The organism is Porphyrobacter sp. MBR-155 (genome assembly GCF_040547625.1).
Lineage (GTDB): Bacteria > Pseudomonadota > Alphaproteobacteria > Sphingomonadales > Sphingomonadaceae > Erythrobacter.
Map to the genome: position 1 here is coordinate 166,682 of NZ_JBEPQB010000002.1, position 54,797 is coordinate 221,478.

General features: G+C 62.9%; 58 protein-coding genes and 1 tRNA gene (2 of these 59 running past the window's edge). 32 read left to right on the top strand and 27 right to left on the bottom strand.

Annotated features, from left to right (window positions below):
• From ABIE62_RS02575 to ABIE62_RS02585, 3 genes are all read right to left on the bottom strand, one after another.
• Positions 1–151: the 5' end (the start) of an alkyl/aryl-sulfatase gene (locus tag ABIE62_RS02575; protein WP_354323297.1), read on the bottom strand. The gene continues 1,814 nt to the left of window position 1, outside the view; 151 of the gene's 1,965 nt are visible here — the first part of the coding sequence; its start codon is at positions 149–151; its stop codon lies beyond the left edge, outside the window.
• An 84-nt stretch (positions 152–235) separates the two neighbouring features.
• Complete coding sequence (locus ABIE62_RS02580) at positions 236–901, bottom strand: carbonic anhydrase (RefSeq protein WP_354323299.1); 666 nt, start codon at positions 899–901, stop codon at positions 236–238.
• 13 nt (positions 902–914) lie between these two features.
• The gene (locus tag ABIE62_RS02585) at positions 915–1,280 is read right to left on the bottom strand and encodes an ArsR/SmtB family transcription factor (protein ID WP_354323301.1); all 366 of its coding nucleotides are present in this window, start codon (positions 1,278–1,280) and stop codon (positions 915–917) included.
• 177 nt (positions 1,281–1,457) lie between these two features.
• Between ABIE62_RS02585 and ABIE62_RS02590 the strand changes: the two genes are divergently transcribed.
• Positions 1,458–2,726: an HD-GYP domain-containing protein gene (locus ABIE62_RS02590; RefSeq protein WP_354323303.1), complete on the top strand. Its 1,269-nt coding sequence runs from the start codon at positions 1,458–1,460 to the stop codon at positions 2,724–2,726.
• Between the two features lie 168 nt (positions 2,727–2,894).
• Here the strand turns inward: ABIE62_RS02590 and ABIE62_RS02595 are convergent.
• Positions 2,895–2,970: transfer RNA gene (locus ABIE62_RS02595), tRNA-Val, on the bottom strand.
• Positions 2,971–3,063: 93 nt separating this feature from the next.
• Between ABIE62_RS02595 and ABIE62_RS02600 the strand changes: the two genes are divergently transcribed.
• Together ABIE62_RS02600 and ABIE62_RS02605 are read left to right on the top strand one after the other, a co-directional pair.
• The gene (locus ABIE62_RS02600) at positions 3,064–4,050 is read left to right on the top strand and encodes an asparaginase (RefSeq protein WP_354323304.1); all 987 of its coding nucleotides are present in this window, start codon (positions 3,064–3,066) and stop codon (positions 4,048–4,050) included.
• Between the two features lie 162 nt (positions 4,051–4,212).
• Entirely contained in the window at positions 4,213–4,878 is a 666-nt protein-coding gene (locus tag ABIE62_RS02605) for an imm11 family protein (protein WP_354323306.1), read from the top strand.
• A gap of 566 nt (positions 4,879–5,444) precedes the next feature.
• Here ABIE62_RS02605 and ABIE62_RS02610 read toward each other — a convergent pair.
• The 3 genes from ABIE62_RS02610 to fmt all read right to left on the bottom strand — a co-directional run bounded on the left by ABIE62_RS02610 (position 5,445) and on the right by fmt (position 8,377).
• A complete protein-coding gene (locus ABIE62_RS02610) occupies positions 5,445–6,554 on the bottom strand; it encodes a zinc-binding dehydrogenase (protein ID WP_354323308.1) in 1,110 nt (369 codons plus the stop codon).
• 103 nt (positions 6,555–6,657) lie between these two features.
• Entirely contained in the window at positions 6,658–7,407 is a 750-nt protein-coding gene (gene truA / locus ABIE62_RS02615) for a tRNA pseudouridine(38-40) synthase TruA (protein WP_354323309.1), read from the bottom strand.
• A gap of 10 nt (positions 7,408–7,417) precedes the next feature.
• The gene (fmt, locus tag ABIE62_RS02620) at positions 7,418–8,377 is read right to left on the bottom strand and encodes a methionyl-tRNA formyltransferase (protein ID WP_354323311.1); all 960 of its coding nucleotides are present in this window, start codon (positions 8,375–8,377) and stop codon (positions 7,418–7,420) included.
• 115 nt (positions 8,378–8,492) lie between these two features.
• Here fmt and recR point away from each other — a divergent pair, with 115 nt between their 5' ends.
• From recR to ABIE62_RS02635, 3 genes are all read left to right on the top strand, one after another.
• Positions 8,493–9,089, top strand: coding sequence for a recombination mediator RecR (gene recR / locus ABIE62_RS02625; RefSeq protein ID WP_354323313.1), 597 nt, complete (start codon positions 8,493–8,495; stop codon positions 9,087–9,089).
• Positions 9,090–9,198: 109 nt separating this feature from the next.
• Positions 9,199–9,771, top strand: coding sequence for a peptide deformylase (locus ABIE62_RS02630; RefSeq protein ID WP_354323315.1), 573 nt, complete (start codon positions 9,199–9,201; stop codon positions 9,769–9,771).
• A gap of 222 nt (positions 9,772–9,993) precedes the next feature.
• Complete coding sequence (locus tag ABIE62_RS02635; protein ID WP_354323317.1) at positions 9,994–11,433, top strand: DNA recombination protein RmuC; 1,440 nt, start codon at positions 9,994–9,996, stop codon at positions 11,431–11,433.
• Here ABIE62_RS02635 and ABIE62_RS02640 read toward each other — a convergent pair whose 3' ends face one another.
• The 7 genes from ABIE62_RS02640 to ABIE62_RS02670 form a co-directional block, all read right to left on the bottom strand.
• Positions 11,434–12,246 carry a TrmH family RNA methyltransferase gene (locus tag ABIE62_RS02640; RefSeq protein WP_354323319.1) on the bottom strand — a complete coding sequence of 271 codons (813 nt, stop codon included), beginning with the start codon at positions 12,244–12,246 and terminating at the stop codon, positions 11,434–11,436. It abuts the gene before it with no gap.
• A gap of 11 nt (positions 12,247–12,257) precedes the next feature.
• Positions 12,258–12,536, bottom strand: a complete 279-nt coding sequence (locus ABIE62_RS02645) for an HPr family phosphocarrier protein (protein ID WP_354323321.1) — start codon at positions 12,534–12,536, stop codon at positions 12,258–12,260.
• Between the two features lie 12 nt (positions 12,537–12,548).
• Positions 12,549–12,974, bottom strand: coding sequence for a PTS sugar transporter subunit IIA (locus ABIE62_RS02650; RefSeq protein WP_354323323.1), 426 nt, complete (start codon positions 12,972–12,974; stop codon positions 12,549–12,551).
• 92 nt (positions 12,975–13,066) lie between these two features.
• Positions 13,067–13,999 (bottom strand): RNase adapter RapZ, encoded by a 933-nt coding sequence (gene rapZ / locus ABIE62_RS02655; protein WP_354323324.1) that lies wholly within the window; start codon positions 13,997–13,999, stop codon positions 13,067–13,069.
• The gene (locus tag ABIE62_RS02660) at positions 13,996–14,493 is read right to left on the bottom strand and encodes an HPr kinase/phosphorylase (protein ID WP_354323326.1); all 498 of its coding nucleotides are present in this window, start codon (positions 14,491–14,493) and stop codon (positions 13,996–13,998) included. The genes rapZ and ABIE62_RS02660 overlap by 4 nt, the downstream gene beginning before the upstream one ends.
• Positions 14,490–16,049, bottom strand: coding sequence for a sensor histidine kinase (locus tag ABIE62_RS02665; RefSeq protein ID WP_354323328.1), 1,560 nt, complete (start codon positions 16,047–16,049; stop codon positions 14,490–14,492). Before ABIE62_RS02665 ends, ABIE62_RS02660 begins: the two co-directional genes overlap by 4 nt.
• Positions 16,042–16,818, bottom strand: coding sequence for a response regulator transcription factor (locus ABIE62_RS02670; protein ID WP_354323330.1), 777 nt, complete (start codon positions 16,816–16,818; stop codon positions 16,042–16,044). The genes ABIE62_RS02665 and ABIE62_RS02670 overlap by 8 nt, the downstream gene beginning before the upstream one ends.
• A gap of 185 nt (positions 16,819–17,003) precedes the next feature.
• On the opposite strand from ABIE62_RS02670, the gene ABIE62_RS02675 reads away from it, so the two are divergent.
• Both ABIE62_RS02675 and ABIE62_RS02680 read left to right on the top strand, forming a co-directional pair.
• Positions 17,004–18,623 (top strand): phosphoenolpyruvate carboxykinase, encoded by a 1,620-nt coding sequence (locus tag ABIE62_RS02675; RefSeq protein WP_354323587.1) that lies wholly within the window; start codon positions 17,004–17,006, stop codon positions 18,621–18,623.
• 78 nt (positions 18,624–18,701) lie between these two features.
• Positions 18,702–19,025, top strand: a complete 324-nt coding sequence (locus ABIE62_RS02680) for a hypothetical protein (protein ID WP_354323332.1) — start codon at positions 18,702–18,704, stop codon at positions 19,023–19,025.
• Between the two features lie 23 nt (positions 19,026–19,048).
• Here ABIE62_RS02680 and ABIE62_RS02685 read toward each other — a convergent pair whose 3' ends face one another.
• Both ABIE62_RS02685 and ABIE62_RS02690 read right to left on the bottom strand, forming a co-directional pair.
• Entirely contained in the window at positions 19,049–20,605 is a 1,557-nt protein-coding gene (locus ABIE62_RS02685) for a tetratricopeptide repeat protein (RefSeq protein WP_354323334.1), read from the bottom strand.
• A 112-nt stretch (positions 20,606–20,717) separates the two neighbouring features.
• Positions 20,718–22,565 carry a DUF885 domain-containing protein gene (locus ABIE62_RS02690; RefSeq protein WP_354323335.1) on the bottom strand — a complete coding sequence of 616 codons (1,848 nt, stop codon included), beginning with the start codon at positions 22,563–22,565 and terminating at the stop codon, positions 20,718–20,720.
• A gap of 74 nt (positions 22,566–22,639) precedes the next feature.
• On the opposite strand from ABIE62_RS02690, the gene ABIE62_RS02695 reads away from it, so the two are divergent.
• Positions 22,640–22,852, top strand: a complete 213-nt coding sequence (locus ABIE62_RS02695) for a hypothetical protein (protein ID WP_354323337.1) — start codon at positions 22,640–22,642, stop codon at positions 22,850–22,852.
• Between the two features lie 78 nt (positions 22,853–22,930).
• On the opposite strand, the gene ABIE62_RS02700 is transcribed toward ABIE62_RS02695, so the two are convergent.
• Together ABIE62_RS02700 and ABIE62_RS02705 are read right to left on the bottom strand one after the other, a co-directional pair.
• A complete protein-coding gene (locus ABIE62_RS02700) occupies positions 22,931–23,599 on the bottom strand; it encodes an energy transducer TonB (RefSeq protein ID WP_354323339.1) in 669 nt (222 codons plus the stop codon).
• Between the two features lie 163 nt (positions 23,600–23,762).
• Positions 23,763–24,419, bottom strand: a complete 657-nt coding sequence (locus tag ABIE62_RS02705; RefSeq protein WP_354323340.1) for an alpha/beta hydrolase — start codon at positions 24,417–24,419, stop codon at positions 23,763–23,765.
• Between the two features lie 120 nt (positions 24,420–24,539).
• Between ABIE62_RS02705 and ABIE62_RS02710 the strand changes: the two genes are divergently transcribed.
• From ABIE62_RS02710 to parC, 4 genes are all read left to right on the top strand, one after another.
• Complete coding sequence (locus tag ABIE62_RS02710) at positions 24,540–25,517, top strand: cysteine desulfurase family protein (protein ID WP_354323589.1); 978 nt, start codon at positions 24,540–24,542, stop codon at positions 25,515–25,517.
• 105 nt (positions 25,518–25,622) lie between these two features.
• Positions 25,623–26,723, top strand: coding sequence for a cysteine desulfurase family protein (locus tag ABIE62_RS02715; RefSeq protein ID WP_354323342.1), 1,101 nt, complete (start codon positions 25,623–25,625; stop codon positions 26,721–26,723).
• Positions 26,724–26,725: 2 nt separating this feature from the next.
• The gene (locus tag ABIE62_RS02720; protein WP_454184781.1) at positions 26,726–27,055 is read left to right on the top strand and encodes a 2Fe-2S iron-sulfur cluster-binding protein; all 330 of its coding nucleotides are present in this window, start codon (positions 26,726–26,728) and stop codon (positions 27,053–27,055) included.
• A gap of 61 nt (positions 27,056–27,116) precedes the next feature.
• Positions 27,117–29,423, top strand: coding sequence for a DNA topoisomerase IV subunit A (parC, locus tag ABIE62_RS02725; RefSeq protein ID WP_354323345.1), 2,307 nt, complete (start codon positions 27,117–27,119; stop codon positions 29,421–29,423).
• 89 nt (positions 29,424–29,512) lie between these two features.
• Here parC and ABIE62_RS02730 read toward each other — a convergent pair whose 3' ends face one another.
• From ABIE62_RS02730 to ABIE62_RS02755, 6 genes are all read right to left on the bottom strand, one after another.
• Positions 29,513–30,025: a hypothetical protein gene (locus ABIE62_RS02730; protein ID WP_354323347.1), complete on the bottom strand. Its 513-nt coding sequence runs from the start codon at positions 30,023–30,025 to the stop codon at positions 29,513–29,515.
• A gap of 275 nt (positions 30,026–30,300) precedes the next feature.
• Positions 30,301–31,485 carry a CCA tRNA nucleotidyltransferase gene (locus tag ABIE62_RS02735; RefSeq protein ID WP_354323349.1) on the bottom strand — a complete coding sequence of 395 codons (1,185 nt, stop codon included), beginning with the start codon at positions 31,483–31,485 and terminating at the stop codon, positions 30,301–30,303.
• Positions 31,475–32,101 carry a CoA pyrophosphatase gene (locus ABIE62_RS02740; RefSeq protein WP_354323351.1) on the bottom strand — a complete coding sequence of 209 codons (627 nt, stop codon included), beginning with the start codon at positions 32,099–32,101 and terminating at the stop codon, positions 31,475–31,477. The genes ABIE62_RS02735 and ABIE62_RS02740 overlap by 11 nt, the downstream gene beginning before the upstream one ends.
• Positions 32,098–32,652, bottom strand: coding sequence for a DUF1285 domain-containing protein (locus ABIE62_RS02745; protein ID WP_354323352.1), 555 nt, complete (start codon positions 32,650–32,652; stop codon positions 32,098–32,100). Before ABIE62_RS02745 ends, ABIE62_RS02740 begins: the two co-directional genes overlap by 4 nt.
• Before the next feature lie 82 nt (positions 32,653–32,734).
• Positions 32,735–33,274 (bottom strand): GNAT family N-acetyltransferase, encoded by a 540-nt coding sequence (locus ABIE62_RS02750; protein WP_354323354.1) that lies wholly within the window; start codon positions 33,272–33,274, stop codon positions 32,735–32,737.
• Positions 33,271–34,431: a PQQ-dependent sugar dehydrogenase gene (locus ABIE62_RS02755; protein WP_354323356.1), complete on the bottom strand. Its 1,161-nt coding sequence runs from the start codon at positions 34,429–34,431 to the stop codon at positions 33,271–33,273. Before ABIE62_RS02755 ends, ABIE62_RS02750 begins: the two co-directional genes overlap by 4 nt.
• Between ABIE62_RS02755 and rnhB the strand changes: the two genes are divergently transcribed.
• From rnhB to ABIE62_RS02775, 4 genes are all read left to right on the top strand, one after another.
• Entirely contained in the window at positions 34,430–35,053 is a 624-nt protein-coding gene (gene rnhB, locus ABIE62_RS02760; RefSeq protein WP_354323357.1) for a ribonuclease HII, read from the top strand. The two genes, ABIE62_RS02755 and rnhB, sit on opposite strands and share 2 nt — an antisense overlap.
• Positions 35,054–35,343: 290 nt before the next feature.
• Positions 35,344–36,426, top strand: coding sequence for a site-specific DNA-methyltransferase (locus ABIE62_RS02765; protein WP_354323359.1), 1,083 nt, complete (start codon positions 35,344–35,346; stop codon positions 36,424–36,426).
• Between the two features lie 18 nt (positions 36,427–36,444).
• Positions 36,445–37,581 carry a dihydropteroate synthase gene (gene folP, locus ABIE62_RS02770; protein ID WP_354323361.1) on the top strand — a complete coding sequence of 379 codons (1,137 nt, stop codon included), beginning with the start codon at positions 36,445–36,447 and terminating at the stop codon, positions 37,579–37,581.
• A gap of 152 nt (positions 37,582–37,733) precedes the next feature.
• Positions 37,734–38,495 carry an outer membrane protein gene (locus ABIE62_RS02775; RefSeq protein WP_354323363.1) on the top strand — a complete coding sequence of 254 codons (762 nt, stop codon included), beginning with the start codon at positions 37,734–37,736 and terminating at the stop codon, positions 38,493–38,495.
• A gap of 45 nt (positions 38,496–38,540) precedes the next feature.
• Here ABIE62_RS02775 and ABIE62_RS02780 read toward each other — a convergent pair whose 3' ends face one another.
• Together ABIE62_RS02780 and ABIE62_RS02785 are read right to left on the bottom strand one after the other, a co-directional pair.
• Positions 38,541–39,302 carry an SDR family NAD(P)-dependent oxidoreductase gene (locus tag ABIE62_RS02780; RefSeq protein WP_354323364.1) on the bottom strand — a complete coding sequence of 254 codons (762 nt, stop codon included), beginning with the start codon at positions 39,300–39,302 and terminating at the stop codon, positions 38,541–38,543.
• A gap of 32 nt (positions 39,303–39,334) precedes the next feature.
• A complete protein-coding gene (locus ABIE62_RS02785) occupies positions 39,335–40,771 on the bottom strand; it encodes a sigma-54-dependent transcriptional regulator (RefSeq protein WP_354323591.1) in 1,437 nt (478 codons plus the stop codon).
• Positions 40,772–41,028: 257 nt separating this feature from the next.
• On the opposite strand from ABIE62_RS02785, the gene ABIE62_RS02790 reads away from it, so the two are divergent.
• From ABIE62_RS02790 to ABIE62_RS02860, 15 genes are all read left to right on the top strand, one after another.
• On the top strand, positions 41,029–41,151 hold the full coding sequence (locus ABIE62_RS02790) for a hypothetical protein (protein ID WP_354323366.1): 123 nt from the start codon (positions 41,029–41,031) through the stop codon (positions 41,149–41,151).
• Between the two features lie 10 nt (positions 41,152–41,161).
• Complete coding sequence (locus tag ABIE62_RS02795) at positions 41,162–42,283, top strand: NAD(P) transhydrogenase subunit alpha (RefSeq protein WP_354323368.1); 1,122 nt, start codon at positions 41,162–41,164, stop codon at positions 42,281–42,283.
• Complete coding sequence (locus ABIE62_RS02800; RefSeq protein WP_354323370.1) at positions 42,280–43,272, top strand: DUF4268 domain-containing protein; 993 nt, start codon at positions 42,280–42,282, stop codon at positions 43,270–43,272. Before ABIE62_RS02795 ends, ABIE62_RS02800 begins: the two co-directional genes overlap by 4 nt.
• Before the next feature lie 3 nt (positions 43,273–43,275).
• Positions 43,276–43,557 carry an NAD(P) transhydrogenase subunit alpha part 2 gene (locus ABIE62_RS02805; protein ID WP_354323372.1) on the top strand — a complete coding sequence of 94 codons (282 nt, stop codon included), beginning with the start codon at positions 43,276–43,278 and terminating at the stop codon, positions 43,555–43,557.
• Positions 43,558–43,751: 194 nt separating this feature from the next.
• Entirely contained in the window at positions 43,752–45,149 is a 1,398-nt protein-coding gene (locus ABIE62_RS02810) for an NAD(P)(+) transhydrogenase (Re/Si-specific) subunit beta (RefSeq protein ID WP_354323593.1), read from the top strand.
• Between the two features lie 114 nt (positions 45,150–45,263).
• Positions 45,264–45,623, top strand: coding sequence for a hypothetical protein (locus tag ABIE62_RS02815; protein WP_354323374.1), 360 nt, complete (start codon positions 45,264–45,266; stop codon positions 45,621–45,623).
• A 77-nt stretch (positions 45,624–45,700) separates the two neighbouring features.
• A complete protein-coding gene (locus ABIE62_RS02820; protein WP_354323376.1) occupies positions 45,701–46,906 on the top strand; it encodes a parallel beta-helix domain-containing protein in 1,206 nt (401 codons plus the stop codon).
• A gap of 17 nt (positions 46,907–46,923) precedes the next feature.
• Complete coding sequence (locus ABIE62_RS02825) at positions 46,924–47,919, top strand: SO2930 family diheme c-type cytochrome (protein WP_354323378.1); 996 nt, start codon at positions 46,924–46,926, stop codon at positions 47,917–47,919.
• Positions 47,919–48,902, top strand: coding sequence for an alpha/beta fold hydrolase (locus ABIE62_RS02830; protein WP_354323380.1), 984 nt, complete (start codon positions 47,919–47,921; stop codon positions 48,900–48,902). Before ABIE62_RS02825 ends, ABIE62_RS02830 begins: the two co-directional genes overlap by 1 nt.
• 93 nt (positions 48,903–48,995) lie before the next feature.
• The gene (locus tag ABIE62_RS02835) at positions 48,996–49,700 is read left to right on the top strand and encodes an aspartate/glutamate racemase family protein (RefSeq protein WP_354323381.1); all 705 of its coding nucleotides are present in this window, start codon (positions 48,996–48,998) and stop codon (positions 49,698–49,700) included.
• 287 nt (positions 49,701–49,987) lie between these two features.
• Entirely contained in the window at positions 49,988–51,151 is a 1,164-nt protein-coding gene (locus tag ABIE62_RS02840; protein WP_354323594.1) for a deoxyguanosinetriphosphate triphosphohydrolase, read from the top strand.
• Entirely contained in the window at positions 51,144–51,860 is a 717-nt protein-coding gene (locus ABIE62_RS02845) for an NAD(P)H-binding protein (protein WP_354323383.1), read from the top strand. Before ABIE62_RS02840 ends, ABIE62_RS02845 begins: the two co-directional genes overlap by 8 nt.
• Positions 51,857–52,309 carry an ABA4-like family protein gene (locus ABIE62_RS02850; RefSeq protein ID WP_354323384.1) on the top strand — a complete coding sequence of 151 codons (453 nt, stop codon included), beginning with the start codon at positions 51,857–51,859 and terminating at the stop codon, positions 52,307–52,309. The genes ABIE62_RS02845 and ABIE62_RS02850 overlap by 4 nt, the downstream gene beginning before the upstream one ends.
• 82 nt (positions 52,310–52,391) lie before the next feature.
• On the top strand, positions 52,392–53,954 hold the full coding sequence (locus ABIE62_RS02855; protein WP_354323386.1) for a long-chain-fatty-acid--CoA ligase: 1,563 nt from the start codon (positions 52,392–52,394) through the stop codon (positions 53,952–53,954).
• Complete coding sequence (locus ABIE62_RS02860) at positions 53,951–54,559, top strand: DUF938 domain-containing protein (protein WP_354323387.1); 609 nt, start codon at positions 53,951–53,953, stop codon at positions 54,557–54,559. The genes ABIE62_RS02855 and ABIE62_RS02860 overlap by 4 nt, the downstream gene beginning before the upstream one ends.
• Positions 54,560–54,700: 141 nt before the next feature.
• On the opposite strand, the gene ABIE62_RS02865 is transcribed toward ABIE62_RS02860, so the two are convergent.
• Positions 54,701–54,797, bottom strand: the 3' portion of a protein-coding gene (locus ABIE62_RS02865; protein WP_354323389.1) for an entericidin A/B family lipoprotein. The gene runs 35 nt beyond the window's last position; only the last 97 of its 132 coding nucleotides appear in the window; the start codon falls outside the window, past its right edge; its stop codon occupies positions 54,701–54,703.

The following is a 54,797-nucleotide window of genomic DNA, read 5'->3' on the forward strand; positions in this document are numbered from 1 at the left end:
TGCCTTCGGCGGGCAGGGCGGCGGCTGCGACGGCCTGCGCGGTGCGGGTCGGATCGCTGGCGGCCGGAGGCCCGGCGGTTTCCTGCGCTGCTACGGCCGCCGCGCTAGCCACGGCGAGCATTGCGCCTGCCCAATAACGCACCATCATCATCGCTCGCTCTCCTGTTTCCGCATTGCGGTCATGCGCGTGTCGAAGCGCAGGATCAAGGAACGTGTAATGGGAAGCTAGCGCGATTCAGCAGTGGTGGCTTTCCATCGCCGCTGCAGCAAGTTCAGCGGCATAGTGATCTTCAACCGGCAACCAGCTTTCGGTCGCTTCGTCGTAGGCTGCCACCTGCCCGGTTGCGATATCATATACCCAGCCGTGCAGCTTGACCGCCTTTTGTGCCAAGGCAACCGCAACGGTCGGGTGGGTTTTGATGTGCTGCAATTGCAGGATCACGTTCTGCTCCAACAGCATCCGCATCTTTGCCTCGGGATCAAGGTCAGCCCCCATTGCCTCGACGATATCGATCGCACCCTGCACAAAGCCCAACCATTTGCTGACGTGGGGCAGGCCGGTTAGCCCCGCGCGGTTCATCGCCCCTGCCATCGCGCCGCATTCGGTATGCCCGCAGATGACAATGTGCGGGATATGAAGCGCGCCGATGGCAAATTCGATCGATGCGGTCATCCCGCCGGTTTCGTTGGTGTGCGGCGGCACGATGTTGCCCGCATTGCGGCAGATGAACAGGTCGCCCGGATCGGTCTGGGTGATCATCGCGGTTTCGATCCGGCTATCCGAGCAGGTGATGAACAGCGCTTCGGGACTTTGGCCCGTGCTTAGCCGTTCAAACAGCTCCCGCTTTTCAGGAAAGACTTCGCGCTGGAACTTGACGACGCCAGTGGCAAAACGGGGCATTGGGATATTCCTTTCAATGGGATGTATTGCGTGATTGCGCAGTCCACAGGGCGCGCGCGCTGTCGATGTGATCACCTTCAGCCAGCCGATTGCGGACGTCGACAAATTGCAGCGCGTCGACGATCCATGCGGCCAGATGCGGTTGAGAGAGGCGATAGAAATGGTTGCGCCCGGCGCGGCGTTCATCAACCAGCCGGTGCGCGCGCAGCTGCGCAAGGTGTTGCGATACGCGGGTGGCAGGCAGTGACAGCGCTGCGGCAATGCCGGTCACGTCCTTTTCGCCGAGCCGCAGTTCCTCGATCATCCGCAAGCGATCAGGGTGCGCGATCAGCTTGAGAAAATCGGCAAGTTCGCGCGATACGATCATCCGGCTTGGCATGTGACCCCCATTATCTGCATATCTTCGCAGGCTTGCAAATTGCCGGTTAAAGAGCGCGGTGCAACCCGTCAATACCGCGTTCACTACGTGATTATCCTTAGGGCAGATTGGAGCAAATGCACCGGCTAGCCGACCTATAAAATGGTTCCCGGACAAGCAATCAGAGCACCTCGATCAATGTTGAAGCGCGTCGCCATTGCAGACCTCGAAGTGGGCATGTTCGTTCACAAGATGGAAGGGAACTGGTTTTCGCACCCGTTCTGGAAAGCGAAATTCCTGATCGATGACGCAGAGCGGCTGGATACGCTGCGATCGAGCAACCTTGACGGGGTCGTGATCGATACCTCCAAAGGCCGGGATCTGGCCGCCGCAAACAACTCAGTGCGCCGACCAGGCAAACCGCCTGTTACCCCCTCAGCGGCATCGCAGCCCGATCGCTTCAAATCGGTCAAGGCCCGCAGCGTGATCCATAACGATCCGGTTTCCACCGAGGCTGAGCTGCACACCGCTCAGGCAATCGCCGCACGCGCGCAAAAAGCCATCCACAGCACCTTTATCGCCGCCCGGCTGGGCAAGGCGATCAACGTCAAGGCGGTGCAACCGGTGGTCACCGACATCCTCGATTCAGTCCGCCGCAATCCCCATGCCTTCAGCGGGCTGATGCGTTGCAAGCTGAAGAACGAACTGGGTTATCAGCACGCCCTCGCCGTCAGCGCGCTGATGGTATCGCTTGCGCGGCAGATGAAGCTTGCGCAGGATGACGTGCTCGATGCGGGTCTGGCGGGCCTGTTGCTCGATATCGGCACCAATTATCTACCGCAGGTTCCCGATCTGCCGAATAATGATTTCCGCAATGCCGATCCCAAAATCTGGCAGCAGCACGTGATCCTGGGGTTCCGGGCGCTGCAACATGATGACAGCCTGCCGCAAGCGGTGCTGAACGCTTGCCTCGAACATCACGAACGGATCGACGGCGGCGGCTTTCCCAAGGGTCTGCAAAAGGACGAAATCAGCACGATCGGACAGATGGCGGCGATCTGCGATACCTTCGATTTTCTGCTGACCGGAACCGCCAACACCGGCGCGCTCGATCCTGCGGCGGCGGTGCAGCATTTGCGCAAGATGGAGGGTGCATTTGATCCCGATATCCTGCGATCATTCGTCGAATCTGTCGGCCTCTATCCGGTCGGTTCCTTTGTGGAACTGCGCAGCGGCAAGATCGCGTTGGTGATTGACGAAGACCCGGGCGACAAGAGTCAGCCCATCGTTCAGGCGTTCTTCGACTGCAAAACCCGCGATCGGATTGTGCCGCACCGGATCATTCTGGCCCAGAGCGCCAACGAGAATGAAATCATCGGGACGGCCGATCTATCCGGGTTTGATCTGCCGGACGAGGCGCAATTGCGCGAAATGGTGTTCCTGACCGCGCACAAGATGGTCCGCTGACGCTGCCACCCGGCAGGGCGTGTTGCGCCGCACAGGGTTAACCAAAGTCCGATGAGGCGGAGCTTATCGGACTTTGGCATAAGGCCATCGCTGGTTCGGTCGGAAATAACACAGCTGTCGATGCGACAATCGCGCGCGATCCCCTGCCGCGGGCCCGATTGGCGCGCATGGTGGGCGGTGACGGGCTCGAACCGCCGACCCTCTCGGTGTAAACGAGATGCTCTACCAACTGAGCTAACCGCCCCACTGTGCGGATGCGCTCTCTAACGCAGGTTTGCGCAAATGCAATTGCCTTCTGGTGCTGGCGCTGGCGGGCGCGGATGAGTAGGGCAGGCGCATGACCAACCCGCGCATTCTTGTTCTGGGCACTGGCGGCACGATTGCCGGCGCGGCGGTGAGCGCCACCAGTGCGGCCTATCAGCCCGGCGGATTGTCGCTTGAAGCCATGCTGGACAATCTGGCCGGGCTGGGCCTCGACGCGGAGTTGATCCCACAGGACATCGCGCAGATCGGTTCGCAGGACATCGGCTGGCCGCAGTGGCAGGCGCTGCACGCGGCCTGCGCGGGCGCGCTCGCTGATCCTGCGATCACCGGCGTAATCATCACCCACGGCACGGATACGGCGGAGGAAACCGCGTTCCTGCTCGATCTCACCCTGCCTGCGGGCAAGCCGATTGTGCTGGTCGGCGCGATGCGGCCTGCCGATGCGGTGGGGGCGGACGGGATGCGTAATTTCGCCAATGCGGTGCGGGTGGTGAGCGATCCTGCGGCGGCGGGGCGCGGCGTGCTGCTGGTGATGGGCGACGCGGTGCTGGCGGCGCGCGATGCCCGCAAGGCGGCGACGAGCAGCATCGATGCATTCAAAAGCTTTCCGCGCGGCAGCATTGCACGCGTGACCCCGGCGCGTCTCGACTGGTTCGGCCCGCCGCACAGATTGGGCGAAAGTGCGCGCTTTGCATGGCCTGATACACTGCCGCGCGTGGCGATCCTGACCGCGGGCGCCGGGATGGATGAACAGCCGGTCAAGGCACTGCTCGGCATCGGGTGCAAGGGGATTGTGCTCGCCGGAATGGGGCAGGGCAACGCGCCCGCCTGCGTGATCGCCGCGCTGGCCGAGGCAGCGGCGGCAGGCGTCCCGGTGGTGCGATCAAGCCGGGTGGACGAAGGCATCGTCGACCGCAACGTTGAAGTGGATGACGATGCGCTGGGTCTGGTGGCAGCCCGCGCGCTCGGCCCGGCCAAGGCGCGGGTGCTGCTGATGGTGCTGATCGCGGGCGAGATTAGCGATGCGGCAGCGGTGCAGGCGGCGTTTGACGGGGGGTGAGGGGGGGCGGTTTTTTCGGAAATCTCGCTAAAAGCTGCCGTTCGGCTAGCGACCCCAAAACCGCCGTCACAGCCTCTCATCAATGTCGAGGAATTTAGGCTCTAGAAACCTCATAGGTGTAACGACGCGATTGCCTTGCCCCGCAAAGATTGTGAGATTGTTATGATGGTCTACGCTGTCACGACCCAGAGCCTTAATCGCAAATACGGGTTCGTTGAGCTGGAGCTCATCCGGGGGGATGGTGACCTGAAGAAGGTGGAGCTTCAGGATCCGACCCAGGACGATGGCAAGTACATGCACCATGAGCACGGTCGGCATTGGGACAGCGGCCGAGCGCTAAAGGTCGCTCACCTCCCCAAGCAACTCAGGCGGCGCTCAGGAAGGAATATACCCGACTTCGACAAGTTCAACGGGCTCTTTGTCGTTTCCGACAAGTTCAAGTCGATTGTCGAAAGGCTGGAGCCGGGCGTGCACCAGTTTATTCCGTTTCAGATTGTCGAAAGGGGAGGCGTGGTGCGCGCGGACATGTGGTTCATGGTTGTCTGCAACCGCCTCGACACCGTAGATCGCGAACGCACAACCATGATGCTTCATATCGGCCGTTTATGGGCTTGGAGTCGGGATGTGCCTGAAGATCATTGGCCAGAGGGGTTTGTATCCCGGGGTCGGGACGAAAAGATCGTCTTCAATCATGCGCAAGTCGGCAATCACCATATCTGGCGCGACAAGCACGAAGCGACGATGACGTTGGTCTCAGATGCAATGGCCGAGGCTCTCCGGACCGCGGGCGTGACAGGGATCGATTTCTTTGAGCAGGAGAGCGTGTGATGGCTTGGTTCTGGCGCAAGAGTAATCACTTTCGCAATCGCTGAAAGCCGCCATTCGCCTTCCCACCCATCAGCAGTCATAAGCGGGGTCGATGCGCAATCCCGAAAGCGGCATGGCGGCTTTAGCATTCTCGCCGCTAAAAACCGCCGTTCAGCAATCGATCCCGAAGCGGGCGTTCCCGTCACCCCGGCGAAGGCCGGGGCCCAGAGCCTCATCGGGCAGTGCCACCACCCCACCCCATCCGTCGCCGGGATGACGAGGGATGGCAGCAAATCCACCCACTTTCAGCCCTCCAACAACTGCAACCGCATCCCTGAAAGCTGCCATCCCCTCAGGGTCAGCAGTGCCTCCTTTCCTACCCGGCTTGCTGCTGGCAGTCTGGCGCGATGATTGTGCGACCCTCTCCTAATCCGCTTTTGCACGCAGCCGGGGTTGCAGACCGCGCCGGATCGCGCGCGGCGCAGCCTGGGGGGCGGGTTTTTGGTTTCAGGACAGTGTCACATGTGTCTCCTACATTCAGGAACCGTGACGGTTTCCTGAATGCCCGGCAGCGGCGGTGCGTTGAATCACCCCCAGGGCGTAACCAGGTATTTCTCGCCGGTTTTCATCTGGCGGTAATCGCTGATCACGTCCTTCTCCAGCATCCCCTCCAGCGTCACCTTGGCCTTGTAATGCGAAGCGAAGGTGGTGGTGAGGTTCTGCTGCACCCGCGTGCGCAGTCGCACCACGGTTTCCATGCCCGCACGTTGCAGGAACGGGGTCAGCAGCCAGCCCGCAACGCTCCATTGCAGGCCGTACGAAGGCGTCAGGATCGTCGGCGACAGGTCAAGCCGTCCGTACATATACATCTTCTTGTCCTGGTTCGATCCGTAGCGCGAAAACTCGGTCATCTGGCTGGACGCGACCTGCTCCATCGCTTTCAGCACATGGTCGGAGTTCTGCCCGCCGCCAATCGGATCAAAGCCGAGGAACGCGCCGGTTTCCTTAATCGCCGCGCGCAGATCGGCCATGTAGGTCGGGGCGGACGAGTTCACGACATAGTGCGCGCCCTGCGATTTCAGCAGTTCGACGTGTTCATCGCGGCGCACGATGTTGACCAGCTTCATCCCGTCTTCGATGCAGATGCGATTGAGCATCTGGCCGAGGTTCGATGCCGCAGCGAGGTGGATGATTGCCGAATGGCCTTCCAGCTTGGCGGTTTCGACGAAGGCCAGAGCGGTCATCGGGTTGACGAAGCTCGACGCGCCTTCTTCGGAAGAATGATCGCCCAGCGGCAGGCACATCATCGCATCGGCAATGGCATATTGGCTGAATGCGCTGCCCGGAACGCAGGCGACCCGCGTGCCCATCAGCGCCTTTGCCATGTCGCTATCTCCGCAAGCGACCACGGTGCCTGCGCCTTCGTTGCCCGCGGGCAGGCGCTGGCCGTGGCGGCCTTTCTGGCCCGACAGGAACGGTTCGGGCATGGTCGCCACTACCCTGCCGGGGGTGTATTCCGCACTGTCGAAATCGGCTGCGCTGGTGAGGATCGCCAGATCAGACGGGTTGATCGGCGCAGCCTCCATCTTGACCAGCACCTGATTGCCGGTGGGCGCGGGGAAGGTGGCCTCGGCCACTTCGAGCGTCAGTTTGCCGTCGGCGGTGAGGGTAGTGAAAAGCTGTTTTCCGGTGGTCATAAGTTCGATCCTCAATTTCGTCATTGCGAGGAGCTGCACGCTCCGTGGCAATCCAGCAAACGCGGGACTGGATTGCTTTGCTACGCTCGCAATGACGTGGTGGCTAGGGTGACGTTGGGTAAACCGCCTCAACAAAATACAACCCATGCGGCGGCGCGTTCAGGCCCAATGCGCCGCGATCCCGCGCGGCCAGCGCGGCGGCGAGGCGGGCGGAGTCCCACGTGCCGGTGCCTACCAGTTTGAGGCACCCGACCATGCTGCGCACCTGATGATGCAGGAACGAACGTGCGGCGGCGTGGATGAGCACGTCATCGCCAACCCGCTCAACGGCGAGCCGGTCGAGCGTCTTGACCGGATCAGCCGCCTGACAATGGATGGATCGGAAGGTGGTGAAATCATGCCGCCCCACCAGCACCTGCGCGGCGGCGTGCATCGCGTCGGCATCCAGCGGGGTCGCCACCTGCCACGCCCGATTGCGCTGCAAGGCGAGCGGCGCGCGGCGGTTGACGATGCGGTAGAGATAGCGCCTGCCTGTGCAGGAAAAGCGCGCGTGCCAATCATCTGGCACAATCTCGCAGGCAGTAACCGCAATCGGATCGGGCCGCAGGTGTGCGTTCAATGCCCCCATCAGCCGGAACGCGGTGATGTCTTTTTCAAGGTCGACATGGGATCGCATCCCCAGCGCGTGCACCCCCGCATCGGTGCGCCCGGCGCTGTGGAGCGTGGCGTGTTCACCGGTGATGCGGGTGAGCGCGTCCTCGACCGCCTGCTGCACGCTTGGCCCGTTGGACTGGCGTTGCAGGCCATTGAACGGCGTGCCGTCAAATTCAAGGGTGAGCGCGAAGCGGGTCATTCCGTCAGGCTCACACCAGCACCGTGCCCGCTGCCACCGCTCGCCCGCGCAGGAAGTCTTCGCGCGACATGGCCGGCTTGCCCGCGCGCTGGAGCTTTAGCGGGCGTAGCGCGCCGTCCCCGCAAGCGATGGTGAAATTATCGTCCAGCACCGCGCCAATTTGCGAACTCCCGCGCAGGCGGGAGCCTCCCGCGTCTGGCACGAGGTCCCCGCCTGCGCGGGGACTCACCATCGTCTCAGCCAGCAGCAACTTCACCCGCTCGCCCTCCAACGCAAACCACGCGCCGGGAAACGGGGCAAGCCCGCGTACCTTGCGTTCGATCACTGCGGCAGGCTCGGCCCAGTCGATCTTCGCTTCGGTCTTGTCGATCTTGGGCGCATAGATGGCGGCGCTGTCGTCCTGCGGTTCAGCGGCATGAGCGGCAAGGTCAGCCAGCACCGCGACCATCGCATCGGCCCCCACGGCGGCGAGTTTTTCGGTCAGTTCGCCGGTGGTCTTTCGCCCCACGGCCACGCGCACCTTGTGCAGCGTCGGCCCGGTGTCCAGCCCGGCTTCCATCTGCATGATTGTCACGCCGGTCTCCGCATCGCCTGCCATCACCGCGCGGTGGATAGGCGCCGCCCCGCGCCAACGCGGCAGCAGGCTGGCGTGGATGTTGAGGCAGCCATGCGCGGGGGCATCCAGCACCGCCTGCGGCAGGATCAGACCATAGGCGGCGACCACCGCCACATCGGCGTTGAGCGCGGCAAACGCGGCCTGCTCCTCGGCGTTCTTCAGTGACACGGGCGATCGCACCATCAACCCCAAGGCCTCAGCCGCAACCTGCACCGGCGATGCGCGCAGCTGCTTGCCCCGGCCCGCAGCGCGCGGCGGCTGGGTATAGACGCAGGCAATATCATGCCCCGCCGCGTTCAGGGCTTGCAGCGCCGGAACCGCGAAATCGGGTGTTCCCATGAAAATGATGCGCAACTCACAAACCCCGTTCAGGCTGAGCTTGTCGAAGCCCCGCACTTTCTTCTAGCCTGTCCCATAAAGAGCAGAACAGCCCTTCGACAAGCTCAGGGCGAGCGGGTAGAGAAAAATCATGGCCTCACAGGAAATCGAAGCTCTGAGTTCCGCGCTCGCCCGTCTGCCGGGTCTGGGGCCGCGTTCGGCGCGGCGGGCGGTGCTGTGGCTGGTCAAGCACCGCGAAACGGCGCTGCCCGCGCTGCTTGAGGCGTTGGCGGGGGTTGCGGAAACGCTGGTGGAATGCGCCACCTGCGGCAATGTCGACACCAGCGACCCCTGCCGCATCTGCACCGATCCGCGCCGCGATTCGCGCAGCCTGTGCGTGGTCGAGGAGGTCGCGGATGTCTGGGCGCTCGATCGTGCGCGGCTGTTTCCGGGGCGCTATCATGTGCTGGGTGGGCGGCTTTCGGCATTGGACGGCATCGGGCCGGAAGACTTGGGCATCGCCAGCCTGCTCGCCCGCGTCGAAAATGGCGCGGTGGACGAAGTGGTGCTCGCCATGAACGCCACCTTGGAAGGCCAGACCACCGCGCATTACATCGCCGAGCGGCTCGAGGCCTTCTCGCTGCGGGTGACGCAGCTGGCCCACGGATTGCCGGTGGGGGGCGAGCTCGACTACCTTGATGAAGGCACGCTGGCGCAGGCATTGCGCGCGCGGCGGCCGATGGGGTGACAATTGTGAGCTCCCGCGCAGGCGGGAGTCTCCCGCAGTTCCGAACGATATCCCCGTCTGCACGGGGACTCACTTGAGATTTCAAGCTTTGCGCACTAAATCGCCAATCATGGCCATACGCGAAATCCTTGAAGTGCCGGACCCCCGGCTCAAAATCATCTCGACCCCGGTTGAACCGCATGAGTTCAACGCCGATCTTCGCACGCTCGTCGACGATATGTTCGAGACGATGTATGATGCCCCCGGCATTGGCCTTGCCGCGATTCAGGTCGGCGTGCCCAAGCGGGTGCTGGTGATTGATCTGCAACCCGATGATCCCGATGCGCCCCCGGTCGAATGCAGCCATGACGGGCATAGCCACACCCATCCCGCCACCAAAAAAGAACCGCGCGTATTCATCAACCCGGTGATCCTTGATCCGGCGAAGGAGCTGTCGACCTATCAGGAAGGCTGCCTGTCGGTGCCGGAGATTTACGCTGACGTTGATCGCCCGGCGACCTGCGGCGTGCGGTATCAGGATCTCGACGGCGCGACCCACGAAGAACAGCTCGAAGGCCTGATGGCGACGTGTTTGCAACACGAGATCGACCACCTCGAAGGCATCCTGTTCATCGACCACCTGTCGCGGTTGAAGAAGGCGATGGCGCTGAAGAAGCTGAAGAAATTGCGGCAAGCGGCGTAGTTTGTGTTGCGAAGGCGCCGCCGCGCCTTCGTCCTCGGGGCTGTTCTTTCGCTGCGCTACAGGCCCCTGCGGCCGGCCGGTCGGCCTTGCGGCTCGCAATGCGAGCCGGCCCACAACCCAATCGTCGCCCCGGCGCAGGCTGGGGATACGGGGGTGGGCTTTCTTGAGCATATCATCCAACATTCGCTAGCGTTCTCTATACGTTCCGTGTAGGGACGGGCGATGGACTCGTCGATTCTCTCGCTTCTCGCTCTGATCCTCGGTGCCGTTGTGGGCGGCGTTGCGGCGTGGTTTTTCGCTTCGCGCCCGCTGGCTGATCTGCGCGCGCGGCTGTCGGCGGCGGAAGGCGCGGCGGCGGAGCGTGAGGGCGAATTCAAGCGCGCCGTGGCCGAATTGGGCGAAGCGCGGATCGAAGTTGCGACGCTGGGGGAGCGTGCCGGGCGGGCCGATGCGCTGGCTGAGCAGTTGGAGGCCGCACGCGCTGAAAACGCACAATTCCGGGCTGAACGCGCCGGGTTTGCCGAACAGAAGCGGTTGCTCGAAGAATCGCGCACCAATCTGCTCAAGGAGTTTGAAAACACCGGGGCTGCCGTGCTGGGCAAGGCGCAGGAAGCCTTCCTTAAGCGCGCCGAGGAACGGCTGGGCCATTCGGAAAAGGCCAGTGAGGAAAAATTGAAGGCCTTGCTGTCACCCGTGGGCGAACGGCTGGCGAGTTACGAAAAGCAGGTGGCCGAATTGGAGGCCAAGCGCACCGATGCGTTCGGCCAATTGACCGGCGTGATCGAGGAAATGCGCAAGGGCCAGGAAGAGGTCAAGCGTGAGGCGCAGCGGCTCGGCAATTCATTGACCAACGCCCCCAAGGCGCGCGGGCGCTGGGGGGAGCGGGCGTTGCAGAACGTGCTCGAACAATGCGGGCTGGCCGAGCACACAGATTTTCATCTCGAGCAATCAATGGACACCGCCGACGGGCGGTTGCGCCCCGATGCGATCGTCAATGTGCCGGGGCAGAAGAAGCTGGTGATCGATGCCAAGGTGTCGTTGAACGCCTATCAGGCCGCGTTTGAGGCGGATGATGATGGGGAGCGCAAGCGGCACCTTGATCTCCACGCCAAATCGATGCGCAACCATGTGCAGACGCTTGGCGGCAAAAGCTATCAGAGCCAGTTCGACGACGCGCCCGATTATGTGGTGATGTTTGTGCCGGGCGAACATTTCGTCGCCGCCGCGTTGGAGCATGATCCCGAATTGTGGGACTTCGCGTTCCGCAACAAGGTGCTGCTTGCCACCCCGACCAATCTTGTGGCGATTGCGCGCACGGTCGCGCAGGTCTGGCGGCAGGACAAGATGGCGAACGAGGCGGCTGAAATTGGGAGGATGGGCGCGGAATTGTATGATCGGCTCGCCACCGCGGCCGAACATCTCAAACGCGTCGGCGGCGGGCTGGAAAGCGCGGTCAACAACTACAACAAATTTGTCGGCAGCTTTGAACGCAATGTGCTGTCGTCCGGGCGGCGGCTCGCGGAAAAGGGCGTCGAAATCGGCAAGCGCGAGATTGATTCGGTGCCGCTGGTGGAAAGCGCGCCCCGCTACAACGCGGCGGATGGCGATGCGGTTGAGGCGGAGTATCCGGGGCTGGAACCGCGCAAGGACGCGGCGGAGTAATTACGCCTCCACCCCCGCCAGCACCTCGTAAGCCAGCACCGCGCCGGCCACGGCGGCGTTGAGCGAATCGGCGCGGCCGCGCATCGGCATGGTGACGTGCAGATCGCAGGCCGCTTCGTATTCTTCCGGCAGCCCCTGCGATTCGTTGCCGACCATAATGAAGCACGGTGCCGCATAGGCCGCACCGCGATAAGGCACCGCATCGCGCAGCGACGCGGCGACAAGTTGGCCCCCGTGCTCTTTGGCACCGCCCCGCAGCCACGGCAAAAACTCCTCCCACCGCGCCTGTGCCAGCGGCACGGTGAACACCGCGCCCATGCTTGCGCGCACGGCTTCGGCGCTGAACGGGTCGGCGCAATCATCGATCAGGATCAACCCGCCTGCGCCCACCGCATCGCCGGTGCGCAGCATCGTGCCAAGGTTGCCGGGATCGCGCAAAGCCTGCGCCACCAGCCAGATCGGCGCGGCGCTGCGATCAAGCGCGCTGAGCGACGTGTCCCATTCATCGAACACGCCCACCACGCTTTGCGCATTGTCCTTGCCGGTAATCTTGGACAGGATATCGGGGGAGGTGGCAATCACCTCACCGCCTGCTGCCATGACGTCAGCTTCCAGCCGCGCCAGCAGTTCATGCGCGGCGCGTCCTTCAGCCATCACCAGTGTTGTGGGTAAGCGGCCCGTGCTGCGCGCGTCCTCGAGCAGCCGCAACCCTTCGACCAGAAACTGGCCGCTACGCTTGCGATGTTTCTTGTCGCGCAAAGACCGCAGATATTTGACGGTCGGATTGGAAAAGCCGGTGATGTGCTTGCGCATGGGCCTGAGCACTAGTCCTCGCCGAAGCCGGAGGCGATCAACGCCGCGAGATCGGCCAGCACCGCATCGGCATTTTCGCCTTCAACCGCCACTTCGACGGTGTCACCCTTGGCTGCGCCCAGCATCATCAACCCGAGGATCGATCCGCCCGCAGCGCTGTTGGGGGGTTTGGTCACAGTGACGGTCACATTTTCGGGCAGGACAGCCACCGCACCGACGAACTTCGCACTCGCGCGCGCGTGCAAGCCGCGGCGGTTGACGATAGTGATGGTCGTGCGAGCCTCCCCCACGGCGGCGAACCTTCAGGCCTTGGCCCGCGCGGGGGCCGTGTCATGGCCGAGCAATTCGCTGGCGATGGTGATGTAATTGCGCCCCGCAGTCTGCGCAGCGTGGACGGCGGCGGTGACATCCATCGCCTTGCGCGCGCCCGCCAGCCGGATCAGCATCGGCAGGTTGATCCCGGCAATCACCTCAATCTGTCCAGCCACCAGCAGTGAAATCGCAAGGTTGGACGGGGTGCCGCCGAACAGGTCGGTGAGGATGATGACGCCGCTGCCGCTATCGACGGCGGTGATCGCGTCGGCGATTTCGGTGCGGCGCTGTTCCATATCGTCATTGGGGCCGATGCAGACGGTTACGATCCCGTCCTGCGGGCCGACGACGTGCTCCATTGCCTCGACAAATTGGTCCGCAAGGCGGCCGTGGGTTACCAGAATCAAACCGATCATGTGTGAAAAAGGGTCCGTTAACTGCCCGCCGGGGGCCAAGCCTTACGCGTTTCAACCGATCAGGACAATGCCAGCTTTTCCGAGCGCCGCGATCACTTTCGATCCCGTTCAATCTCGTCCGCTGCACGCGAGCCCAGGTTACGATGGCGGACAGTGGGCGAAAATCCCGCCGCGCGCAAGCTTTCTGCCATGCGTTCGGCGGTGTAGACCGAACGGTGTCTCCCCCCGGTACACCCGAACGCTACGTGGACATAGGGTTTGCCCTGCGCCTGATAGCGCGGCAGCAGCACCAGCAACAGATCGCGGATGCGGGCAAAGGCATCAGAAAAGGTCGGATCGGTCTCGATATGCGCGCCTACGGCGGCGTCCTGCCCGGTCAATTCGCGCAAAGCCGGAACCCAGTGCGGATTGTCGAGAAAGCGCATATCGAACACCAGATCAGCCAGCGGCGGCATCCCGCGCGCGAAGCCGAAACTGGACAGAGTCAGCGTCATCGCCGCTTCGCCAGCAGTGTCCCCGAACAGGTTGCGCACCTGCCCTTGCAGCTCGTTACTGGTCATCGCGCTGGTATCAATCACCGCGTCGGCCCAGCGGCGCAGCGGTTCGAGTAATTCGCGCTCGGCGGCGATCCCCTCCATCACCGGGCGGCCATCGGCCATCGGATGACGACGGCGTGTTTCATTATAGCGGCGTTCAAGCTCGCCGCCCGAACAGTCGAGAAACAGGAAGGTCAGCGCGATATCGGCGCGCGCGGCGAGGTCTTTCACCAGCGCGATGATGTCACCGGGAACAAACCCGCGGGTGCGCGAATCGAACCCGATGGCGAGCGGCCCGCGCGATTCGTCGGGCATGGCGACCAGGCGTTTGAGCAGCCGCACCGGGAAATTGTCGATGGTTTCCCAACCTAGATCCTCCAGCACCGCGAGCGTGGTGGATTTGCCCGCGCCCGATAGCCCGGTGACCAGCAGCAATTGTTGCTGCGGCATGGCGTTTCGGTCAGCGGTGGGGGTGGGCGCGTTGGTCATGTCTGCACATCTTGCCCGGAAGCGCGGCAAAGGGAAGCCAGTTTGAACACCAGCCCGTGCATCCGCAACGCCCATTCTGCGCGCGGGCCGGGGGCGATGGTGCCGGGGTCAAACGCCAGCACCGGCACCGGCACCCCGGCAATGTCGCGCCGGGGGAGCGTTTCGGGCAAGCGCGCAGGCTGCGCCGTGCCGCCGAGTTCCAGGATCAGCGCAACCGGCGCGGGGTCAGCCACCGGCAGGCGCACCAGGCCGACACCGCGCAGTTCCAGCAATCCGGCGATATTGGGCGGGGGGCTGGCGATCAGGCGATCATCGGCCAGAGTGAGCGTCACCGCATCATCACCGATCAACCCCGCGCCGCGATCAATCAGCGCCAGCGCGAGGCTGGATTTGCCGCTGCCCGGCGGGCCTGCGATCAGCAGCGCGCGGCCGCCAATCACCACCGCGCTGGCGTTGTGGACGAAGCCCGTGCCCCGATCCATGCCCGCGTTCATGCCGCTGCCGGTAGTCTGAGCCGCAGGCAGGCGCCGCTGGCGCCATCGGGCCGGGCATGGGCGGTCAGCGTGCCATCATGCGCTTCTGCAATCGCGCGGCCAATCGCGAGGCCAAGGCCCGAATGATTGCCGAAGTCCTCCGCGTCGGGGCGCACTGAATGGAACCGCAGGAACACTTTTTCACGCGCATCGGCGGGAATGCCGGGGCCGGAATCGCACACCTCCAGCGTGACGCAGCGGCGGTCATTGGAAATGGTGACGTCAATCGGTGCATCGGGCGGCGAAAACGACACCGCGTTATCGAGCAGGTTTTCCACCAGCCGTTCCAGCCGTGTGCCCACGCCGCACACCAACGAAGCAGGCCCGGTTGTGGTCAGTTCAATCCGGCGGCCTTCATTTTCGGCGCGGTGTTCGCGTCCGCCGATGATTGCCTCCACCAGATCGGCCAGATCAATCTGTTCGCGCGTGGCGCGGCTCATTTCCGCGTCGATCCGGCTGGCTTCGGAAATCTCGCTCACCAGCCGGTCAATCCGGCGCACATCATGGGTGGCGATCTGGATCAGTTCATTGCGCAGCGCCGGGTCTTCTACGCGTGGGAGCGATTCGATTGCGCTCCTCAGGCTGGCGAGCGGGTTCTTAATTTCATGCGCGACATCGGCGGCGAAGCTATCGACCGCGTCGATCCGGTGGCGCAGCGTGCCGGTCATATCCGAAACTGCGCGCGCGAGCAGACCGATTTCATCGCGGCGCTGCGGCAGGCGCGGCACCTCGACCTCGCGTTCGCGCCCCTGCCTCACCCGCATGGCCGCGCGGGCGAGTTGGCGCAAAGGCGTGACGATGGTGCGCGCCAGGAACAGCGACAGCAGCGCCGATGCCGCCATCACTATCAACATCGCAATGCCCAGCGTTGAGCGCGCCTCCCTTACCCGATCAGTAATGTCGACCGCGTTGCGCACGGTCAGCAAGGTCGCGCCCTGCAATCCGACCGGCGCGGCAGCGGTGATCACCGGGGTGCCATCGCGCCAGTCATACAGCCGCACCTGCGACAGGCCGAGTTCGCGCGCGCGCGCCAGTTCGGGCCAGGCATCGGCGTCCTGCGCTTCGGGTTCGATATAATCCTGCACGGATTCGGCGCTGACAATGGTGTCCACCGTCCGATCAAGCCAACGGGCAAAGCGCTGTTCCCAATCATCATCGCTGATGTCGTTGAACCGGAACGCGGGATCGGCGAGCGCGAAACTGTCCGCGGTCAATTTGCCATCGGCATCGAACATCCGCATCCGCAGACGCTGTTCCTTGCCGATCTGCACCAGCAGCGCGTTCTGGCGTTCACGCGAAGCGCCCGCCAGCGCCTCGGCAGTGATTTGCGCTTCGATCCGGGCGAGTTTGAAGCGTTCGTTGATCAGCTGCGTGCGGTAGCCATCGAGATAGAACAACCCGCCGCCCATGATCAGCAGCGGCAGGATGTTGACGACCAGAATGCGCGCCGTCAGCGCAAACCGCCCGTTCGCCGTCAGCTGTTCGCCGCTTGCTGGCCGTCGCCCTATGTCAGTCATCGGTAAAACTGTAGCCCGCGCCATACAGCGTTTCGATTGCATCGAAGGATGGGTCGACCACCTTGAACTTGCGCCGCATCCGCTTGATGTGGCTATCGACCGTGCGATCATCGACGAACACATCGTCGGGATAGGCTGCGTCCATCAGCTGGTTGCGGCTCTTGATCACGCCGGGGCGGATCGCGAGTGCTTCAAGAATCAGGAATTCGGTGACGGTGAGGCTGACGCTTTTGCCGTCCCACGCGATGTGATGGCGCGCCGGGTCCATGAACAAACGCCCGCGCGATATGCTTGCCAGTGCGGGTTCGGACGATGGGCCGATGGTATCGCCGCCCGCCACCGGATCGGCGCGGCGCAGGATCGCGCGGATGCGGGCGACCAGCAGGCGCAGGCTGAACGGTTTGGCAATGTAATCATCCGCGCCCTGTTCCAGCCCGGCTTCTTCGTCGCTTTCATCATCTTTGCTGGTCAGGAAAATCACCGGCAGCGGCGAATGTTCGCGCAGGCGGCGCAGCAGCTCCATCCCGTCCATATTGGGCATTTTTATATCGAACACCGCAAGATCGGGCGGATTGTCGAGCAGCGCCTTCAACGCGGTTTCACCATCGGAGTAGATTCGCGTGGCAAACCCTTCGGATTGCAGCGCGATGGATACGGTGGTGAGGATGTTGCGATCATCATCCACCAGCGCGATTTGCAGCTTGCGGCTGTCTGCATCGCCGGGTTCGGACGCGGGGGTGACGGTTTCGGCGGTGCTATCGGACATCATGTTCATCCTTTTCAACCCCGACCTTCCATATTCGCTTGGGTAGCCCCATCGCCCGCGTGAGACAATCGTCTGCGCGCCAGCCGTGCCAGCCAGAGGTTGCATACGTATGCGCGGCTGCTAGTGAGCGCGGCATGGATTCGCTGGCGGTTGCCAGTTCGCCCGAACCTGCCGTTTCGCTCAGGAGAATGACGTTGACCTCGCTTGCAACCCCGTTGTCTGCCCAGAACATTACCACCCGCGCGCGCCTCCACGCCAATCTCGGCACCCCGGCGCTGGTTGAACACGCGTTGGCGAAGGGCGAAGGCAAGCTGACGAAACATGGCGCGCTGCTGGTGGAAACGGGCAAGTTCACCGGGCGTAGCGTCAAGGACAAGTTTATCGTGCGCGACGCCGCGACCGAAGGCACGATCAACTGGGGCGCGATCAATCAGCCGATGAGCCCGGAGCATTTCGCCGCGTTGAAGGCCGATTTCCTCAAGGCGCTTGAAGATCAGGACGAACTTTACGTCGCCGACCTGTTCGGCGGATCGCAGCCCGAATACCGCGTCAACGTGCGGGTGATAACCCAGTTGGCGTGGCACAGCCTGTTCGTGCGCACGCTGCTGGTGCGCCCAACGGCGGACGAAGTGGCCGGCTTCACGCCCGAATACACCATCATCAACCTGCCCAGTTTCAAGGCCGATCCCGCCCGCCACGGTTGCCGCAGCGATACGGTGATCGCGGTCAGTTTTACCGAAAAGCTGATCCTGATCGGCAATACCGAATATTCGGGCGAGATGAAAAAGGGCGTGTTCGGCCTGCTCAATTACCTGCTGCCCGCGCAAGGCGTAATGCCGATGCATTGCAGCGCCAATATCGGCGCCGACGGCAAAAGCGCGATCTTCTTCGGCCTGTCGGGCACCGGCAAGACCACGCTGTCCGCCGATGCCAGCCGCACGCTGATCGGCGATGATGAACATGGCTGGTCAGACACCGCCGTGTTCAACTTCGAAGGCGGCTGCTATGCCAAGATGATCAACCTTTCGGCCGAGGGTGAGCCGGAAATCTACGCCACCACCCGGATGTTCGGCACGATCCTCGAAAACGTGGCGATGGATGAGAGCACGCGCGAACTGGATTTTACCGACGCCAGCAAAACCGAAAATACGCGCGGTGCCTATCCGATCGAATTCATCCCCAACAGCAGCGAGAAGAACCTCGGCCCGGCACCGTCGAACGTGATCATGCTTACGGCGGATGCGTTCGGCGTGCTGCCCCCGATTGCGCGGCTGACCGCGGATCAGGCGATGTATTACTTCCTCAGCGGCTACACCGCCAAGGTGGCGGGCACCGAAATCGGCGTGACCGAGCCTGAGGCGACCTTCTCCACCTGCTTTGGCGCTGCCTTCATGCCGCGTCACCCCAGCGTTTACGGCAACCTGCTGAAAGAACGCATCGCCAAGGGGCAGGTGCAGTGCTGGTTGGTCAATACCGGCTGGACGGGCGGCAAGTATGGCACCGGCAGCCGGATGCCGATCAAGGCAACCCGCGCGCTGCTTAACGCGGTGCTCGATGGCAAGATGGACGCAGTTGAATTCCGCAAGGATGAAAACTTCGGCTTCGACGTGCCGGTGTTCGTGCCCGCGCTGGCCGATGCGGGGCTGGATCAGACCATCCTCGACCCGCGCAGCACCTGGGCTGATGGGGCCGAATATGACGCGACCGCCCGCAAACTGGTGCAATTGTTCATCGATAACTTCGCGCAGTTTGCCGATCACGTCGACGAAGGCGTGCGGCAGGCCGCGCCGGGGCTGGTTGCCGCCTGATTTTCTGGCCTCCCGCGCCATGATGGCGTAACCTTGCCGGTGCATCAGCTTGAATCATCAGCAAGGGAGCACGGCAGCATGAGCATTCTCGACGGGATTTTGAAGAACATCGGCGGCGCGCCGGATGATGTGGTGAACCTTGCCAAGCAAGTCGGAATTGACCCGGCGATGGTCGAAAAGGCAATCGCGACGCTGGGCAAGACCCATCAGATGGACGGCGACACGGTGACGCTGGCGGCGGAGAAAACCGGGATGAGCCCGGATATTCTCAACCAGATCGTCGGCGCGATTGGCGGCGAAGGATCGCTCGGCCAGTTTGCCTCAATGCTCGATCAGGATGGCGATGGCAGCCCGGTCGATGACATCATGGGCATGGCCAAGGGGCTGTTCGGCAAAAGCTGAACACAGCCGAGACGTCGCGTCGATCAGTCAGTCGCGTCTGACAGGTCGGGCGTCTCGACCGGCTCCGGAATATTGCTAAGATCGATCACGGTGCCATCGGGCGCTTCGGCCAGCATTGTCATCAACAGCTTTGCCCGCTTGGCAAACCCGCCGCCATGCGGGTTGGTTGCCAGCGGGGCGAGGAAATCGCGGGCAATCGCATTCTTGCCTTCACCCATCAGCATGATGGCCGCGTTGACCTGCAAGTCCTGATCAAACGGGGCGAGCTGTGATGCATATTCCAGCGCCGCGCGAGCATTTTCCGGCGGATCAACCCCCCGTTCTGCAAAACTGCGGTAATAATAGAGCAGCGGCAGCGGATGATCATTCTCCAGCCGGTTGAGCGCTTCGAAAGGTTTCATCGCCGCCTCATAGGCTGCGGCTTGCTGGTCCATTTCGCGCGCTTGCCGAAACATGGCATAGCCTTTCTGGACATAGGCATTCTTGCGCACCGGATCGCGCGCAATGGCGGCATCGGCTGCGGCGATTGCTTCTGCATCATTGCCAGCATCATATTCGGCTTCGGCCAAGGCGGTCAGCACCCCGGGATCATCGGGATAGCGTGCTGCAATCGCCCGCGCATCTTCGAGGATTTCAGCGGCCTGCTCGCTATTCACCCCACGCTGCGAACGGATCTGCAATGGCATCATCGCTGCTTCACCCGGCGGCAGTTTGCGCAAACTTATTGCGCCAGTTGTCAGCTTTTCAGGCCCAAGCACAAAGGTCATCAGGCGACGGCGCATATAGGCCCGCAGCTCGCGTTCCAGCACATCAAGATCGCCAAATGCCGCCTCTGCCGCGGCAAGCGGTTCTATGCCTTGCACCAGGTTCATCTGGTATTGCCGCAGCTGGCCTGTGCGCTCAGTGGAAAAGGTCAGGTAGTGGTAAAGCAGCCAGCTTTTGCCATAAAACGCATCATAGGGTGAATTGCGCTCCTGATCGTAGAGCGCTGGATCGAGCAGTTCGCGCACCGGCACCGGATCGCCGTTGATCAGCTCTGGTCCGCGATGCTGCGCGGTACGGCCGATGGTAAGGCTGCCATCATCCTTAAACGTCGCCGCCGCAAAAAATTCTGCGGCCCCTTCGTTGAGCCAGCGTGGCATTGCAAAACGCGACGACGACATCAGGAAGTGATGCGCATATTCGTGCAACAGCACGATGGTGGAAAAATCGGGATAGCCGCTCTTGTTGCGGATATCCTGCACGAATGCTCGGCTGCCCCCGGCGCGCGGGATGTAAAAGCCCGCCACTCTGCGGTTATTGCCGCCAGCCAGTTTGCGGATGTCGTTCGCTCCGCCGACCGCATAGATCACGACGCGGTTGGATGGGCTGGGCGTTTCCAGGCTGCGCCCGGTCAAAAACGCCATCGCGCTGTGATAGCGTTCAAGGTTTTCGGCAAATCGCTGGATATCGCGTTCACTATCATCGGCATAGATCACGAAGTGGTCACTTGACGCTTCGTACCATTCGGCCAGCGCCGGATGGGCCAACACCAACAGCCACCCCGCCGCCACAACGCGTACGATCTCTCCAAATTTCATTGCCCAACCCCTCGCGCTTTGCCTGCGACTGCACTGCGAGGGGACAAGGATAATGAAAAATCTGCCGTTTGCCAGCACCTTTGCTTACGTGCAGGCAGACCGCGCTGTGCGCTTACCCCCGCGCGCCCGCGATGTAGCGGCTCACCGTGTTCGCCACCACCGATAGCGGGGCGTTGCCGCCCAGCACCACCGCAGTGTTGAACGCCTTGAAATCATACGCGCCGCCCAGTTCCGCCTGCGCCCGCGCGCGTTGGCGCACGATTTCGCTGTGGCCGATCTTGTAACCGCAGGCCTGCCCCGGCCAGCTGCAATAGCGATCAACCTCGCTCGCGACTTCCTCGACCTTCGATCCATTGCGCTCGACAAAGAACTGCCGCCCCTGTTCGCGCGTCCAGCGTTTGGAGTGCAGCCCGGTATCCACCACCAAGCGGCAGGCGCGAAAGGCGAGCGATTGGAGGTAGCCTAGTCTCCCGACCTTGAATTCATCATAAGCGCCCAATTCATCCGCCAATTGTTCGGCATAAAGCGCCCAGCCTTCGGAAAAAGCGTTGAAGGCGAGGATTGAGCGGATCAGCGGCAGGCGGTTAGAAAATTCGCCTTCCCACACGTGGCCGGGGATCGATTCGTGGAAGGCAAGGTCGGCCAGATCATATTTGCGGTGCAGATCGGTGGTGCGCAGGTTGATCCAGAAGCGGCCCGGTATCGAACCATCCTTGCTGCCCGCCCCGCCATAAGCGCCCGGCGCGCCGGGTTCTTCGGCGAGCGGCAGGCGGCGGATTTCGAGCGGGGGGTCGACCAGTTGGTTGAACGCGCGCGGCATCTGCGCCTTGATCCACGCCACCCGGTCATTGATGAAGGCGAAGATTTCCTCGCGCCCCGGATCGCCCTCGGCAAATTTGTAACGCGGATCGTCTGACAGCCCGCGCATCCTGTCACCCACGGTGCCTTGGGTATAGCCGATTTCGCGCAGGATCGGGTCCATTCGCCCGTGGATTTCGTCGAGTTCGGCCAGCCCCTGACGGTGGATTTCATCGGGCGTCATCGCGGTGGTGGTCGATGCGCCGACCGCCCAGCTGTAATATTCCTCACCCAGCGGCTGCGCCCACATCCCGGCGCTATCCGTGGCGAGGCTGCGCTGGATTTTGAGTTCGGCAATCTGGCGTTCGAGCGCGGGGACAATCCCGTTGGCGACGATCCGTCCGGCTTGCGGTGCGGCCCAGTTACCGGTGTTGAACGGTGCGGCGGTGAGCGGCCCGGCGTAACTATCGCTGGCGCTGGCGATGCTCGCTTCCATCTGCGCGATCGCCTTGTCGATCAGGAAGGCCGGCGGCACCACGCCCATGGCGCGCGCGGCGCGGATGCGGTCAAGCTCTCCGTCGAGGATCGCGGGAACTTCGGCGAGGCGGTCCATGTAAGGGCCGACATCTTCGGACGCATTCAACGGCTGGGTCGAACCGAAGAACCGCGGCAGATCAATATAGCCGCCGACATTCTGGATCACCACATAGGGCGCGTTGCGCCAACTGCCGACCGCGACATCGCCGTAGGGCATCGCCATGCCTTCAAGCGCTTTGGAAAACGCGGTTTCGACGACCTCAAACCCGATCTGCTGATCGCTGGTCAGGCCATCCTTGGGGTAGGCGCGGGCTTCGGCGACCAGTTCCTTGAGCGTGGCCGCATATTCGCTGCGCCCTTGTTCGCCCGCAGTGCCGAAGGTTGATCGCCACGCGGCATATTCGCCGGTGTCCACGCCCAGCCCGGTGGCGCGGCCCGGTTCGTGGGCGAGCATCCGGTAGGCGATCCTGTCCAGCGCGGCATCAGGGTCAAGCCCAGCGACCGGCGCGGCAGCATTGGGCGCGGTGCTGGTTGCGGCGCAGGCGGGCAGCAGCGCAAGGGCGGAAACGCCTCCCAGCGCGGCAAGGGTCTGGCGGCGGGTGAAATCAGCGTGGTTCTCTCTCATGAGCGCAAGGTTTGACGAGGCGGCTTGCTCAAGTCAATTGCGCGCGGGCAGGATCGCGGGCTAAAGCGCGCAGCATGACCGATATCGTATTATCCATCGTCATGCTCGCCGCGCTGGCTTTGCTGGCCGGGGCCTATGTTCTGTGGCGTCGCACGGGGCAGATCAAACAGCCCGCGTTGATGGTGGTGCTGGCGGTGATCGCGGTGCTCAACGTGCTGATCTGGACGCTGCCCACAGCGGGCGGCGAAGCGCCGATCACCCAGATCAAGGCCGCCGGGGAAGGCTGAGGCGATTTCGAGTGAACTGGCCATTTCACTACGAGTAAATCGCCTCAAGCAATTGATACCTCCCCCGGCGGGGTACATTTATTCAGGAATCCGCCAGTTGATCGAACCGTCATAACGCCCCGCCACAGCCTTCCCGTTGCCATCGCGCGCGGGTGCGAAGCGGGCACGTTTGCTCACCAGTTGGCAGGTCGCCTGATCGAGCGCCACGTGTCCGGTTGAACGGGCGATGGTGCAGCCTGTCACCTTGCCGCCCGCATCAATGCTGAGCGTAAAGCGCGCACTTCCGGTCAGTCCTTCCCTGATCCAGCGCGGGCGGTAATCGCTGTCGGTCACCCAGTTGCCGGGATTGCCGCGCGGGCTCGCCGCGACCGGATCGAACGGCGATGCGGACGGCGCCGGCCCCGGAATGCCGAAATCAACCGGGTCGATGGGGCCGACAAGGTCGCCGATGCCGGGCAGGGTGCCAATCGGATCGCTGATGCCAAGGTCTGACGGAATGGCCGCCGGGCGCGATGTGGTTGTGGTGTTGGTGGTCTGCGTCTTGGTGCTGCGTGTCGTCGGATCGGGCGGCGGTGGGGGAATCGCGACGGGCTTGAACGTCAGGCTTTTGAGCGGGGGCGGCTCCGGCGCTATGACGACATTGACCGCAAGGCCCACCACCAGCAATGCGCCAATAGCAGCGGGGATGCCGAGCGCGCCAAGCATGGCGACGGGATTGGGGCGGCGGGTGTTGGAGGCATAGGTCATTCTGGGGCTCCTCTCTCCATCATCGTGGGAGCGGTGGCCGGAGCGCCGATGCCGAGCACGAACCCTCCGGCCCCGCTCAGGTGCAAGAATACTATGCTTTCCGCCAGGAACGAAGCAGTTTCGCGTTGCGATTCAGGACGCAAAGCCGCCGGGGGATAGGCCCCTACTTGATCGGGCAATCGGGCGAGAGCCGGAAATCCAGATAATTGTTCACCGAACCCATCAATTCCTCGATCTCGTTTTCGAAGAAGTGGTTGGCGCGCGGGATTTCTTCGTGGTGGATGGTGATGTGCTTTTGCGTGCGCAGCTTGTCGACCAGTTTTTGCACCGCAATCGGCTGCACCACGGTATCGGCCGCGCCCTGCACGAAGATGCCGCTCGCGGGGCAGGGGGCGAGGAAGCTGAAATCATACATATTGGCGGGCGGCGCGACCGAGATGAACCCGCGCACTTCGGGGCGGCGCATCAGCAATTGCATCCCGATCAGCGCGCCGAAGCTGTAGCCCGCGATCCAGGTGCTTTGTGCCTCAGGGTGGATCGACTGCACCCAATCCAATGCGCTCGCCGCGTCGGACAGCTCGCCGATGCCGGAATCGAAGCTGCCTTGCGAACGGCCCACACCGCGAAAGTTGAACCGCAGGGTGGCAAAGCCGCGATCGGCAAAGGTTTTGTAAAGCCGCTGCACGATCCGGTCGTTCATGGTGCCGCCGCCTTCGGGGTGCGGGTGCAGTATCATCGCCACGGGCGCACGCGGGCGCGGCGGGGGGGAGAAACGGCCTTCAAGACGGCCTTCGGGGCCGGGGAAGATGACGGATGGCATGGACAGACCTTGTCAACGAGGGGACGCACTGCGCCGGGTGGCGCCTGCGAAAGCGCGCTCTATATAGGGACGCGCGCGCAATTCGCAATTTTTTGTAGGGGCTGAGCCATTCCGGAGCGGATCTATCTCGACCACGCGGCCACATCGCCGCTGCGGCCGGAGGCAAAGGCGGCGATGGATGAGGGGTTTGCGCTGTGGGCCAACCCGTCCTCACCCCACGCGGAAGGGCGCAAGGCGCGGGCTGCGCTGGAGGATGCGCGCGAGCGGGTGAAGCGGTCGCTGGGGTGGAGCGGGGAACTGATCTTCACGAGCGGGGCGAGCGAGGCGCTGTGGATTGCGCTGAACCGGGCCAAGGTGAACCGCCGGATTGTCAGCGCGGTCGAGCATGACGCGGTGTTTCGCGCCGCGCCGGATGCGGAGATTTTCAGCGAAGATTGCACCTTTGACGGGCGCACGATCCTGGCGGTGCAGCACGTCAATTCAGAAACCGGCACGATCAATCCGGTGAGCGATATGGTCGGCACCGTCCGGCCAACGGGTGCGCTGACGCTATCGGATTGCGCGCAATCGGCGGGCAAGCTGGCGCTGCCCGATGCCGATATGCTGGTGATTTCGGCCCATAAATTTGGCGGGCCAATCGGGGTGGGCGCATTGCTGGTGCGCGATTTTGCGATGCTTGAACCCACGGGCGGGCATGAGCGCGGCTATCGGCTGGGCACCGAGAACTTGCCGGGTGCAATGGGCATGGCGGCAGCGCTGGAGGCGGGCGATTGGGAAACAACCCCGGCGCAGCGGGCTGTGTTCGCTGAAAGGGTCGCTGAATACCGTCTCACTGTCGGGGAGCAGGTCGATTACATTGTCGCGCTGACGCACCCCACGATCAGCGCGCAGGCGTTGCTCATCCGCCTCGACGCCATGGGCTTTGCCGTGTCGGCGGGGAGCGCGTGTTCTTCCGGCACGCTCAAGAAAAGCCGGGTGCTTGATGCTTTCGGAGTGCCCGATGATGTGGCCGCGCGCACCATCCGGGTGAGTTTGGGGTGGAACACCCGCGCGCAGGAGTTGGAACGGTTTGCCGATGCTTGGGCTTCGTTATGCTAGTTCGTCATTGCGAGCGCAGCGAAGCAATCCAGAGTGTCTCGCGATACGCTCTGGATTGCCGCGCGCCTGCGGCGCTCGCAATGACGAGGGTGGGGGCGTGAACCGATGATCTACCTTGATTACCAAGCCACCACGCCGCTTGCCCCCGAAGCGCGTGAGGCGATGCTGCGCTGGCTCGGCGGGCCGGACAGCGACACGTTTGGCAACCCGCACTCGCCCCACCGCATGGGCCGCATGGCGGCGGCGGCGGTGGAGGCCGCGCGCGAACGGGTGGCGGCTTTGCTGCCTGATGATGGGAAAGTGATCTTTACCTCCGGCGCGACCGAGGCACTCAACATGGTACTGCAAGGCACGCCGGGCGATGTCATCACCTTCGCCACCGAACACGCAGCGGTGCTCGATTGCGCGCGGGTGGTGGAGGCGCAGGGGCGGCGCTTCACCGTGCTCCCCGTCCTGCCCGATGGCCGCGCCGATCTTGACGCGCTGAAGGCCGCGATCACGCCCGCAACCGGGCTTGTCGCGGTGATGGCGGTCAATAATGAAATCGGCGTGATCCATCCGCTGGCCGAGGCCATCGCTATCGCTCACGCCGCCGGAGCGCGTGTTCTGGTTGATGCCGTCCAGGCTATCGGTAGGCTCGCCTTGACCCCCTTTAGGCCCGACTACATCGCGGTATCGGCGCACAAGATTCACGGTCCAAAGGGGATAGGCGCCTTGTGGATCGCCGCAGACGCGCCGCGCCCCGCACCCCTGCTTTGGGGCGGCGGACAGGAGGCTAGCTTGCGTTCAGGCACCCTCTCGCCCGCGCTGTGCGCCGGGTTCGGCGCGGCGGCGCAGGTCGCGGCAGAAGGGATCGAAGCGCAAATGTTTCACGTGAAACATTTGGCGAACATTGCCCGCGATGCCTTTGCCGCATGGGAAGTCAACGGCAGCGTCGACCACCGCTGGCCCGGCAATCTCAATGTGCGATTAGAAGGCCTTGATGTCGCCCGCTTGATCTCAGATTGCCGCAATGTGATGTTTTCGGCAGGCAGCGCCTGCGCCAGCGGATCGGGCCGGCCGAGCCATGTGTTGAAGGCGATCGGGCTGACTGACGGGCAGGCAAAGTCCTCTATTCGGCTGGGATTTGGCCGCTATACCACGGCGCAGGACATCGAGGTCGCCGCCAGCGCGATCCTCTCTGCCGCCAAGGAGCAAGGCTTGTGAGCATCACCATCACCTTCGTCGATCCCCATGGAAAGCGGGTGGAAACGGCGTGCGAAGCGGGCGACAATTTGCTGCGCGTGGGGCAGGCGGCGGGTTTGCCGCTGGAGGGCACGTGCGAAGGGCAGATGGCCTGTTCGACCTGCCACGTGATCGTCGCCGCCGAATGGTTCGACCGCCTGCCCGCCGCTGCCGATGAGGAGGAGGACATGCTCGATTTCGCCGCCGGAGCGCGGCGCACGTCGCGGCTTTCGTGCCAGATCGAAGTGACCGCCGCGCTGGACGGGCTGACGGTCAGCGTGCCGTCAGAAAGCAATGATCTGCGGCGGATGTAATCCACTCAAGCCTGTGGAAACCCCTCTCCCTCGCGGTGCGGCGGATTGCTAGAGGGGGGCCATGTCCGACACCGTTACCACCCCGCCCGAAAACCCGTTTGATGCGATCGTCGATGCGCCGTTCGATGCCGCGCTGTCCGAACGCTACCTCGTCTATGCGCTGTCCACCATCACCGCGCGCTCGCTGCCCGATCTGCGCGACGGGTTGAAGCCGGTGCACCGCCGATTGCTGTGGGCGATGCGGCAGTTGAAGCTTGATCCATCCTCCGCGTTCAAGAAATCGGCGCGCGTGGTCGGCGATGTGATCGGCAAATATCACCCGCATGGCGATGCCTCGGTTTACGACGCGATGGTGCGGCTGGCGCAGGATTTTGCGCTGCGTTATCCGCTGGTTGAAGGGCAAGGCAACTTCGGCAATGTCGATGGCGATAACGCCGCCGCCTACCGTTATACCGAAGCGCGGCTGACCAAGACCGCGCTGGCGCTGATGGCGGGGCTGGATGAAGGCACGGTCGATTTCATCCCGACTTACAACGGGGAGGAGATCGAGCCGGAGATTTTCCCCGGCCTGTTCCCCAACCTGCTCGCCAATGGGTCAAGCGGGATCGCGGTCGGCATGGCGACCAGCATTCCCAGCCACAATGTTGCAGAAGTGATCGACGCGACGCTGGAACTGATCGACAATCCCCACGTGGAACACGAAAGGCTGATGGAACTGTTCCACGGCCCCGACTTCGCCACCGGCGGGCAGGTGGTCGACAGCGCGGCAGCTATCTGCGAGGCCTATCGCACCGGGCGCGGCAGTTTCCGCCTGCGCGGCAAGTTCCACGCGCCAGAGGCCAAGGACGCCGATGATATCGCCGCCGGGATCGAACGGCTGGGCGGCGGGCAGTGGCAGCTGGTGATCTCGGAAATCCCCTATCAGGTGCCCAAGGGCAAGCTGATCGAACAGATCGCCGCGCTGATCGGTGATCGCAAACTGCCGATCCTGGAAGACGTGCGCGATGAAAGCGATACCGCGATCCGCATCGTGCTCACCCCCAAAAGCCGCAATGTCGATCCTGAACTGCTCAAAGAAAGCCTGTTCAAGCTGACCGATCTGGAAACCCGGTTCAGCCTCAATCTGAACGTGCTCGATGCGCAGCCCGGTTTGGGGCGCACCCCGATGGTGATGGGGCTGAAAGAACTGCTGGGCAGCTGGACGGCGGCGCAGATCGACATCCTGCAACGCCGCGCGCAGCACCGGCTGGACAAGATCGCATCGCGGCTGGAACTGGTGCGCGGTTACATCATCGCCTTTCTCAACCTTGACCGGGTGATCGAAATCATCCGTTCCGAGGATGAGCCCAAGCCGCTGATGATGGCCGAATTCGACCTTACCGACCGGCAGGCCGAAGCGATCCTCAACATGCGGCTGCGGTCTTTGCGCAAGCTGGAGGAAATGGAGCTGCGCAAGGAACAGGACGCGCTGCTGGCCGAGGAGGCCGAATTGCAGGCGCTGCTGGAAAGCCCCGCCAAACAGCGCACCCGGCTGAAACGCGATCTCAAGGCACTGCGCAAGGAATATGCCGAGGATACCGCGCTCGGCGCGCGCCGTACGCTGATTGCCGAAGCCGCGCCTGCGGTCGAATTCAGCATGGATGCGATGATTGAAAAGGCCCCGGTCACGGTGATCCTCAGCCAGAAAGGCTGGATCCGCGCGGCGAGCGGCCACGTGCCGCTGGATCAGGAATTCAAATACAAGGAGGGCGACAGCCTCGCCTTCATCCTCCACGCGCAGACGACGGACAAGCTGTTGCTGGCCGCATCGGACGGGCGGTTCTATACGCTGGGGTGCGACAAGCTGCCCGGCGCGCGCGGGTTCGGCGAACCGGTGCGCACCATGGTCGACCTTGAAAGCGAAGCCGCGATCGCTGCGATGATGGTGCACCGTCCGGGCGGGCGGTTGCTGCTCGCCTCAAGCCACGGCAAGGGCTTTGTTGCGGCGATGGATGATCTGCTGGCCGAAACCCGCAAAGGGCGGCAGGTGGTGAACCTGAAAGATGGCGCATTGCTGCGGGTGATCCGCGAGATTGCGCCCGCCCACGATCATGTCGCCTGCGTCGGGGACAACCGCAAGTTGGTGGTGTTCAACCTTGAAGAACTGCCGGTGATGGCGCGCGGGCAGGGGGTGCAATTGCAGCGCTACCGCGACGGCGGGCTTTCCGACGCGATTACCTTTGTGCTGGGCGATGGCCTCAGCTGGCAGATGGGCGGATCGGGCGAACGCACCCGCACCGAAACCGAAATCCGCATGTGGAAGGTGGCGCGCGGGGCCGCCGGGCGAATGCCGCCGCAGGGTTTCCCCAAGTCGGGCCGGTTTGACTGACGCTGTAATTGAAAGGCAAAAAGGGCTGCGGATGCGATTGCAGCACCCGCAGCCCGATTACGACCCTTGTGAGGGAGCGGTCGGTAGGGTTATCCGCCCGCCTTGCGGCTAGCGGCAGCGTTGGCGATCTGATCACGCGTAACCAGCGCCTTGAGCTGGCCATCGTTATCGACCATGAAATATTCTTTCTTGAGCAAGATCGGCCCATCGGGGCTTTCCAGCGTGATTTCATCGGCCGCCAGATCAACCTCGCCCAGCGTGCCTGCCGGATTGCCGTTGATTGACACCACCGCCGCACCAGTGACCAGCGCCGCATCACGCTTGGCCGCAGCGGCAGCGAGCTGTTGATCCATCATCGCATCAATCTGTGCCGTGGTCGCGTTGACGGCATGACCCTTATCGTTTTCGAACAACAGATTGGCGGGAATCGGGGCCTTGTGCTTGCCGGTGTTGATCACGACCACCTGTTCGGTCTTCTGTTCGACCGTGCCGATCGGGTTGCCATCATTGCCATAGATTGTCGCGCCCACGTCCTGTGCGAAAGCCACTGCGGGGGTCGCAGCAAACACGGCGGCAATCAGCGCCAGCTTAACAGATTTCATTGATGTACTCCATTGTTACACGTTGCCGGAGGATTGCCGAACGGGACGACAAGCTCTGCGGGATACGGAGGATCCCAGCGACCGGTTTGGCCGCAGCGAGAGGCCAGAGAGTGTGGCCGAGGTCAATCGCAACGCTGCTGCCTTCGCGGTAGCGAATGCGGTGCATTGACCCGTGACGTGATCCTAGCCCGCGCAGGACGTGGGTGACAACCGCAAGGCACCCTTCTTGAATGCAGCCTGCCGCTCTTTAGCCCCGGTTCATCCCGCCGGACAGGTCACGTCGCGGTCTTGGCCAATTCCTCGTTGAGCAGGGTTTCGACCCGGGCAGGATCGGGAAAGCCTTCAGCGACCCAGCGTTGCTCCACCGCTTGCAACATACGCGCGACCGCCGGGCCAGTGGTAACTCCGCGTGCAACAATCGCTCCGCCTTTCAGCGGGAAGACCGGCGGCGTCCATCCAATCAGCGCGCGCGCATCGCCGCCCAGCAGCAGCAGCCGGTCAACCGCCGACGGCACTGTGACACGATAGGCAAGCGCGTGGGGGTTGGCGGTGTCGTCTGCCACGCGTTCAGCCGCGCCAATCAACCGCGCGCGCTGCGTCTTGGACAGCCGCAGCCGCGCGGCGACCGTCTCGGCGACATCGGGCGAAGGGGGGAGCAGGGCTGCCAACCGCCGCACCGGATCGGGGGCGATGGCTTGCGCGCTCTCCTGCGCGATCAGCCGGGCAAGCGCGGCAAGCTGCGCGGCGCAGGCCTCGGGCAGGATCACGCCGAGCACGCCGTGCCCGCGCATCCGTTCCAGCGTCGCGTGCGGATCGGGGAGGGCCAGCAACGTCAGCAATTCCGCCGCCACCCGTTCGCGGCTCAGCCCTTTCAAGGTGTGGGCGAGGTCTGCGCAGGCAGCCTCCGCCTCCGCATCCAGCGCCGCGCCAAAGCGCGCCTGAAAGCGGTAATAGCGCAGGATGCGCAAGTGATCCTCGGCTATCCGTTCGCGCGCATCGCCGATGAACCGCACGCGGTGCGCCGCCAGATCATCCAGCCCGCCGAAATAATCGGCAATTTCGAGTGTCTCCGGATGGGCATAGAGCGCGTTGATGGTGAAATCGCGCCGCGCGGCATCCTCTGCCCAATCGCGGGCAAAGGCGATGGTGGCGCGCCTGCCATCGGTGGCGACATCGCGGCGCAAGGTAGTGATTTCGACCGGGCCATCGGCAAGGATTGCCGTGACCGTGCCATGTTCGATCCCGGTGGGAACGGTGCGAATGCCCGCGCGGGCGCAGCGGTCGATCACCTCGGCGGGCATCAGCACGGTGGCGCAATCGACATCATGCACCTCTACGCCCAGCACGCCATCGCGAACCGCGCCGCCGACCCAGCGGATATTCGCTGCGCCCAGCGCCGCTATCAGCGCGGCAAGACCAGCGCGGTGCGGCCATTCCGCTTGGGTGAGATCACGCCGCATCGCGCAGCGCCTGTATCGCAATCCGGCGCGACAGGTTGGCGATGATCGCCGCGGTCACGCCCCAAATGCGGAAACCCTGCCATTCCAGTTCGAGGTAACGCCGGGTCGCACCGCGCCAGAACACTTCGTTCGTCGTCCAGCTTTCCGGATCGAGCAGCAGGCCGAGCGGGGCTTCGAACCATGCTTCCACCTCCGAAGGGTTGGGGGTGAGGCACAACCCCGGTGGCACCACGCCGACCACCGGCGTCACCAGAAAGCCGGTGCCAGTATGATAGACATCGCTGGTTCCGATCACTCGAACCGCATCGCGCGGCAGGGCGAGCTCCTCCTCGGCCTCACGCAAGGCGGCGGTTATCGCGTCCTCACCGGGATCGATCTTGCCGCCGGGAAAGGCGACCTGCCCCGGATGATCGCGCATCGCGCGCGGCCGCTGGGTCAGGATCACCTGCGGATCATGCGCCGCATCGGTCACCGCAATCAGCACGGCGGCAGGCGTGGTGCGGCCACCCTGTGCGAAATGCGCGTCGCTGAGCAGATCGGGGATGGGCGTGCGGTGGCCTTCGGCAAAGGCCTGAGCAAGCGGGTCGTAGATGCTGGCGGCGGGGGATGGCGTCATGGCAGCAGCGAAAACGCCTGACCTTTGCTGGTGACTTGCCAGCTATTGTCCTCGGCCCCTTCGGCCAGCGCAATTTCGGCCAGTTGCGCGTAGGTTGAGCGGTTCAACCGCGCCTCGCACCCACGCCTGACATCGAGGTAGAGCGCCGGGGCATCGGCATCGCCTGCGGCGCGCAAGGGGTGATCCGGCCCGGCGATCACGATGTCATCGGTGTTGAGCCGGAACACCAGCGCATCATCGGCGCGCACGCAATCAACCGCGATGAAGGCGGCGTCATCCACTGCGATGGTAAGTCTCTCGAATGGGGTGATCAGCCAGTGCTGGCCGCTGTCGTCGCGTTTGAGCAGCCCGGCAAAGGCGCGCACCATCGCTTCACGCCGGATCGGGCTGCCTTCGTGATACCAGGTGCCGTCCGCGGCAATTCGCATCGCGCTGTCGCCCGATTGCTGCGGTGCCCAGCCTTCGACCGGGGGCAATTTGCGCTGCGCCACTAGATCGGCGATTTCGGCCAGCGTCAGTTCGGCGAGATAGGGGGGCGGTTCATAGGGCATGGTTCGTTTAGAGCGATGCCAGAAGCTTTGCGCAAGGTGAAGGGGCTAAGCTCTGCTCCTTCTTATTATTCCCACGTTCTAATCATACCCACGGGCCCAGCATCCCTTCAGCCGGCATGGCCGCCAAACCCGCACCGCGCGCCAGCAGCCGATGCGGTTCATAGGGGCCGGGGCAGCGCCAGCCACCTGTCATTGCCGCGGAAAAGCCCCAGCGCCCATAGTATTCGGCATCGCCGATCAGCACCTGCGCCAGCGCCTGCCCGCCCGCTGCCAGCCGCGCATCTTCAGCGATCATCGCGCTCATCAAGCCGACGCCAAAGCCTTCGCCCTGTTGTTCGGGCACGACTGCCACCGGCCCGACCATCACCAACGGCACCGGCCCCTGCTGCGTCTGGAGCGCGATGGGCCAGCATTGAATCGTGGCGACCAGCAGATCGTCTTCATCCAGCGCCGCCAGGCTCAGGCCCGGCAGCCAGTCCATGCCTTCGCGGATGCGGTAGGCCGTGCGCGCGTGGCGATCCGCGCCAAACGCACGGTCAAGCACCGCCTCGATCATGGCGGGGTCAACCGCCTCCAGCGGGATCAGCGTTGCGGTGGTGGGGGCAGTGGCGGCTGTTGTCATTGCGGGGAAAGCTTCAACACCCGCGCGCCCTTGCCATCCTCGGCGATCCACAGCGCGCCGTCTGGCCCTTGCGCAAGCGAGCGCAGCCGACGGTCGAATTCATGGCGGCTGACTTCGCTCGCACTGTCACCGTCGATGGCGACTTCGACCAGAGCCTGCGAACCAAGCCCCACAATCAGCGCGCGGCCTTGCCAATTGTCGAACATTGTGCCGTCATAGATCAGCATATCACCCGGCGCGATCACCGGGGTCCAGGTAAGTGCGGGCTTGGCGAAGCCATCATCGGCGCTGTGATCAGGAATTGCGCCGCCGTTGTAATGTTCGCCATAGGAACGCACTGGCCAGCCATAATTGGCACCGCGCTGAACGAGGTTGAGTTCATCCCCGCCCGCCGGGCCGTGTTCGACTTCCCACAGGCGCCCTTGCGCATCCCAATCCATCCCCAGAATGTTGCGGTGCCCGTAAGACCAGATTTCCGCTGTCACGCCGCCCTGATCCGCCATCGGGTTGCCCGCCGCCGGTGTGCCATCAAGGTTGAGCCGGACGATCGTGCCGAGTGTATTCGATGTGTCCTGCGCGGGCTGCATTTTCTGGCGATCACCGCTGGCGATATAAAGGTGCTGGCCATCGGGCGACACGCTGATGCGGTGCGAATAATGCCCGCGCCCGGTCACCTTGGGCGTTTGCCGCCAGATCACGCTGAGGCCTTCGATGGCGCAAGTCTCGGTGCTGGCGCACACCAGTGTCCCTTTGCCAACCGCCGCCCCGCGCGTGTCATCCGCGCCCGCCTCGGCCCAGCTGAGATAGATTGTGCGCTGACCCAGAACGTCTGAGGCTTCGGCGGGCAGGAAGGCGATGTCGCCCAATCCGCCTTGCCCTCCATAGGCCACTTCGGGAACGCCGCTGACCGTGCCGATGGTTCCCGTGGCCGTGTCGATAAACTTCACCGTGCCCGCCTTTTCGGTGACGAACAGCACCGCGGTGCCGGGCGCAAATTCAATCGCCCAGGGTTCCTCAAACGTCGCCACTTCGCTGATGACAAACGGCGCGCCATCGGCTGCCGATGCGGCGGTTTCCCCGGTTTCGGCATTAGCGCAGCTTGCCAGCATCAACGCGGGTAGGGAAAGTGCAGCGGTCAGAGGGAAAGAACGGGTCATGTTTGGGGTCACTCCGGGTTTCACGGTTACAAGTGGCGGCCTTGTCATCGGGGTTGACGAGGCCGGTCGCGGGCCGTTGGCCGGGCCGGTGGTGGCCGCGGCGGTTGTGCTTGGGGTTGAGATACCCACTGGGCTCGATGATTCCAAGCGGCTTTCGCCCGCCCGCCGTGCGCGGCTGGAAACGGCCATTCGCGCAAGCTGCGGCTGGGCAGTGGCGGTGGTGGAGCCTGACGAGATCGACCGGCTCAACATCTTCATCGCGACGATGGAGGCGATGACCCGCGCGGTGGCGCGAATAACTGCCGCGATTCCTGCGCCGGTGCGCGAAGTGCTGATTGATGGCAACATGACCCCTGCCGGACGCCGTGCCGGATGGGGCTGGCCCGCGCGCGCCATCGTTGGCGGAGACGGGATCGAACCGGCGATCTCTGCCGCGTCGATCATCGCCAAGGAATGGCGCGACCGGTTGATGGTGGAGGCCGCCCGCGCGCACCCGCAATACGGGTGGGAGCGCAACAAGGGTTATGGCACGGCCGAACACATCGAGGCGCTGCGCCGCCATGGCCCGACCCCGCTACACCGCCGCAGCTTTGCCCCGGTTGCGCAGCTGACGTTGATCTGATCGGAATTTTGCACGGTTGATGGCGTGGCAGGTGAGTCCTGCGGGCCACACCGCTGCATATCGAGTCCCTTGCGCGGCGCGGGACTCAACATCTTGTGCCGGTCTTGCTTCGTTCCGCTGCGTTGATGCAGTGTTAACCATAATGCACGCATAATTAGGCGCTTGACGCGGTCTCCTCAAAGACTCATGCCTGTGGATAAGTTGCAAGCAAATCAAGTGGGGTCGATCTGGTGGGCGTTATAGAAAAGACGAAGTTGCAGGAAAAACGCGCTGTAAAAGCGCCAAAAATCATGCCTGCGCTCGATCTGCCGCTGGGCCGCATCCTGCCGGGGGACTGCATCGAAGCGATGCGCTCGCTCCCCACCAACAGCGTTGATCTGGTGTTCGCCGATCCGCCCTATAACTTGCAGCTTGGCGGCGATCTCAACCGTCCGGACGGCAGCCATGTCGATGCCGTGACCGATCACTGGGATCAGTTCGACAGCTTCCGCACTTACGACACTTTCACCCGCGAATGGCTGACCGAAGCGCGCCGGGTGCTCAAGCCCGATGGCGCGCTATGGGTGATCGGTTCCTATCATAACATCTTCCGCGTCGGAGCGATTTTGCAGGATCTCGGGTTCTGGATTCTCAACGACATCGTCTGGCGCAAAGCCAATCCGATGCCCAATTTCCGCGGCACCCGCTTCACCAACGCGCATGAAACGCTGATCTGGGCGAGCATGGGGGAAAAGGCGCGCTATCAGTTCAATTACCGCACGATGAAGACGCTCAACGATGAATTGCAGATGCGATCAGACTGGGTGATGCCGATCTGCGGCGGGGGCGAACGGCTCAAGGAGGGCGGCAAGAAAGCCCACCCGACGCAAAAGCCCGAAGCGCTGCTTTATCGCGTGCTGCTGGCGACGACGGAAAAGGGCGACGTGGTGCTCGATCCGTTCTTCGGCACCGGCACCACCGGCGCGGTGGCCAAGCGGCTGGGGCGTCAATGGATCGGCTGCGAACGCGAGGATTTTTACCGCAGTGTCGCTGAAAAGCGGATCGCACGCGAACTGCCGCTCGATGAAAGCGCGCTCACCACCATGCAAAGCGCGCGCACCGCGCCCAAGGTGGCGTTTGGCGCGGTGGTTGAAACCGGCCTGATCCCGCCGGGCACGCAGGTATTCGACAAGAAACGCCGCTGGATCGCCACGGTGCGCGCCGATGGCTCGTTGGAATGTGATGGTAAAACCGGATCGATCCATGGGCTGGGCAAGGAATTGCAAGCCGCGCCAAGCTGCAACGGCTGGTCGTTCTGGCATTACGAGGTCGGCGCGGATGTGCAGCCAATTGACGCCGCGCGGCAACTCTATCTGCTGGCGAACGAGGACTAATTCCCACAAGGGAAAGACATGACCGCCACCGTCTATCTCCACCCGCTCACGCTTGTCTCCGGCCCGCAGGCGGTGGAGGGCGAGGCCGTGCGGCTGGGTGGCAGCATGGCCTATGCCCGCGAATTTGCGCTGGTGCTGCGCCGCGATGGGGTGGTGGCTGACCGGATCATCTGCACCGCAGGCACGGTGGAACAGGCGCTGGCCAGCCTGCCTGATGCGGTGGCCGATGATGCAGCCGCGCAGTGGGCGAACCTCAACAAAGCGCACCCCCCGGTGCAATTGGGCGCGCGCACCATCCGGCTCGATCAGCCGCAGGTCATGGGTATCCTCAACGTCACGCCCGACAGTTTCTCCGATGGCGGAGCGCATGATGATGATGATGATGCGCAGGCCGGCCGTGCCCACGCCGCCGCGATGCTGGAGGCAGGCGCGGCGATCATCGACATTGGCGGCGAAAGCACTCGCCCCGGCGCTGCGGCGACTTTTGAGGATGAGGAAATCCGCCGGGTGATCCCTGCTGTCGAATATTGCGCGGCAATGGGGGCAGCAATCAGCGTCGACACTCGGCGCGCAGGCGTCCTCGAAGTGGCGCTGGCGGCGGGCGCGCATATGGTCAATGATGTCTCGGCTCTGCGATACGATCCGCGCAGCACCGAACTGGTCGCGGCGCGCGGTTGCCCCTTGGTTTTGATGCACGCGCCGGGTGCCGGTGAAGACCTGCATGCGGGCGCGGTGTATGGCGATGTGGTCAGCGAGGTGTTCGACTTCCTCAAAGCGGCGCGCGCGCGCGCCATCGCGGCGGGCATTGCTGAAGATCGCATCATCGTCGATCCCGGCATCGGTTTTGGCAAATCGCTGGCGGATAACCTTGCGTTGATTAACGCCTTGCCGTTGTTCCATGCTCTGGGCAGCCCGGTCATGCTGGGGGCGAGCCGCAAGCGGATGATTGGCGCGCTGTCGGCTGAGGAGCCTGCCGATCAGCGGCTCGCCGGGTCGCTTGCGCTGGCGGTGAGAGGGATGGAGGCAGGCGTGCATATCCTGCGCGTCCACGATGTGGCCGAGACGGTGCAGGCGCGCAATGTGTGGCGCGGTTTGCGCGACGCGGCGCTCACCGATTTTTCGACGATCCCGGCGGAACTACCTGATCGCGGATAATAGCGATCGCGGCGTGCTGTGCGTGTCGTTCCGACGATTGCATGAATCGGGTATCCAGTTGGCGATGTAACTTTGTCGGTGTGAGCGGCGAACACCTTCATGACAGTAGAAAATTGTTTCTCAGATCATTTTCAGATTTGGAGCAAGTCGTCATGCGCCTCCGCTATATTTTCATCGCATCATCTATGCTCTTTGCAGCATTGCCTTCAACTGCATTTGCTCAGGATGATGATTTTAAACTCGATGAAGGTATTTATGCTTCGGTTCGTGGCGGTGTAACATCGCCCTCCAGCAAAACATTCGACGGTATTCAGGCTCCCGCAAATGGCTCACCCGGCGTTGCCGGTGACCCTGCTACCACGCGGGTCCAATTTGATGAGGATTTCACTGTGTCTGGCGCGGTCGGGTATCAAATTCCCACGCGTCTGCTGGGTATTTTCCAACCCAGTGTTGAATTGGAATATAATTATAGCAGCCCCGATATTGATGGTGGTTCGTCCAATGGCGGTAATCAGACGTTTGGCGGCGGCGCTGACATCAACTCGTTCACGCTGAATTATCGCGCTGATGTGCGGCTCAAGGAAAAACAGACTGTCGTGCCCTATGTCGGCGCGGGTATCGGGATTGCCGATGTTGATCCCAATATCGGCTATTTCCCCAATAACGGCACGGCCACCACCGATACATTTGCCATTCGCGGCAATGATACAGGCTTTGTGCTACAAGGCGACGTGGGGTTGAGCTTCCGCCTGAATGACCGCATGGATCTGGAAACAGGCGTGCGTTATCAACGCATTTCCGGGCTTAATTTCGAACGCGAATTTGTGGCCGGTGGCGGTGAAATCTTTAATGCAGAACAGGATGGCCGCTATGAAACGGTGTCCGGCCTGGTCGGCGTTCGTATCCGGTTTTGATTTCGGCGGTCTGGCGCGGATTATTCCAGCGAAAACGACATAAAATCAGAGTGTAAAACCGCCGTCTGACACCATCACGTGCCCAGTGATATTGGCCGCAGCATCGCTCAGCAAATAGAGGATGCTGTCGGCCATCTCTTCTGAGGTGGCAAAACGGCCCAGCGGCGTGGTTTTGGCCATTGCCTTGATCGTCGCCTCGCGGCCAATCGCTTCGACCGAGGCTGTGAAATCCGCGCCGCTTTCCCAGATCGCAGTGTCCACCCCGCCGGGGGCTATCGCATTGACACGGATTCCTTTTCTGGCGCTTTCGGCCGCGGCAATGCGGGCCATGTGGGCGACGGCCGCCTTGGATACGCCGTAAGGGCCGATGCCTGGCACCGGCTTGATCCCGGTGACTGAGGCGACCACCACCACGCTGCCGCCGCGCTGCTCCATCGCCCGCAGCGAACTCGCCAATGTCATGAACGCGCCGTCCAGATTAACCGCCATCACCCGGCGCCATTCGGCCAGCGAAATCGACGCAATCGGGCCGCCCGAACCGATCCCTGCGTTGACCAAGGCATGGTCTAGCCCGGCCAAGCGGGGGTCTAACGCCTGCCACAATGCCTCATCCGCGACGCTTCCGACAATGCGGTGCACTTCGCCCGGTAAATCGAGCCCATCCAGCCCCGCGCCATCAATATCGACCAGAAACAGCCGCGCCGCACCGCGCGCCGCCAGCGCCTTGGCCGCAGCCGCACCGATCCCCGAAGCCGCTCCGGTAACGAGCGCAGAGCGCCCGGCGAAATCTTTTTGCTGAGGTGTCATGCCCGCCGAGTTAGGTCGGGCTGGCGCGCTGATCAAGCCGCGTTATCAATCCCCAGATCGGACAGCTTGCGATAGAGCGTCGAGCGTCCGATCCCCAATCGCCGCGCCACTTCGGTCATGCGGCCGCGATAATGGCCGATGGCGAGGCGGATGACGTCAGCCTCGATATCCTCCAGCGGGCGCAGGTTGCCGTCGGGGGTGTAGAGCATGATGCCCACCCCTTCATGCGCGCTCGCCACCGTGACGCTGCCTTGTTCGCCCAGCATTTCGGACAATTGCGGGAAACTGTCAGCGGTGAGCGAGTTGTCGTCGCAATAGACCGCGGCGCGGAACAACACCGATTGCAGCTGGCGGACATTGCCCGGCCAGTCATAGGCGGCGAGCAACGCCAAGGCGCTGTCGGAAACGGACAGATGGTTCAGCCCCGGTTGTTCGCCGATCCGGGCGAGGAAATGGCGGGTCAGTGCGGGAATATCACCCACGCGTTCGCGCAAGGGTGGCAGCACGATCCGGGTGCTCCCCAGCTTTGCTGCGAGTCCGGCGTTGAACTGATCGCCCGCCACCATCCGGTCGAGCCCGACATTACTGGTCACCAGCAGCCGCACATCGACCCGGAAGCCATAGCTCGCGCCGACCGGACGGATGATCCCGCTGTCCAGCGCATCACCCAGCCGCTGTTGCAGCGCCGGGGTCAGGCGGTCTATCTCGTCGAGCACCAGCGTGCCACCGTCGCAATGCTGGAATGCGCCGATCTGGCGATCAAACGCGCCGGGAAACGATCCGGGTTCATGCCCGAATAACACCGATTCGATCGACCCGGGCGGAATGCTGGCGAGGTTGATGATCCGCAGCGGCTCCTTGGAGCGCGGGCTGGCGGCGTGCATCGCGCGCATCAGCATTTCCTTGCCGGTGCCGGTTTCGCCTTCGATCAGCACATGGCCGTGGCCGCGCGCGGCCTTGGCAGCCTGTGCCAGCGCGGTGCGGAATTGCGGTGCGGTGCCGATCATCGCATCGAAATCGAGGCTGGCGGACATTTTCTCGGTCAGCGGGGCGAGTTCATCGCGCGCCGTTTCGCGGGTGGTAACGCTGCGCAGTGCCTCCATCAGCCGATCGGGCGCGACCGGCTTGACCAGATAATCGCTGGCCCCTGAACGCATCGCCTCAACCGCGAGCAGCGGCGAGGCGCTGGTGGTGAGCATCAGGATCGGCAGCGCTGGGCGGCGCGATTTCAATTCGGCGATCAGTTTGCAGGCATCGTCGCCCGGCACCCATTGATCGAGCAAAATTGCCGATAACTGCATCCCTTCGCGTGTGCCGAGCATCGCAATCGCGGTTTCGGCATCGGCGGCGACAATGGTGCGCCAGCCATCGCGCGCGGCAATCGCGGTGATCAGGCGCGACTGCGCAGGCTCATCATCGATCAGCATCACGATTCGCGCATCGCTGTGCGCGTCTGGGTGGCAATCCATCTCAGCCATCAACCTTGCCGCTCACTTTCTCTCAGCCCGGACAAGAGTCCCCGGATGACACAATCCACAGTGAATAGGGCAAGGAGGTAAAAACGGGATTAAGGCTGTTTGCAGCGATGTCCCCGCCTGTCATGAATGGTGACTTGAGATAGCGCGCCCGCTTCGATACGAGAATGTCAGACGCTCTTCGTGGGCGTGTTTTTTCGGCGACTGGACGCGCGTTTGCGGTTTGGAATGCCCAAGGGGAAACAAGGATAATGACAGTTCACGATATGGAAAAAGCCCAGGCGACCTATGGCGGGTTCATGGCCACGTTGAAATGGGCGGTGCCGATTGTTGCGGTGATCGTATTCATCATCGTTGCGCTGATCGCCGAATAAGGCGCGGCGGTTGAAAATCGCGATCCTGAAAGAACGCGCGCCCGGTGAGACGCGCGTTGCCGCCTCGCCCGAAACGGTCAAGAAATTCGCCGCGCTCGGGCTTGATGTCGCGGTTGAAAAGGGGGCGGGGGTGATGGCTTCTGTCACCGATGCGGCCTATGCAGAAGCGGGCGCGAGCCTTGGCACCGCCGCCGCAACGGTGAAGGGTGCCGACATTGTGCTGGGCATTCAGGCGCCTGACGTGGCGCTGCTGAAAGGCGCAAAGCCCGGCGCGTGGGTGGCGGCGCTGTTCGATCCCTTTGCGAAACGCGACTTGGTGGATGCCTATGCGGCCGCCGGGTTTGAGGCATTGAGCATGGAGTTCATGCCGCGCATTACCCGCGCGCAGTCGATGGACGTGCTGTCCTCGCAATCGAACCTTGCGGGTTACAAGGCGGTGCTGGCGGCAGCGGATACGTATGGCCGCGCCTTCCCGATGATGATGACGGCGGCGGGCACGGTTCAGGCCGCGCGCGCCTTCATCATGGGCGTGGGCGTGGCGGGGCTTCAGGCGATTGCCACCGCACGGCGGCTGGGCGCGCAGGTTTCCGCGACCGACGTGCGTTCCGCGACCAAGGAGCAGATCCAGTCGTTGGGTGCCAAGCCGATCTTCGTCGAGAATGTCGCCGGGATCGAAGGCGAAGGTTCGGGCGGCTATGCCACCGAAATGAGCGAGGAATACCAGAAGGCGCAGGCTGAACTGGTGAGTTCGCACATTGCCAAGCAGGATATCGTGATCACGACCGCCTTGATTCCGGGCCGCGCTGCTCCCCGGCTGATCGCCGACGCGCAGATTGCGACGATGAAGCCGGGTAGCGTGATCTTCGATCTGGCGGTGGCGCAGGGCGGAAATGTTGAAGGATCGAAGCCGGATGAGGTCGTGGTCAAGCACGGCGTCAAGATCATCGGCTTTTCCAACACGCCCGCGCACCTGCCTGCCGACGCCTCGGCGCTGTTTGCGCGCAACCACTACAACTTCCTCAGCGCCTTCTGGGACAAGGAGACCGGCAAGCCCGTGCTCGACGAGGAAATCGGCGGCGCGATCCGACTGACGCAGGGCGGCAAGGTTGTGAATGAAAGGCTGATCGGGTGAGTGCGGTTATACCGCTTGGCCGGATCGAATCAGTGGACCTTCGAAAGGCTTGGCCGGACGAGGCGAAAAACTTCACCCCATGGCTTGCCGAAGAAGAAAATCTTACACTTCTCGGGGATATCCTCGGTCTTCGTTTGGAACTGGAGGCTGTTGAAAAACAAGTAGGACCGTTCTCGGCCGATATCCTTGGTAAGGATATTGTGAGTGGCAAGTGGGTTCTGATCGAAAATCAAATCGAAGGGACTGATCACAGACACCTAGGGCAAATCTTGACATATGCCGCAGGTTTGGATGCTCCGATTGTTGTATGGGTTGCCCGAACTTTCCGTGAGGAGCACCGCGCCGCTATCGACTACCTCAACAGAATAAGTGACGAAGATCACCTTTTTTTCGGACTTCAGGTTGAGCTGCTGAAAATTGGGGAAAGCGCTTTTGCTCCCAGTTTTTCGATCGTTGCAAAGCCGAACGACTGGTCGAAACAAAGTGCTGCGGCCAAGTTTGCCGTTGACGACGTGCTGACGCCGACTCAAGCCCTCTATCACGAGTATTGGGCAGCATTAATCCAGAAGGCCGCAGGTGTATATCCAGCGCTGGCGGCTAGAAAGCCCTACAAGGGAAACTGGCAAACTGGCGAGAGGATCGGCAATGGAAACGGCTTTTCGGTAGATGCGAACGCCTGTTTTGCAAGCGGCAATAAACTCAGGGTTGAAGCTTATATCAGTGGCGTGGCTGCGCCTATCGTGTTTGAGCAGCTTTGTGAGAGGAAAGCGGAGATTGAGCACCTTATGGAGCAAGAGCTTTCATGGGAGACCTTGCGGGGCCACGAGAAGCGAATCGCTCTCTATATGCCGGGCACTCAGAACAAAGAGGACAAGGGTCGGTGGGTTCATCAGCATGATTGGCTCTTGAAAAATTGGCCTAAGATGACTGAGGTTTTTCGTCCGATGATTGCGCAAATCCACATTGGCGAAGCAGAGGGTGGTGATTGACCAATGGACTTCATCTCAATCCTCTCGATCTTCGTGCTGGCCTGTTTCGTGGGCTATTACGTCGTCTGGTCGGTGACCCCGGCGCTCCACACGCCGCTGATGGCGGTGACCAATGCGATCTCCTCGGTGATCATCGTCGGCGCGCTGATTGCGGCGGCTGAGGCGCAGAGCCCGGTCGCCAAGTATCTCGGCCTGTTCGGGGTGGTGCTCGCCAGCATCAACATTTTCGGCGGGTTCGCGGTGACGCAGCGAATGCTCGCGATGTACAAGAAGAAGGAGAAGTGAGGATGGGGCGCTTCTCTCAGACTTCGTCATTGCGAGGCGACGCAGTCGCCGCGGCAATCCATGGACCGGCGATCGCCAAGCGCGGTTCGGCCATGGATCGCTTCGTCGCTTCGCTTCTCGCGATGACGATCTTATTGTTCGCGACCCCGGCCTATGCCGCAGGCGGCGGCGAAGGCGGCACGCCTGCCTGGGCGATGCTCGCTTACCTGATCGCGGGCGTGTTCTTCATCCTTGCGCTGCGCGGGCTGTCCAGTCCGGCGACCAGTCAGGCGGGCAACCGCAATGGCATGATCGGCATGGGAATCGCGGTGGTGACGACGCTTGTCACCCACGACATTGCCAACATTGCCGAGACCGGCATCGCGATTTTCCTTGGCGGGATCATTGGCGTCACCGTCGCTCGCCGCATTGCGATGACGCAGATGCCAGAGCTTGTCGCAGGCTTCCACAGTCTCGTCGGCCTTGCCGCGGTGGTGGTGGGCTTTGCCGCGTGGCTGAACCCGGCGGCGTTCGCGATAACCGATGCGGCGGATCAGATCCTTCGCGTCAGCCGTGTGGAGCTGGGCCTTGGCATCGCCATCGGGGCGATCACCTTCTCGGGGAGCGTCATCGCCTTCCTGAAATTGTCGGGCCGGATGAGCGGTTCGCCGATCATGCTGCCGGGGCGGCATGTCATCAACCTGGGCACGCTGATTGCGATTCTGGCGCTGATCGGGATTTACACCATCTCGCCCGAAGGCGGCGCGGGTGAAGGCTATCTGGTGATTGCCATCGCGGTGTTGGCCTTCATCATCGGTTTCCTGCTGATCATCCCGATTGGCGGGGCGGATATGCCGGTGGTAGTGTCGATGCTGAACTCCTATTCGGGCTGGGCGGCGGCGGCGATGGGCTTTACGCTGGGCAATTCGGCGATGATTATCACCGGCGCACTGGTCGGCAGTTCGGGCGCGATCCTCAGCTACATCATGTGCCGCGCGATGAACCGCAGCTTCATTTCGGTGATCGCAGGCGGGTTCGGCGCAGCGCCCGATGCAGGCGGAGCAGGCGGCGCGCGCGAACAGCGGCCCTATAAACAGGGTAGTGCGGAAGACGCGGCCTATATGCTCGAACAGGCCGAAAGCGTCATCATCATCCCCGGTTACGGCATGGCGGTGGCGCAGGCCCAGCACGCGCTGCGCGAAATGGGTGATAAGCTCAAGGAAAAGGGTGTGGACGTGAAATACGCCATCCACCCCGTCGCAGGGCGGATGCCGGGGCACATGAACGTGCTGCTCGCCGAAGCCAGCGTGCCCTATGACGAGGTGTTCGAACTCGAAGACATCAACTCCGAATTCGCGCAGGCCGATATTGCCTTCATCATCGGCGCGAACGACGTGGTAAACCCGGCGGCCAAGACCGACAAATCCTCGCCGATCTACGGAATGCCGGTGTTCGATGTCGACAAGGCCAAGCAGGTGTTCTTCATCAAGCGGTCAATGGGCGGCGTCGGCTATGCCGGGGTCGATAACGAAGTGTTCTACATGAACCAGACCGTGATGCTGCTGGCCGACGCCAAGAAGATGGTCGAGGAAATCGTCAAATCGCTCGATTAAGCATCGCGCCGAAAAGTGGGAACCGGTTTTCGGCTTCTCGGCGATGCGACAATAACTGAGCATCGCGCCGAAAAGTGGGAACCGGTTTTCGGCTTCTCGGCGATGCGACAACAAATGAAGGCACAGCCGCTGATGCGCAAGCTGATCATCCTTTTTCTGCTGCTCGCCGTGCTGGCGGGCGGGGCGGTGTATAGCGGCCTAGCCAACCCGCTGATCGAACGGCAGGTTGCGGGCGCATTGGTGCAGGCAGGCGTCAATGAACAGCGCGCCGATTGCATGGCGGGCCGCATGGTTGACCGGCTGAATGTGGTGCAATTGTGGAGGCTGCGACAGGGCATGGCCCCGCAGGAAGGCGAACCAACATCGGGCTACGGCCTCGGCGAGTTGATCAAGCGCGTGCGCCGCACTCAGGATGGCGAAGCGGTCGCCGTGTTGACTACCAGTGCGGGCCTGTGCGCGCTGGGTATCGGCTGACGCTGCAACCCGATTACGCGGCCCTTGCAATTTCCCTTCCGCTTGCGCCACACTGCTGGGCGAAGAGGGAGAACATCATGAAACGTCTGGTCATGGCCGCTGCGCTGCTGGCTTCTGCCGCGCCGCTTGCCGCCGAAATCCACACCATTGCGCCGGGCGAAGGCGCTGCCGAACGCTTGCAGGAGGCGCTGATCCTTGCCGCACCGGGGGACGAAGTCGTGCTCGAAGCGGGCCGGTTCGTGCTGACTGACGGGCTGAGTCTGGATGTTGACGGGGTGACGGTGCGCGGGGCGGGGCCGGCGCTGTCCATTCTCGATTTCACCGCGCAGGCGGGCGCGGGTGAGGGGCTTTTGGTGACGTCCGACAATGTCACCTTGCGCGATTTCGCGGTCGAGAATCCCAAGGGTGATGGGATCAAGTCCAAGGGCGCAGATAATATCGTCTATCATCGCATTCGCGTGACGTGGACCGGTGGGCCGAAGGCGGAAAACGGCGCATACGGCATCTACCCGGTCGAAAGCACCGGGGTGCTGGTGAGCCATTCGGAAGTCTCCGGCGCTTCGGATGCCGGGATTTACGTCGGCCAATCGTCAAAAATCACTGTGCGCAATTCGATTGCGACCGACAATGTCGCCGGTATCGAGATTGAAAACAGCCGCGATGCGATCGTCACCCAGAACTATGTCACGCGCAATACCGGGGGCATTCTGGTGTTCGATCTGCCCGGCCTGCCGGTGATGGGCGGCGGCAATGTGCTGATCACCAACAACTTGGTCGCAGGCAACAACACCCCCAATTTCGCGCCGCCCGGCAATATCGTTGCAGGCGTGCCGCGCGGCACCGGGATCATGGTGATGGCGAACGAGCAGGTGTGGATCGAAGACAACGTGGTGCAGGATAACCCGACCGCGCCGTTCATGGTGGTCGCTTACACGCAAGAGTTTGATGATGCGCGTTACAATCCCTTCGCGCGCGCAGTGGTGATTGCGAATAATGTCGTTGATGCTGGCGCGACCGATCCCGATTTCCCCGGCGGCGCGATGCTGCTCGCCGCGTTTGGCGGCACGCTGCCGCCGATCATGTGGGATGGGTTGCAACAGGATGCCGATACGCCGGCATTGCTGACCATACCGGGCAATCCCGGCTGGTCGCTCAATCTCAGCCGTCAGGGGCAATCTTTGGCTGAGGCGCAGCCCGGCCCGCTCGATGTGCCAGCTTACGGCCAGCCGTGGGCGATGGACGGGATCGGCGCACCGGCTGAACTGGAGGCGCGGCTGAAGTGAGGCGGGGGCTTGCCCTGATGGCTGCCGCTAGCGCTACGCTGGGCGCAGCGCTGACCCACGCCGGGGTGACGCCAGCGGTGGCGGTCAATGATGCGGCCATTCTGGAGGAGGGCTTCGCGCGCACCCTGTCGGAATATGGTTTCTTCGCCGATGGCGCGCAGCAGCTGCCGGGTGCGGGGGTGACGCCCTATGCGCTCAACACCCCCCTATGGTCAGATGGGGCGGAAAAGCTGCGGTTTATCTATCTGCCCGATGGCACACGGATGACTGCGGACGCAGACGGCCTGCTGCAATTCCCGGTGGGCGCGGCGATTATCAAGACCTTTGCCTTTGGCGAGGGGCCGGAACGCCGCTTGATCGAAACCCGCCTGCTGCTCCACCGTGCGGATGGCTGGACGGCGCTGCCCTATCGCTGGAATGCGGAGCAGACCGAGGCCACGCTGGCGCTGGCAGGCGGGCGGATCGATCTGGTGACGCCTGCGGGGGAGGCGATTTCCTATGCCATTCCCAACAAGAACCAGTGCAAGGCCTGCCATTCGAAGGACGGCGTGGTGATCCCGATTGGGCCGAAGGCGCGCAATCTGCCGGCTGAATGGCTGGGTCAGATGGCGAAGCGGGGCGCGCTCGACACGGTGCCTGCGGGTGCTGACAGCCTGCCCGATTGGCGCAATCATGCCACCGGCCCGGCAGCGCCGCTGGCGCGGGCTTACCTCGATGTGAACTGCGCGCATTGCCACCAACCGGGCGGCGGCGCGTCCAATTCAGGGCTTGATCTGCGCTGGGAACAAGATGATCCCCACGCCATCGGCATCATGAAACGCCCGGTCGCCGCCGGGCGCGGGGCAGGGGGGCATGAGTTTTCGATCCTGCCTGGTGCGCCCGACCAATCAATCCTGCTGTACCGCATGGACTCAGCGGAGCCGGGCATCGCCATGCCCGAAATCGGAAAGTCCAGCGTTGACCGCGAAGGCTCGGCGGTGGTGCGGCGTTGGATTTTGGAGATGCAGCAATAATGAAATGGTTTGTTCGCGGGGTTCTGGCGCTCATTGCGCTGCTGGTGATCGCCTTCCTGATTTTCCGCACGCCCGATACCGATGCGGCGGAAATGCGCGCCAAATATGGCGGGGCGCCTTCGCAATTCGTCGATATTGGTGGCGGCGTGACTGTCCACCTGCGCGATGAAGGGCCCAAAGATGCGCCCGCGATTATGCTGCTCCACGGATCGAACGCCGATCTGCACACGTGGGAACCGTGGGTTGCTGCACTGAAATCGCAATACCGGGTGATCCGTTTCGATCAGGTCGGCCACGGGCTGACTGGGCCCGATCCGGCGCATGATTACAGACGCGCGAATTATGTCGCCGATATCCGCGAAGTGGCTGACACGCTGGGGCTGGAACGCTTCATCATCGGCGGCAATTCGATGGGGGGAAAGCACGCGCTGGCCTTTGCGATTGCGCACCCGGATCGTGTTTCCGGGCTGGTGCTGGTCGATGCCAGCGGCGGGCCGATGCCGCAGGATAAGGCCGCCAAAAAGAACAGCGGCGGCGGCAATATCGGCTTCAGAATTGCGCGGATGCCGGGGGTCAATCGGCTGGTCGAACAGATTACCCCGCGCAGTCTGATCGCGCAGAGCCTTGAACAATCCGTCTCGCTCAAATCGATCATCACCGAACCAATGATCGATCGCTACTGGGAACTGCTGCGCTATCCCGGCAATCGCCGCGCGACATTGAAGCGTTTCAGCCAACCGCATGAATCACTGACCGAGGCCGAGATTGCCGGAGTGACTGCGCCGACGCTGATCCTGTGGGGCGAAGATGACCGGCTGATCCCGGTCGCCGCCGGGCAATGGCTGGCCGAGGTGATGCCGACCGCACAGATCACCGTCTATCCGAACATCGGCCACCTGCCGCATGAAGAGGCACCCGCCGCAACGCTTGGCGATCTTTTGCCGTGGCTTGCTGAGCACGCTCCGGTGCCAAACGCGCAATAATCGCGCACCGGCTTTGTTGCGCACTGGACGCGCGCAACGCTTGCGCTTTACACCGTCTCGCACTTGCACACAGAATCGAAGGAAAAGCCGGCTTTGCGCAAACTCGGGATCATTGGCGGCATGAGCTGGGTGTCGACCGCGACATATTACGATCACATCAATCGCATTGTGCAACGCCGCGCTGCGCCGATGGCCTCTGCTCCGCTGCTGATCGAAAGCCTCGATTTCTGCCAGCTTTACGCCTTGCGCGAAGAACGCGACTGGCAGCGTGCGGCCAGCGTGCTGATCGACAGCGCGCGGCGGCTCGAAGGCGCGGGGGCGCAGGCGCTGATCATCGGCGCCAATTCGATGCACCGGCTGTATGATGATGTTGCCGCTTCGGTGGACATCCCGATCCTGCACATTGCCGAATATGTCGGGCTGGCGATGAAACGGGCGGGCAAGACCAACGCAGCGCTTCTGGGCACGCGCAACGTGATGACCGAAAGCTTCTATCGCAAGCGGCTGGTTGCCCACGGCATCAACCTTTTGCCGCCCAACATGAAATATGTCGAAGCGCTCGACCGGATCATCTATGATGAATTGATGGTCGGAAAAGTGACGCGAGAGGCCCAGCGCACATTGAAAACCATCATCACCAACAAGGCGCAGGAAGGCGCAGGGGCGATTGTGCTGGCCTGCACCGAGCTTGATCTGGTGGTTGATATTGATGCGAATGTGCTGCCGGTGTTCGACAGCACCCGCATCCATTGCGAGGCGGCGGCCAACTGGATTCTTGAACAGGAAGCGGGGCAATAATCTGTGCTGGTCGCGCTTAGCGAATAATTCACCCATTTGTCGGGTTGCAACGGTTTAACTGGTCGGCTACGCGCTTGCACGGATTTTGTCGCGGAAACGCAACTGGCATTTTCCGGGTCTTTCGGGTCGCACCGACAGGCCCTTGGGGCCACCCTCCTTCCCCCCCAACCACCGGAGGGTGGCCCCATAATCCGCGATGTCGGCGCGGCCATTTGCACCTTTGTGGCAGGTTCCCTTCCTGTTCCGGTTGAGAAGCGGGGCTGGCTGGCCTATTCGACAAAGCCGTGATGTCCCGCGCCCCCTATGCTGCTGATCCTGATGCCCATGGCGGGCGTGAATGGCGCGGCGGCGCGGCGGGCGAACAGCGCGGCCCGCGCAGCCAATTCCAGCGCGACCGTGATCGCATCATCCATTCGATGAGCTTTCGCCGCCTCAAATCCAAGACGCAGGTGTTCATCGCCCCCGATGGCGATCATTACCGCACCCGCCTGACCCACAGTCTTGAAGTCGCGCAGATTGGCCGGGTAATTGCCCGCGCGCTGGGGCTGGACGAGGATCTGACCGAGGCCCTGTGCCTGGCGCATGATGTGGGGCACCCGCCGTTCGGCCATGCAGGCGAAGCCGCCTTGTCCGAGGCGATGGAGCGGTACGGGGGGTTCTGCCACAATGCGCAGACGCTGCGCACGGTAATGCGGATCGAATCTCCCTATCCCCAACATGACGGGCTGAACCTGACGTGGGATCTGCTCGAAGGGCTGGCCAAGCATAACGGCCCTGTAACAGCCCCGAACTGGGCGCTGGCTGAACTGGATGCAGCTTTTCCGTTGATGCTTGGCACCTGGCCATCACTGGAAGCGCAGGTCGCAGCGGTGGCGGACGATATCGCCTATGATAATCACGATATCGATGATGGGCTGCGCGCGGGATTTTTGGCGCTGGATGATCTGCTGACGCTCGATTTCCTCGCAGACCAATGGCGGGTGGTCGAAAAACGCTTTCCCCACGCCCCGAAAGACCGTCTGCTGCGCGAGATGATCCGCGATCAGATCGGCTTGATGGTAAAGGACGTGATCGAGCATACCCGCGCGCAGGTGCATGGCATCGGATCGGTTGCCGAAGTGCGCAATGCCGGGCGGCAGCTGGCCGGGTTCTCGCCCGAAATGACGTCACGCGAACGGCGGCTTAAGACGTTCATGTATGACCGGCTGTATTTTCACCCCGAACAGATTGCTGCGGCAGAACGCGCGCGCGATGTCGTCGCCCGGCTGTTCGCCGCCTATTCGCAGGATGCGAAGTTGATGCCGTCTGATTGGCATGAACGCCTGCCCGCACACGAACCCCAACGCAGCCGGATGATCGCCGATTTCATCGCCGGGATGAGCGACCGGTTCGCGATGCAGGCCTGCGCCGCGATTTATGGCGCACAGCCGGCCGGGCTTATCAATGTCTGAGGCGCGCAGCCCGGTGCGGATTGCGCTGGTGGGGGCGACGGGCCTTGTCGGACGCCATGTGATCGACGTTGCCAGCGCCGGGGATGAAGCGCGGATTGTCGGCATTGCCCGGCGCGAGGCTCCGCTGCCGTCGGGCGCGCGGATGGAAATGTTCGTTGCGCAGCCAGCCAAGTGGGGCGAGGTATTAGAGGCGGTGCGCCCGCGGGCGTTGATCTGCGCGCTGGGCACCACCTGGAAAAAGGCCGGGCGCGACGAAGCGGCGTTTCGCAGCGTGGATCATGATCTGGTGCTGGCGACGGCTGAGGCCGCCAAGCGTGCGGGCGTGCCCAACATGGTGCTGGTGAGCGCGGCGGGGGCCGATGCGCGCGGCAAGAGCGTCTATTTCCGGGTCAAGGGCGAAACCGAGAATGCGGTATCGCGGATCGGCTTCAAACGGCTGGATATTCTGCGCCCGGGGCTGCTGCGCGGTGAGCGCAGTAATGACCGGCGTGTCGGCGAAAGGCTCGGCATCCTTGCCGCGCCGCTGATCGATCCGCTGCTGTCAGGATCGTGGGAACGGTTCCGGTCGATTGACGCCGCATTGGTGGCAGAGGCCGCGTTGGGCCTCGCCATGCGCCGGGCAGGCGGGCGCTTTACCCATGATAATGACGCGATCCGCCGCGCCGCACGCGAATGGCGGCGGATAGGCGAAATGGAGTCAGCAGCATGATCGACTGGGGCCTTGTTTTCAACGCGGTGAACATCATCGCGGCGGTGGGTTGGGCCGCGCTGATCCTGCTGCCGCGCTGGCCTGCGCTGTTGTCGGCGGCGCTGTATCTGGGGGTGGGGCTGCTGTGCCTGATCTATGCCACCGGACTGATCGGGGTGTTGACCGGGGTGATCCCCAATCCCGATGGCGGCGGCGCGGATTTCACCACCATTGCCGGGGTGCGCGCGATTTTTGCAAGCGATGCCGGGGTTGTGATCGGCTGGACGCATTACCTCGCGTTTGATCTGTTCGTGGGGGTTTGGATCGTGCGCGATGCCGATGCCAAGGGCCTGTCGCGCTGGGTGCAGGCCCCGATCCTGCTGGCGACCTTTATCGCCGGGCCGCTGGGTCTGCTGGTCTGGTTGCTGGTGCGAGAACCGGCGGCGCGCCGTCAGGGGCGGTTCCGTTAGGGCCAGACCCAATCGCTGCTGGACCGCTTCACCCAACTTCGCCTAACCTTTGCCCAAACAGCTTTTGGGAGAGAGCACGATTATGGCGAACAACGCTTATCACGATCATTCGACCTTTGATGCGATCCTGAACTTCTGGGCGAAGGAGCGTCCCGATGGGACTGCTTTCGATCAGGACGGGCGGATAACTTCATATGCCGAGGCTGACCGGTTGACACGGCAGTTGATCGCGCTGTTGCAATCGCGCGATATTGCCAAGGGTGACCGGATCGCGTGGCTGGGCAAGAACCGCGATACCTATTTCCTGCTCTATATCGCGGCGGCGCGGATGGGGGCGGTGATGGTGCCGATCGGCTGGCGGCTGGCCCCTCGTGAAATCGCCTATATCCTGTCGGATACCGAGGCCAAGCTGCTGTTTGCCGATGCCGAATTTGTGGACGCGGCCCATGCCGCCGCCGCCGATGTTTCGGCCAATCCCGAAGTGATCGAGGGTGAAGCGGCGCGTTTGGCGGCGAGCGGGTTTGAACCGGCGGATTACACTCCGCCAGCGCCGAATGATCCGGTGTTGCAGCTTTATACTTCGGGAACGACCGGCAATCCCAAGGGAGCAATGCTGTCAAACGCCAACCTGCTGGGCCTGCGCAATCCAGCGCTGGCTGCCGGTTTGGAATGGCAATTTTACGAACCGACCGACTGTATGCTGGTCGCCATGCCATGCGCGCATATTGGCGGGACGGGGCTGGTCAACATCGCTGTCGCCAACGGGGTGCGCAGTCTGGTGCAGGCGGAATTCACCCCGGTCGGCGTGCTCGATGCGATCGAAGCAGGGGCGACCCACATGTTCATCGTGCCGGCAGCCTTGCAGATGGTGGTGCAGCACCCGCGCGCAGCCACCACCGATTTCAGCGGCTTCAAATATCTGATGTATGGCGCTGCGCCGATGCCGCTGGAATTGCTGAAGGAAGCGGTGGGTACCATGCCCACCACCCGGTTCCTGCAAGCTTACGGCATGACCGAAACCAGCGGCACGATTTCGATCCTGCCGCCCGATGATCACAGCCTTGAAGGCAACCAGCGGATGCGTTCTGCGGGCAAGGCCTGTCCCGGAGTGGAGATTGAAGTGCGCGGGCCTGACAATGCCGAAGTCCCGCGCGGCGAGATTGGCGAGGTTTGCGTTCGCTCACCTTCAAACACCGCCGGATACTGGAACCTGCCCGAAGCCACCGCCAAAACCATCGACCCCGATGGCTGGCTCCACACCGGCGATGCGGCGGTGATGGACGATGATGGCTATGTCTATATTCAGGACCGCATCAAGGACATGATCATCTCCGGCGGTGAAAACGTCTACCCCGCCGAGGTTGAAAGCGCGATCTACGGCCACCCCGCCATTGCCGAGGTCGCGGTGATCGGCGTGCCGAGCGCGCGCTGGGGTGAGGAGGTCAAGGCCTGCGTCGTCGCCAAGCCGGGGCATGAAATTGACGCAGCCGACGTGATCGCCTGGGCGCGTGAACGTATCGCGGCGTTCAAGGCGCCCAAAAGCGTCGACGTGATCCCGTTGATGCCGCGCAACGCCAGCGGCAAGATCCTGCGGCGCGAACTGCGCGCACCCTATTGGGAAGGGCAGGAGCGGCAGGTTTCGTGAGTGTGAAACAGCACGCCCCCGCAGCCCTGCGCAACCGCGAACCGATTGCCAAGGTGCTGGCGCAGGAGCTGCCTGCGCCGGGCACGGTGCTGGAAATCGCCAGCGGCACGGGCGAACACGCGGTGTTCTTTGCCGAACGCTTCCCCGCGCTGCATTGGCAGCCGACTGACCCATCGGCAGCGGCGCTGGCGTCGATCGCGGCCTATCGTGCAGACTACGCGGGGGATAATCTCGCAGCGCCGATCATGCTGGATGCGGCGGCTCCCGCAACCTGGCCGGTCAGCGCCGCAGACGCCCTTGTGTGCATCAACATGGTCCACATCAGCGTGTGGGAAGCGACAATCGGATTGTTCAGCGGCGGCGCGCAAGTGCTTGGGCCCGAGGCTCCCGTAATCCTCTATGGGCCGTATTTGGAAGACGCGGTGGAGACAGCGGCATCCAATCTGGCCTTCGATCAATCGCTAAAAGCGCGAAACCCGGCATGGGGGCTGCGCAATATCGCAGATGTTGATCGGGTGGCTGCGGAACACGGATTTGCCAGATCAAACCGCCGCGCCATGCCGGCCAATAACCTCACACTGGTTTACCGGAAAAAACCGGCATAGCGCCTGTTGGCTTCGATTGCCGGGTGGGGCAGGCAAGTCCGGAGTGGCGATGAACGCGGATTGGCAGGCAATCCACCCCTCCACGCCACGCGAACCCTTGCCTCGGGAGCCTGAAAGCCGACCTTCGCGACAATATCGCGTTTAATCGATCGCGCGTTCGCCCGCGCGGCCGACCGACTGGATATCCTCACCTGCGCCCTTCACCGTGTTGCAGGCACTGGCGGTCAGCGTGATGGCG

Bases quoted from the DNA above. Each gene is read 5' to 3' on its own strand.
- ABIE62_RS02580 (WP_354323299.1), bottom strand. From the start codon at position 901: ATGCCCCGTTTTGCCACTGGCGTCGTCAAGTTCCAGCGCGAAGTCTTT.
- ABIE62_RS02585 (WP_354323301.1), bottom strand. From the start codon at position 1,280: ATGCCAAGCCGGATGATCGTATCGCGCGAACTTGCCGATTTTCTCAAG.
- ABIE62_RS02590 (WP_354323303.1), top strand. From the start codon at position 1,458: ATGTTGAAGCGCGTCGCCATTGCAGACCTCGAAGTGGGCATGTTCGTT.
- ABIE62_RS02600 (WP_354323304.1), top strand. From the start codon at position 3,064: ATGACCAACCCGCGCATTCTTGTTCTGGGCACTGGCGGCACGATTGCC.
- ABIE62_RS02605 (WP_354323306.1), top strand. From the start codon at position 4,213: ATGATGGTCTACGCTGTCACGACCCAGAGCCTTAATCGCAAATACGGG.
- ABIE62_RS02610 (WP_354323308.1), bottom strand. From the start codon at position 6,554: ATGACCACCGGAAAACAGCTTTTCACTACCCTCACCGCCGACGGCAAA.
- truA (WP_354323309.1), bottom strand. From the start codon at position 7,407: ATGACCCGCTTCGCGCTCACCCTTGAATTTGACGGCACGCCGTTCAAT.
- recR (WP_354323313.1), top strand. From the start codon at position 8,493: ATGGCCTCACAGGAAATCGAAGCTCTGAGTTCCGCGCTCGCCCGTCTG.
- ABIE62_RS02630 (WP_354323315.1), top strand. From the start codon at position 9,199: ATGGCCATACGCGAAATCCTTGAAGTGCCGGACCCCCGGCTCAAAATC.
- ABIE62_RS02635 (WP_354323317.1), top strand. From the start codon at position 9,994: ATGGACTCGTCGATTCTCTCGCTTCTCGCTCTGATCCTCGGTGCCGTT.
- ABIE62_RS02640 (WP_354323319.1), bottom strand. From the start codon at position 12,246: ATGCGCAAGCACATCACCGGCTTTTCCAATCCGACCGTCAAATATCTG.
- ABIE62_RS02650 (WP_354323323.1), bottom strand. From the start codon at position 12,974: ATGATCGGTTTGATTCTGGTAACCCACGGCCGCCTTGCGGACCAATTT.
- rapZ (WP_354323324.1), bottom strand. From the start codon at position 13,999: ATGACCAACGCGCCCACCCCCACCGCTGACCGAAACGCCATGCCGCAG.
- ABIE62_RS02660 (WP_354323326.1), bottom strand. From the start codon at position 14,493: ATGAACGCGGGCATGGATCGGGGCACGGGCTTCGTCCACAACGCCAGC.
- ABIE62_RS02665 (WP_354323328.1), bottom strand. From the start codon at position 16,049: ATGACTGACATAGGGCGACGGCCAGCAAGCGGCGAACAGCTGACGGCG.
- ABIE62_RS02670 (WP_354323330.1), bottom strand. From the start codon at position 16,818: ATGATGTCCGATAGCACCGCCGAAACCGTCACCCCCGCGTCCGAACCC.
- ABIE62_RS02675 (WP_354323587.1), top strand. From the start codon at position 17,004: ATGACGTTGACCTCGCTTGCAACCCCGTTGTCTGCCCAGAACATTACC.
- ABIE62_RS02680 (WP_354323332.1), top strand. From the start codon at position 18,702: ATGAGCATTCTCGACGGGATTTTGAAGAACATCGGCGGCGCGCCGGAT.
- ABIE62_RS02685 (WP_354323334.1), bottom strand. From the start codon at position 20,605: ATGAAATTTGGAGAGATCGTACGCGTTGTGGCGGCGGGGTGGCTGTTG.
- ABIE62_RS02690 (WP_354323335.1), bottom strand. From the start codon at position 22,565: ATGAGAGAGAACCACGCTGATTTCACCCGCCGCCAGACCCTTGCCGCG.
- ABIE62_RS02695 (WP_354323337.1), top strand. From the start codon at position 22,640: ATGACCGATATCGTATTATCCATCGTCATGCTCGCCGCGCTGGCTTTG.
- ABIE62_RS02700 (WP_354323339.1), bottom strand. From the start codon at position 23,599: ATGACCTATGCCTCCAACACCCGCCGCCCCAATCCCGTCGCCATGCTT.
- ABIE62_RS02705 (WP_354323340.1), bottom strand. From the start codon at position 24,419: ATGCCATCCGTCATCTTCCCCGGCCCCGAAGGCCGTCTTGAAGGCCGT.
- ABIE62_RS02715 (WP_354323342.1), top strand. From the start codon at position 25,623: ATGATCTACCTTGATTACCAAGCCACCACGCCGCTTGCCCCCGAAGCG.
- parC (WP_354323345.1), top strand. From the start codon at position 27,117: ATGTCCGACACCGTTACCACCCCGCCCGAAAACCCGTTTGATGCGATC.
- ABIE62_RS02730 (WP_354323347.1), bottom strand. From the start codon at position 30,025: ATGAAATCTGTTAAGCTGGCGCTGATTGCCGCCGTGTTTGCTGCGACC.
- ABIE62_RS02735 (WP_354323349.1), bottom strand. From the start codon at position 31,485: ATGCGGCGTGATCTCACCCAAGCGGAATGGCCGCACCGCGCTGGTCTT.
- ABIE62_RS02740 (WP_354323351.1), bottom strand. From the start codon at position 32,101: ATGACGCCATCCCCCGCCGCCAGCATCTACGACCCGCTTGCTCAGGCC.
- ABIE62_RS02745 (WP_354323352.1), bottom strand. From the start codon at position 32,652: ATGCCCTATGAACCGCCCCCCTATCTCGCCGAACTGACGCTGGCCGAA.
- ABIE62_RS02750 (WP_354323354.1), bottom strand. From the start codon at position 33,274: ATGACAACAGCCGCCACTGCCCCCACCACCGCAACGCTGATCCCGCTG.
- rnhB (WP_354323357.1), top strand. From the start codon at position 34,430: ATGTTTGGGGTCACTCCGGGTTTCACGGTTACAAGTGGCGGCCTTGTC.
- ABIE62_RS02755 (WP_354323356.1), bottom strand. From the start codon at position 34,431: ATGACCCGTTCTTTCCCTCTGACCGCTGCACTTTCCCTACCCGCGTTG.
- ABIE62_RS02765 (WP_354323359.1), top strand. From the start codon at position 35,344: ATGCCTGCGCTCGATCTGCCGCTGGGCCGCATCCTGCCGGGGGACTGC.
- folP (WP_354323361.1), top strand. From the start codon at position 36,445: ATGACCGCCACCGTCTATCTCCACCCGCTCACGCTTGTCTCCGGCCCG.
- ABIE62_RS02775 (WP_354323363.1), top strand. From the start codon at position 37,734: ATGCGCCTCCGCTATATTTTCATCGCATCATCTATGCTCTTTGCAGCA.
- ABIE62_RS02780 (WP_354323364.1), bottom strand. From the start codon at position 39,302: ATGACACCTCAGCAAAAAGATTTCGCCGGGCGCTCTGCGCTCGTTACC.
- ABIE62_RS02785 (WP_354323591.1), bottom strand. From the start codon at position 40,771: ATGGATTGCCACCCAGACGCGCACAGCGATGCGCGAATCGTGATGCTG.
- ABIE62_RS02790 (WP_354323366.1), top strand. From the start codon at position 41,029: ATGACAGTTCACGATATGGAAAAAGCCCAGGCGACCTATGGCGGGTTC.
- ABIE62_RS02805 (WP_354323372.1), top strand. From the start codon at position 43,276: ATGGACTTCATCTCAATCCTCTCGATCTTCGTGCTGGCCTGTTTCGTG.
- ABIE62_RS02810 (WP_354323593.1), top strand. From the start codon at position 43,752: ATGCTCGCTTACCTGATCGCGGGCGTGTTCTTCATCCTTGCGCTGCGC.
- ABIE62_RS02815 (WP_354323374.1), top strand. From the start codon at position 45,264: ATGAAGGCACAGCCGCTGATGCGCAAGCTGATCATCCTTTTTCTGCTG.
- ABIE62_RS02820 (WP_354323376.1), top strand. From the start codon at position 45,701: ATGAAACGTCTGGTCATGGCCGCTGCGCTGCTGGCTTCTGCCGCGCCG.
- ABIE62_RS02825 (WP_354323378.1), top strand. From the start codon at position 46,924: ATGGCTGCCGCTAGCGCTACGCTGGGCGCAGCGCTGACCCACGCCGGG.
- ABIE62_RS02830 (WP_354323380.1), top strand. From the start codon at position 47,919: ATGAAATGGTTTGTTCGCGGGGTTCTGGCGCTCATTGCGCTGCTGGTG.
- ABIE62_RS02840 (WP_354323594.1), top strand. From the start codon at position 49,988: ATGTCCCGCGCCCCCTATGCTGCTGATCCTGATGCCCATGGCGGGCGT.
- ABIE62_RS02845 (WP_354323383.1), top strand. From the start codon at position 51,144: ATGTCTGAGGCGCGCAGCCCGGTGCGGATTGCGCTGGTGGGGGCGACG.
- ABIE62_RS02850 (WP_354323384.1), top strand. From the start codon at position 51,857: ATGATCGACTGGGGCCTTGTTTTCAACGCGGTGAACATCATCGCGGCG.
- ABIE62_RS02855 (WP_354323386.1), top strand. From the start codon at position 52,392: ATGGCGAACAACGCTTATCACGATCATTCGACCTTTGATGCGATCCTG.